Below are 56,687 nucleotides of genomic sequence, written 5' to 3'. Positions count from 1 at the left end.
GATCGATCGTGTCGGGGTCCTTTTCCTTGGCCCCGGTGCTGCGCGCCTTCTGCGGCTTGCGCTCCGGCACGCCCTCTTCATGCGCTAGCGCTTCGGTCTGGCGGACATTGAGGCCCTCCGCGACGATGCGCTTGGCGGCGGCGAGCGGATCGGGCACGCCGATCAGTGCGCGGGCGTGGCCGGCGGTCAGCTCGCCGGTGGCGATGAAGGCCTGCACCTCGGTCGGCAGCTTGGTCAGCCGCATCATGTTGGCGACGTGGCTGCGGCTCTTGCCGACGACCCTGGCGATGTCGTCCTGGCTGCGTTTGAACTCGTTGGCGAGCGCGTGATAGCCCTGCGCCTCTTCCATCGGGTTGAGGTCTTCGCGCTGGACGTTCTCAACGATCGCGAATTCCAGCGCATCGCTGTCGCTGATATCGACCGGCACAATCGGCACGTCGTGCAGACCGGCCATTTGCGATGCGCGCCAACGCCGTTCGCCGGCGATGATCTCGTAGCGGTCCTGCGCGCCCTTCACCGGACGCACCACGATCGGCTGGATCACGCCGTGCTGCTTGATGGACTCGGAGAGCTCCTTGAGCTCGGTGTCCGAAAACGTGCGGCGCGGATTGCGTGGATTGGCCTTGATGAATTCGATCGGCACCTTGCGCTGCGCGCGCGGACGATCGACGTGCTGAGCCTCGCCGCCGACATCCCCGATCAGACTTGCAAGACCCCGGCCCAGTCGCGAACGCGCTTCGTCGGCCATCGCCAGCTCCCTTGGATTCACGGTGCAGCACTCCAGAACTAAATTTCGAAACGTAGGGTGGGTTAGCGAAGCGTAACCCACCTCATCTGTTTCCACGGAGATAGACAGTGGTGGGTTACGCCTTCGGCTAACCCACCCTACGGCATCGTCAATGTGCGACGCGCAGCTCGCGCTCGCGCTGGATCACTTCGGTGGCGAGCCGCAGATACGCTTCGCTGCCGACGCATTTGAGATCGTAGACCAGCACCGGCTTGCCATGGGACGGCGCTTCGGAGATGCGCACGTTGCGCGGGATCATGGTCTTGTAGACCTTCTCGCCCATGAACTGGCGAACGTCGGCGACGACCTGATTCGAGAGGTTGTTGCGCGAGTCGAACATGGTCAGCACGATGCCGTGGATCGACAAATTCGGATTGAGCGTCGAGCGCACCTGCTCCACCGTCTGCAGCAATTGCGACAGACCTTCGAGCGCGAAGAACTCACATTGCAGCGGCACCAGAATCGCATCGGACGCCGCCATCGCGTTCACCGTGAGCAGGTTGAGCGAGGGCGGACAGTCGATCAGCACATAGGTGTAGTCCGCATCGGGCGAGACGTTGTTGTTGAGCGCGCCGATCGCGTCGCGCAGCTTGAAAGCGCGGCCGGGCGTGGTGCCGAGCTCGAGCTCGAGGCCGGAGAGATCCATGGTCGAGGGCGCGATGTGCAGCCGCGGCACTGCAGTCGAAACCACCGCTTCGCGCAGAGGAGCTTCACCGATCAGGACGTCGTAGGTCGAGCAGGAGCGGCTGCGGCGATCGATGCCGAGCCCGGTCGAGGCGTTGCCCTGCGGATCGAGATCGACGATCAGGACGCGCTCCCCAATCGCAGCGAGCGCCGTGCCGAGATTAATCGCTGTGGTTGTTTTTCCCACACCGCCCTTCTGATTTGCCAGCGCCAGGATGCGCGGGTGGCCATGTGGCACTTCGGCCTGCTCCTGGCCGGATTGTTCTTGCTGCGGTTCGTCAATGACGTTCATCGCCAATTCCCCACTCAGGCCCTAATGCCTCACCCGCGCCGTTCGACGGACGTCAGTTCGACGATCCAGCCGTCCCCAGTACGGCTTCGATAGAGCTGAAGCTGAATATTCCAATATTTAGCGGCTTCGGTCAATTCAGCCTCTACATCTTGACCCTTGAGAAACAGCGCTTTTGCGCCCTGACGCATCAGCGGCTCCGCAAAGCCGATAAGTTGATGTAGCGGAGCCAGCGCACGCGCGGTGACGCAATCGACGGGGCCGGTGATTCTATCCACATTATCCCCGATCTCAGCGAGATGTACGACTCCTGGAGATGTGGTGACGCGGATCGCTTCACGCAAAAAGGCGGCCTTCTTGGCGATACGTTCGATGAGATGCACGGTGGCGCCCGGTGTGCCGGCCATCGCGCAGGCCAGCACGATGCCGGGAAAACCGCCGCCGCTGCCGAGGTCGGCCCATCGTTTTGCGGACGCCGCGAGACCCACGAGCTGAAGCGAGTCGGCGATGTGCCGGGTCCAGAGCTGCGGCAAGGTCGATGGCGCGATCAGATTGGTCTTGGCCTGCCACTCGCGGAGCAAGGCAATGTAGCGATCGAGCCGCTCCTCGGTTTCACGTGAAACGGGAGCAAGCTTGAGCGCCTCGCGCTTGTCGGCCGCGATGGCGGCATCGAGCGACGGATCGTTGGCGACGGCCTTGTCGATCTTCGGCTTGGCCGATACCGGCGGGGATCGCCGTTCGGCGTCCTCACCATCTCCGGGTCGTCGCGATAGCGGTTTGTCCCCGCCCCGTCCGCGCTGTTTCACGTGAAACGCCTATGCGATGGCCTTGGAGGTCTTCCGGGCCTCACGGCGCAGATAAGCCGCGAGGATACCGAGCGCCGCCGGCGTCATGCCGTCGATCCGCCCGGCCTGGCCGACCGTGAATGGTCGCGCCTTCTCCAACTTGGCCCGGACCTCATTGGAGAGCCCGGGAACCAGCTGGTAGTCAACCTCCGACAGCGCTAGTCCCTCGTCGCGCCTGAAGGCTTCGACGTCTGCGCTCTGGCGCTCCAGATAGACGTCGTACTTGGCGTCGATCTCAAGATGTGTCGCAATGACGGGATCGATGCTCGCCAGCTCCGGCCAGATCACGCGGACCTGGCTCCAGCCGATCTCAGGATAGGCCATCAGCTCGAACGCCGAGCGGCGCTGGCCATCACGGTTCAGGGACAGGCCGTGCTTGATCGCTTCATTCGGTGTAATCGTCAGCGACTTCGACAGCATCCGGGCGGCATTCAGGGCGTCCATCTTGCCGCGATGGTGCTGCGCGCGGGCATGCCCGACGCATCCCAGGACGATACCCTTCTCGGTCAGTCGTTGGTCCGCATTATCGGCCCGCAACGTCAGCCGATACTCGGCCCTGGAGGTGAACATCCGATAGGGCTCGCTGATCCCACGGGTGACGAGATCGTCGATCATCACGCCGAGATAGCCGTCGGCACGATCGAACACCGTCAAGGCCGCCCCGCTCGCGGAGAGCGCTGCGTTCAACCCGGCTACGATGCCCTGCCCAGCGGCCTCTTCGTATCCAGTGGTGCCATTGATCTGGCCAGCCAGGAACAAACCGCGCAGACGCTTGGTCTGCAGGGTCGGATCGAGCTCGCGCGGATCGATATGGTCGTATTCGATGGCATAGCCTGGACGCACCATCTTGACCTGCTCCAAGCCGGGAATGCTGGCGAGGATCGCGAGCTGGACCTCCTCCGGCAGCGAGGTCGAGATGCCGTTGGGATAGACGGTCGTATCGTCGAGCCCTTCCGGCTCCAGAAAGATCTGATGCCCATCGCGGTCACCGAAACGGACGATCTTGTCCTCAATCGAGGGGCAATAGCGCGGTCCGGAGCTCTTGATCTGACCGGAGTACATGGGGGAGCGATGCACATTCGCTCGGATCACCTCATGGGTCGCCGCGGTGGTCCGGGTGATCCCACACTGGATCTGTGGCGTCCTGATCCGGTCGGTCATCACCGAGAACGGCTCGGGGGGCTCATCTCCGGGCTGCATCTCGACCGCCGACCAGTCGATCGTGGTGCCATCCAGACGCGGCGGCGTGCCGGTCTTGAGGCGTCCGAGGGTGAAGCCGGCGCGCTCAAAGGAGGCCGAAAGACCCATCGCAGGGGCCTCGCCGACCCGGCCGGCGGGCCAGTTCTTCTCGCCGAGATGGATCAGACCGCGCAGGAACGTGCCGGTGGTGACGACAATGGCCCCTGCCCGAAGCTCGCGGCCATCGGCCAGGCGCAGCCCAGTGACCCGTCCTTCGACCACGATCAACTCGTCGGCTTCGCCTTCAATGACGGAGAGACCCTCTGTTTCGCGGATGGCGGTCTGCATCGCAGCCGCATAAAGCTTCCGGTCAGCCTGGGCCCGGGGACCACGGACGGCAGGACCCTTGCGGCGATTGAGGACACGAAACTGGATGCCGCCGGCATCGCCGACCCGGCCCATCAAACCATCGAGGGCATCGACTTCGCGGACCAAATGACCCTTCCCGAGACCCCCGATGGCGGGATTGCAGGACATCGCGCCTACGGTGGAGAAGCGGTGCGTCACCAAAGCGGTCGTCGCCCCCATTCGCGCAGCAGCGGCCGCGGCCTCACAGCCGGCGTGGCCACCACCGATAACGATGACGTCGAAACTCTCTCGCTCTGTTCGCATTGGCCGGAGTTTTAGCTCAGAGGTATGAAAGCCGGAAGTGGAAACTGGGGTGCATGTTTCACGTGAAACAGCGAGGGTTGGAAGAGTTAGGCACGATCCACGAAAACAACCCCATGCACAGTAGAGAGGCTGTTGATGGGTTTACTGACGTGAAACATGACGCGCCGAAGCCGTGACCGATCGATAAGTAGTGGTGGGCGCCGCGCCCGTCATTGCGCGCGTCCGAAGCACCCAGAATCTCCGCTCCGAGACAGACTAGATTGCTTCGTCGCAAGGGCTCCTCGCAATGACGTGGAGGGATGCAATTGCTGTTTCGTTGCTGCTTCACGTGAACCAATAGCAACGAAGAGCGTCCCTGTTTCACGTGAAACATAAGGAACGGAACAAGGGCTAGTTCTACATTGAAGAACTAGCCTTACTTTCCGATGCAGAATTTCTGGAAGATGGCCCCAAGGACGTCCTCGACGTCCACTCGGCCGAGCAGACGGCCCAAGGCAAAGGCCCCGGCGCGCAGCTCTTCGGCGGCGAGTTCTTCGCCCTCTTCTACGAGGTCCAAACTCCGGCGCAAGCTGTCGGATGCCCGGACCAACAGGTCCCGTTGTCGGGCCCGGGTGATCACCGCGCCCTCGCTCATTGCAAAAAAATCGGCTGCATATACTACGAGCGCTTCGACCAGCTCCGGGATGCCGTCGCCCCGGCTCGCCGAGATTCCGAACTCGCCGCGAGCCTGACCGGCTCCGATCTCGCCGAGATCGATCTTGTTCCGGACGATCCAGACCGCCCCGCCCGGCCGCTCGACGTCTCCGGATTTCCGAAGCGACCGCATCGCCCCGGGATCTGTCGGCTGGCTCCCCTCGACCAGCCACAGGACCAGGTCTGCATCCTCGGCGCGCGCACGGGCCCGGCGCACGCCTTCCTGCTCGACTGGATCATCGGTCTCGCGAATCCCGGCGGTGTCGATGACGGTGACCGGATAGCCGTCGAGGTCGAGATGCACCTCGATCACGTCACGCGTCGTGCCGGCGTATGGCGAGACGATCGCGACCTCGCGGCGCGCGAGCTGATTCATCAGCGTCGACTTGCCGACATTCGGCTCGCCGGCGATCGCAACCACCAGCCCGCCACGCAAGCGTTCCGAATGTCCCTGTGCCGCAAGGACTTTTGTGATTTCGTCGTGCAGCGCTTTGATCGCCGTGATCGCCGGTGACATCAATTCTGCGGGCACGTCGCCTTCATCGGAAAAATCGATGCCGGCCTCGATCAGCGCCGACGCCTCGATGATGCGCTCGCGCCAGTCGCGCGCGCGGTCGCCGAGCAGACCCTGCAACTGGCGCAGAGCCTGGCGGCGCTGGCGGTCGGTGTCAGCGTGGATGAGATCGTCGAGGCCCTCGGCTTCGGTGAGGTCGAGCTTGCCGTTCTCGAAGGCACGCCGCGTGAACTCACCGGGTTCGGCCGCCCGGATATTCGGAATAAGAGAAATAACGGAGAACAGCGCGGACAGCACTGCCCGGCCGCCATGGACGTGGAATTCGGCAATGTCCTCGCCCGTCGCGCTGCCCGGCCCCGGAAACCACAGCACGACGGCATCGTCGATCGGCTGCCCTGCGGGGTCGCGCAGCAGCCGACGGCTGGCCCGCCGAGGGGCAGGCAGCTTGCCGGCGAGCCTCGTCAGAACTTCATCGGCTTGCGGGCCCGAGACGCGCACCACGGCGATCGCACTGGGCGTCCGGCCGGACGACAGCGCAAAGATGGTCTGGTCGCGTGGATGCATGGCCTATTTGTCCAGCTCCCGGTGAAAACGCAAACATCGTCGGCGGACCGGCGCAATTGCTGCACGAATACATGCAGCAAATGCCACTATTGCAGTGCAATATATCCGCAGCATTTTGCTGCAAGACTTCCTCACTTGGAGGAGGATTAGCTGCACAAACTTCAAGGATTATTACGAGATATCAACACATTATGGCAGAGGCACACAAAGCTCGAAGCCATCCTTCATGCTGCATATCTGGCGCAGCAAAGCTGCACAAAAGAAAAGGGCGCCCCGAAGGCGCCCTTGGATGATTTACTGCACCGCACTCAGGTATTCATGGAGTCGAAGAACTCCGAATTGCTCTTGGTCGAGCGCAGCTTGTCGAGCAGGAAGTCGATCGCGTCCATCGTGCCCATCGGATTGAGGATGCGGCGGAGCACGTACATCTTCTTGAGCACCTGCGGATCGGTGATGAGCTCCTCCTTGCGGGTGCCGGAGCGCGAGATGTCGATCGCCGGGAAGGTGCGCTTGTCCGAGACCTTGCGGTCCAGGATCAGTTCCGAGTTACCGGTGCCCTTAAACTCTTCGAAGATGACTTCGTCCATGCGGCTGCCGGTATCGACCAGGGCGGTCGCGATGATCGTCAGCGAGCCGCCCTCCTCGATGTTACGGGCCGCACCGAAGAAGCGCTTCGGGCGCTGCAGCGCGTTGGCGTCGACACCGCCGGTCAGCACCTTGCCGGATGACGGCACCACGGTGTTGTAGGCACGGCCGAGGCGCGTGATCGAATCGAGCAGGATGACGACATCGCGGCCATGCTCGACCAGGCGCTTCGCCTTTTCGATCACCATCTCGGCGACCTGGACGTGGCGCACCGCCGGCTCGTCGAAGGTCGAGGACACGACCTCGCCCTTCACCGAGCGCTGCATGTCCGTGACTTCTTCCGGACGCTCGTCGATCAACAGCACGATCAGATAGCATTCGGGATGATTGTGCGTGATCGAGTGCGCGATGTTCTGCATCAGCACGGTCTTGCCGGTGCGCGGCGGCGCCACGATCAGCGCGCGCTGGCCCTTGCCGATGGGCGCGACGATGTCGATCACGCGTGCAGAAAGGTCTTTCCGCGTCGGATCGTCGATTTCCATACGGAAGCGCTGATTCGGAAACAGCGGCGTGAGGTTGTCGAAATTGACCTTGTGCTTGGCCTTTTCCGGATCCTCGAAATTGAGCGTGTTGACCTTCAGCAGCGCGAAATAGCGTTCGCCCTCTTTCGGGCTGCGGATATGGCCTTCGATGGTATCGCCGGTGCGCAGGCCGAAGCGGCGGATCTGCGAGGGCGAAACGTAGATGTCGTCCGGGCCCGGCAGATAATTCGCATCGGGCGAGCGCAGGAAGCCGAAGCCGTCCGAGAGCACCTCGACGACGCCTTCGCCGACGATATCGGTCTCGGCCAGCGACAACTGCTTGAGGATGGCGAAGAGCAGCTCCTGCTTGCGCATGGTGCTGGCATTCTCGACCCCGTTCTCTTCCGCGAACGAGACCAGCTCGGCCGGGGTTTTCGACTTGAGGTCCTGAAGTTTAATTTCCCGCATTGGGGTGGTCCTGTGGGGTAACCTTGGAAGGGGGGTGCGAGGTGGCTCTGAAATGCGGACGTGAGCAGGTAGGTCCGCAGGTCTGGCAAGGTTAAGTGCCGGAGAGGCTTCAAACCTGATGCGGTGTCCGGCTTTTGAAAAGCTCAGACACAACCACATCCGCCTGCGTTGGGTGGGATGGACATAATATAGAAAATCGCTTCCCGCTCCGCAAGCCGAAGCGCTGAGCGGATGGTCGCAAGCCCTGCCTAGAACGGCTTCACGATCACCATGATGACGATGAAAATCATCAGGACGGTCGGCACCTCATTGATAATCCGATAGAATTTCTGGGTTCGCGGGCGCCGGTCGGCGGCGAAATCCTTCAGCCAGCGGGAAAAAAAGCCGTGGACCGCAGACATGGCGAGGACCAGTGCCAGTTTTACGTGCAGCCAGCCGAACGAAAACCAATGGCCAGACCAGGCGAGATAAAGCCCGGCGAGCCAGGTGACGATCATGGCGGGGTTGATGATGGCCTTGAGCAGCCGCCGTTCCATGACCTTGAACGTCTCGGACTGTTTCGAGCCGATTTCGGCTTCCGAGTGATAAACGAAGAGCCGCGGCAGATAGAGCATGCCGGCCATCCAGGAGATGACCGCGATCACGTGGATCGCCTTGATCCAGAGATAGACGTCTTCGAACATTTTCTGCGCCCGGAATGCATGCCCAAAAGGAACTGGGGATAGTAAGAACTCGTTAAGGTCTCACCGTGCACACATATCTGTCCGTAGAGCCTTCCTCAAATCTAGAATCTTAGATTCTTAAGGTTTGAGTCTGAGTGACCGTGGATTGGACTCACGCAATTCCGTCCGTGACTTCACGCGCACTTGTTCACATCCATCAACATATCCTTTGTGAACCCCTGCCGTTCGGATAAGTCACCGAGCCTCAAGGGCTTGCACCGGCCTGTCGGCAGCTTATCAAGACACTTGTCCGCGCAATCCCGCTTCCGTGGCGGAGGGCGGGCAAACTTGTTCTGACGGGCAGCGGTGTGAAGAAAATTGGCACTTGTCCCGTCCCTGGTGTCGCACATCCCTTTCCAAGGGGTTAAGCTCCACAGAAATCCACAATCTGCCCCGCCGCCATACAAAGAGTTTCTGTGCCGACCTCGAACAATTATTTCCACCTGCACCTCGTCTCCGACTCCACCGGTGAAACGCTCATCACCGTGGCGCGGGCGGTCGCGGCCCAATACGCCAATGTGACGCCGGTCGAGCACGTCTATCCGCTGGTGCGCAGCCAGAAGCAGCTCGACCGCGTGCTCGACGAGATCGAGGAGGCGCCGGGAATCGTGCTGTTCACGCTGCTGGAGAAGGATCTGGTTTCCAGGCTCGAGAACAAGTGCAAGGAGATCAACGTCCCGAGCCTGTCGATCATCGGCCCGGTGATGCAGCTGTTCGAAGCTTATCTTGGTGCGGCAACCACTGGGCGCGTCGGTGCCCAGCACGTGCTCAATGCGGAATATTTCAAGCGCATCGATGCGCTGAACTATACGATGATCCACGACGACGGCCAGCATGTCGAAGGCCTCGACGAGGCCGATGTCGTGCTAGTGGGCGTGTCCCGCACGTCGAAGACACCGACGTCGATCTACCTCGCTAATCGCGGCATTCGCACTGCGAATGTGCCGCTGGTTCCGGGCATTCCGGTGCCCTCGCAGCTGGAGACGCTAACGCGGCCGCTGGTCGTCAGCCTGCATGCGACGCCGGAACGGCTGATCCAGATTCGGCAGAACCGCCTGCTCTCCATGGGCGCCGATTCCGGCAGCGACAGCTATATCGACAAGCAGTCGGTTACCGAGGAGGTCGCATTCGCGCGCAAGCTGAGCGCCAAGCATGATTGGCCGCTGCTCGACGTCACGCGCCGCTCGATCGAGGAAACCGCGGCGGCGATCATGAAGCTCTACAGCGACCGCCAGCGCAACCGGCCCTCCGAGTAGTTGCGGCGATGGGTCTCTGGCGCGGCAAGTTTCCGTTGATCCTGGCCTCGCAGAGCAGCGCGCGGAAGATGCTGCTGGCGAATGCCGGGCTCGAATTCAAGGCGATCACGGCCGACATTGACGAGCGCGGCATTCAGGCCGCATCGAAGCTTTCGAACCCGCGCGAGATCGGCTTGCTGCTGGCGCGCGAAAAAGCCAGAGCCGTCTCGGCGCATCATCCCCGTAGCTACGTGATCGGTGCCGACCAGACGCTGGCGCTTGGTGACCGCCTCTTCAACAAGCCTGCAGACCGCGATCAGGCAATGGCGCAGCTGCGCGATCTCGCCGGCAACAGCCACGAGCTGAATTCGGCGGTGGCGATCGCGCATGACGGCAAGATTGTCTTCGAAGATGTTTCGATTGCACGCATGACCATGCGGCAGATGACCGATGCGGAGCTCTCAGCCTATCTCGATGCGGCCGGCGACGTGGTCACGACCAGCGTCGGGGCCTATCAGCTCGAAGGCCTCGGCATCCATTTGTTCGAGCGCATCGAAGGCGACCATTTCACCGTTCTCGGCCTGCCGCTGCTGCCGCTGCTTGCGTTCCTGCGTCGCGAGCGGCTAGTTGCGGTGTGAACGACAGAGATGGCTGGGCTTTGATGCGGATACTTGGACTGACCGGCTCGATCGGGATGGGCAAATCCACCACCGCGAAATTGTTCGCGGAAGCCGGCGTGCCGGTCTACGATGCCGATGCCTCCGTCCATCAATTGTATGAGGGAGAAGCCGCGCCGGCGATCGAGGCGGCGTTCCCCGGCACCATTGCGAACGGCAAGGTCGACCGGGCAAAGCTGTCGGCGCGGGTCGTGCACGATCCGGCTGCGATCAAGCAGCTCGAGCAGATCGTCCATCCGATGCTCGGCGCGTCCCGGCAGAAGTTCTTTGCCGATGCGGAAGCCGCCAAGGCGCCGGTCGTGGTGCTGGATATTCCGCTGCTGTTCGAGACCGGCGGCGAGACACGCGTCGATGCTGTGGTCGTGGTCTCGACCTCGCCGGAACTTCAGCGCGAGCGGGTCTTGGCGCGCGGCACGATGGACCAGGCGAAGCTCGACGCCATCATCGCCAAGCAGATGCCCGACGCTGAAAAGCGCAAGCGCGCCGATTTCGTGGTGGATACCTCACACGGGCTCGAGCCGGTGCGTGCGCAAATCAAGCACATCCTGGCCGAGGTCGTTAAGATGCCGCAGCGGCGGGCCTGATTCGCCGCGTGCACACGGCTTCTTAGATCACACGGCTTCGTAGATCATGCGTGAAATCGTCCTCGACACCGAAACCACCGGCCTCGACCCGCTTCGCGGCGATCGCCTGGTCGAAATCGGCTGTGTCGAGATATTCAACCGCATGCCGACCGGTCAGACCTATCACGTCTATATCAATCCTGAGCGGGACATGCCGGCAGAGGCCTTTGCGGTGCACGGGCTGTCGGCCGAATTCCTGTCGACCAAGCCGCTGTTCCACGAGGTGGTCGACGCCTTCCTGGAATTCATCGGCGATGCGCCGCTGGTGATCCACAACGCCTCCTTCGACATCAGCTTCATCAATGCCGAGCTCGACCGCATCAAGCGCGCGGCGATCCCGCGCGAACGGCTGGTCGATACGCTGCTGCTGGCCCGGCGCAAGCATCCCGGCGTGTCAAACCGGCTCGACGATCTCTGCTCGCGCTATTCGATCGACAATTCACACCGCACCAAGCACGGTGCATTGCTCGACGCCGAGCTTCTGGCCGAGGTCTATGTCGATCTGGTCGGAGCGCGGCAGTCGCAGCTGCTGCTGGCCTCGGAAAACGAGGAGATTCGCGTCAATAGCGTCGGCGAAGCGCCGCGGCGGCAGCGCCTGGTGCCGCTCGCGCCGCGGATTTCCGATGCCGAGCGCGAGGCCCATCGAGCCTTCATCGCAACGCTCGGCGACAAGGCGATCTGGAACGAGTACCTTCCTGCTCCCGCTCCAGCAGCCGTGGCGGCCGGTCAGGCCTGACCGGCTTGGCCCTGAGCGGCCATTTGCCGCTCCATGTTCTGGCGATACAGACCAACGAAGTCGACCGGGTCCAGCATCAGCGGCGGGAACCCGCCGTCGCGCACGGCGGTCGCAATGATTTCGCGGGCGAACGGGAACAGCAGGCGCGGGCACTCGATCATGACCAGCGGATGCAAATTCTCCTGCGGCACATTAGCGATGCGGAATACGCCGGCATAGGCGAGCTCGAACGAGAACATCACCTTGCCCGCGGCCTCGGCCTTGCCTTCGACCGACAACGTCACCTCAAACTCCTGTTCGCTGAGGTTGTTGGCGCTGACATTGATCTGGATGTTGATCTGGGGCGGCTGGCTCTGCTGCTGGAGCGAGCTCGGCGCGTTCGGATTTTCGAACGAGAGGTCCTTGGTATATTGCGCCAGCACGTTCAGCTGGGGAGCCTGGGCCGCCTCGGGAGGGGTGCCGTTACCGTTGGTCATGAAAGTCTCTCCTTACCCGATTTGGGCTGAATTTCGCGGCGGTTGGCTAACATAGGGCCGCCTCGTTCCACAAGGACGAACGGCTCCGGTAGCCCTATCCGGGCCGCGCCTGCAACTATGACGTTCAACCCGGCCTTTTGCCGAAATCGCGCCTTAAACGATTGAATATGCGCGATTTCCGGGCAGGATCGGGTTTCCCCTTAAGCATAAAACGCGCTACACTCCGCGCTGTGCCAAAAGGCGCCATTGGCCGGGCGAGATTTCGTGCCTACATCCCACGGACCAGACGCGCGGACCTCAATGGTGATGTAGACTTGCCGCTCCCGTATGGAACGGTTGACTGGCCGGATTGATTTTCCCGGCAACGACCTGAAGACCCAGAGCAAAGACCAGAAAGCGAATACGACGTGGACATCTACACTATCATCTTCCTGGCGCTGGCGGTCTTTATCTTTCTGCGGCTGCGCAGCGTGCTGGGGCAGCGCACCGGCAACGAGCGGCCGCCGTTCAACCGCGACGCCCTCCAGGGCGCCCAAGACAAGAACGTCGTGACCATGCCGGGCAAGGTGATTGACCAAGCCCCGCTGGCGCCGGCGGCTGAGCCGACCCCGCCCGCCGACCGCTGGAAGGGGCTGACCGAGCCTGGTACCCCGCTCGCGCAGGGTCTCGACGCCATTGTCGAGAAGGATTCCAGCTTCGATCCGCGTCATTTCATCTCGGGTGCTCGCGGCGCCTATGAGATGATCGTGCTTGCCTTCGCCAATGGCGATCGCCGCGCGCTGCGCGACCTGTTGTCGTCGGAGGTCTATGAGAGCTTCGACGCCGCGATCAAGGAGCGCGAGAAGAACGAGCAGAAGACCGAGACGCGTTTCGTCTCGATCGACAAGGCCGAGCTCGTCGGCGCCGAGGTGCGTGATCGCAACGCCCAGCTCACCGTGCGCTTCGTCTCGCAGATGATCTCCGCCACCCGCGACAAGGCCGGCAACATCGTCGACGGCAGCGCCGACACGGTCGCCGACATCACAGACATCTGGACTTTCGCCCGCGACATCTCCTCTCGCGATCCGAACTGGAAGCTGGTTGGCACCGGAAGCGCGAATTAAGACTGTCCTGAAGACCAGCGCGGCGGCGCTTTGCGCAGGTGTCGTCGCGCTGTCGTCGTTTTCGCTCGGAGCCGAGGCGGCGCGCCGCCATCATCGCAGCCACCACCATCATCTCCCGCGTTTGCCCGCCGCCCCGGCGCGGGCCTTGCCCTATCCGCAGCTTCCCTTGCCGTTTGAGATTGCCGGCGCGCAATATCTACCTGTGACCTGGGCGGACGTGAAGGGCTGGAGCGAGGACAATCATCTCGCCGCCTACAAGACCTTCCGTGGGAGCTGCCGGACGATCAACGCGCAGACCGGCATATCCGAACCGAAGGCTTTGGCCGGCTCGCTGAACGAGCCGTGCCGGCTCGCCAAATCGCTCGAGCTCAGCGACGATGCGAAGGCCAAAAGCTTCTTCGAGCAGAATTTTGCGCCGTTGCGCATCTCCCGCCTCGGCGAGCCCGACGGTTTCGTCACCGGCTATTACGAGCCGGTGCTGGAGGGATCGCGCACGCAGACCGAAATCTACAACGTTCCGGTCTATCGCCGTCCGTCCAATCTGTTCGTGCGCGGCTACAAGCAGGACACGCTCAGCCTGCCCAACAAGGGCCCGGTCTATCGCAAGATCGGTCGCCGCAAGCTCGTACCCTATTACGACCGCGGCGAGATCGAGGACGGCAAGATCGCCGGCCGTGGGCTGGAGATCGCCTGGCTGAAGGACCCCACCGATCTGTTGTTTGCGCAGATCCAGGGCTCGGCGAAGATCAAGTTCGAGGACGGCAGCTCGGTTCGGCTCAACTACGACGCCTATAACGGCTATCCCTACACCGCCGTCGGTCGCATCCTGATCGAGCGCGGCATCATCCCGCGGGAGGAGATGTCGATGCAGAAGATCAGGGAATGGATGACGCAGAATCCTGATGGCGCCAAGGAGCTGCGCCGCGCGAACCGCGCCTACATCTTCTTCCGCGAGGTCAACCTCTCCGACAAGGAGGAGGCGGTGGGCGCGCAGGGCATTCCGCTGACGGCCGGCCGTTCGATCGCGGTCGACAAAGCGCTGCACGTCTATGGCACGCCCTTCTTCATCGAGGGCGAGCTGCCGATCGAATCCGAACGGTCCAAGACACCATTTCGCCGGCTGATGATCGCGCAGGACACCGGCTCGGCCATCATCGGCCCCGCCCGCGCCGATCTCTTCTTTGGCGCTGGCCAAGAGGCCGGCCGCGTCTCCGGGCGGCTGCGCCACCCCATGCAATTCGTGATGCTGGTGCCGAAGAGCCTCGATCCCAGTCTACGGGCCGCTAGGCTGCCGGTGCCGGATCCGCGGCCCTCGCAGAAGATCGCCAAGCTGTTTCCGCAAACCGATCCGGCCAAGGATTCTGACAAGGATCCGAAGAACCCAGCGGCCGCAGTGAAGCCGGCTGAACCCAACAAGGCTGCTGCGACCTCGACTGCCACGGCACAAGACAAGGATGCCGCCGTCGCGGTGGCGAACCCAGTGCCGCTGCCCGAGCCGCGTCCCAACATCAAGCCCGACCGCGAACAGCGCAAGCGCGTGAATCCTCGATCCGATCAGCAATGAAGCGATCGTCCCGTCCGCCCGTGCTGGAGCCTCGCCCCTCGCCGCGCCGCCGCGCGCTGAGCGAGGAGGATCGCGAGCTTTGGGACCTCGTCGCAAAACAGGTCAAGCCGCTGCGGAAGCACCGTGTGGTGAAGGCGCAGCCGCCGCCGCGCAGCGAGCCGGCAACGATCGCTCCGGTCGCGCGACCCGCGCCATCGCCGCGGCCGATGGCTGCCGCGCCGGCGCCGCGTGCCACGAAGCCCGTGATGCCGCCATTGGCGCCACTCGGCAAGCGCGAGCGGACAAAGCTGTCGCGCGGGCGCAGCGAGATCGACGCGCGGCTCGATTTGCACGGCATGACCCAGATGCGCGCCCATCGCGCGCTGACAGGATTCCTGCACCGCGCCCATCACGAAGGCCTGACCTTTGTGCTCGTTATCACCGGCAAGGGCCGCAGCGGTGGCGAGAGCGGTGTGCTCCGCCGCCAGGTGCCGGAATGGCTCAGCCTGCCTGAATTCCGCGCTTTCGTTGTCGGCTTCGAGGAAGCCGCTATCGGCCATGGCGGCGAGGGCGCGCTGTATGTGCGGATCCGCCGGGCGAGAGGGTAGCAGCACGAGGCGTGCGGCTTCCATTGCCTCTCCCGCTTGCGGGAGAGGGAGGCACCTTCTAAAACGGCCGGATGATTCCGACGCGGGGAATCAAAGTGATGATCACGCCGAAGATGTTCGTCGCGCGATCATCGGTCGGTATCAGCGCCGTCTCACGTTTGGCCGGCAACATCTTCACCGCATGCAGGATCAGGAACATGCAGACCGCCCAGTTCGAGATCCAGCGCGAATAGTCGAACACCATCGCGAACATCACGAGATAGGCAAGGCTGATGCCGATCAGCGCCGCGATCACGAGGCGGCGGTGGGCTTCGCTCGCGAGCGCGCCGATCAGGCGCGCAAGATAGCGCCACAGCGGCGTGTGCAGCCAGATCAGCAGGGCGAACACCGGCACGCCGAGGATGTTGTGCGGCAGACGTCCCCAGGTATCCGCAATCTCCTTCGCCAGCGGCTGGTACCAGATGTAGCTGAATTGCAGCAGGTCGGTCCGCGCAGGATCGGCCATCCGGGTCTTCAGATACGCGACGAAATCCGCCTCGGGGATCGGCATCGTTCCCAGGAACTGGGCCGCGAAGAACAATGCAGAGACGGCGGCGAGGGCGACAATGCCGAACGCAACGTTGACGCGATTGCAGCCGCACGCCAGGTAATGCCTGATCACGACGATGGTGATGATCGTCGGCACATACATCAAAAGATGGATGTGATGGATCAGCACCAGAATGATCGCGAACAGCGCGGCCGCCGCCACGAACAGCAGCGAGCCCGCCGGCATCAGCAGCAGCACGATCGCCAGCGCGCAGCCATAGATGTCGAAATGGCCGAGCGTGTGCATGAAATTCTTCAGGAAGAACGGTGAGCCCGCGGTGAAGACGAACACCGGCAGCGTCGCCGCGGTGAAGCCGAACGTCTTCCGGAACAGTCTTGCATAGAGCCCGAGCGTCACGAGCCATGTCGCGCCGCCGAGCGCGAACACCAGCCAGACCGGCACCTTCTCCATGAACAGTGCGACGATCGCCCCGATCAGCGCGCGCTTGATGAAGCCGAAATGGTAATCGACGACGAGGTGGATATAGGGGACGTAAGGCGGCAGCTGGATCTTGTGGACGAACACGCCGACGAGGACGGCGGCGTTGACCGCGAGCAGCAGGCGCCAGGGGTTTTGCCAGATATTAGCGGGCACGCGGCACCCAGCGGGCGTCAACCCTTGCCGTCGTCTCGGACAAGCGAACTCTTGGCAACGCGTAGCGTTGTCCAAAGTGAGCGCCGATCCGGGACCCATAACCAGAGGTGGTTATGTGCGGCAGAGCTGGAGCTGCTATCTGTTTCAACAAGGACCGCCGGTGTTTATGGGTCCCGGCTTTCGCCGGGACGACGCCGGAATGAATAGCGCGGCCTTGGTGAATTACAAAATGAACCGGCTCAGATCCGCGTTCTTGGCGAGATCGCCGACATGTTTCTGCACGTAATCGGCATCGACCCGGACGGTCTCGCCGTTGCGGTCGGGGGCGGTGAAGGAGATCTCGTCCAGCACCCGCTCCATCACGGTCTGCAGTCGCCGCGCGCCGATGTTCTCGACGGTGGAATTGACGGCGACCGCGACGTCGGCCAGCGCGTCGATGGCGCTATCCGTGATGTCGAGCGTCACGCCCTCGGTCTGCATCAGCGCGACATATTGCTTGATCAGCGAGGCCTCGGGCTCGGTGAGGATGCGGCGCATGTCGTCGCGGGTCAGCGCCTGCAGCTCGACGCGGATCGGCAGGCGGCCCTGCAATTCCGGCAACAGGTCGGACGGTTTTGCGACGTGGAAGGCGCCGGAGGCGATGAACAGGATGTGGTCGGTCTTCACCGCGCCGTGCTTGGTCGAGACCGACGTGCCCTCGATCAGCGGCAGGAGATCGCGCTGCACGCCCTCGCGTGAGACGTCGCCGCCGACGCGGCCGTCGCGGGCGCAGATCTTGTCGATCTCGTCCAGGAAGACGATGCCGTTGTTCTCGACCGCACTGATCGCCTCCAGCGTGAGCTGCTCGGTGTCGAGCAGCTTGTCGGATTCCTCGTTGACGAGGATCTCGTGCGAGCCCTCCACCGTCAGCCGCCGCGTCTTGCTTCGGCCCCCTAACTTGCCGAAGATGTCGCCGATCGAGATCGCGCCCATCTGCGCGCCCGGCATGCCCGGGATTTCGAACATCGGCATGCCGCCGCCGGACGACTGCGTCTCGATCTCGATTTCCTTGTCGTTGAGCTCGCCGGCGCGCAACTTCTTGCGGAAGGATTCCCGCGTCGCGGACGAGGCATTGGCACCGACCAGCGCATCGAGCACGCGCTCCTCGGCGGCGAGCTGCGCCCGCGCCTGGACGTCCTTGCGCTTGCGCTCGCGCACCTGGGCAATCGCGACCTCGACGAGATCGCGCACGATCTGCTCGACGTCGCGGCCGACATAGCCGACCTCGGTGAACTTGGTCGCTTCCACCTTCAGGAATGGCGCATTCGCCAGTTTTGCCAATCGCCGCGCGATTTCCGTCTTGCCGACGCCGGTCGGGCCGATCATCAGAATGTTCTTCGGCAGCACCTCCTCGCGCAACGAGCCGGTGAGCTGCTGGCGCCGCCAGCGGTTGCGCAGCGCGATCGAGACCGCACGCTTGGCATCGGCCTGGCCGACGATGAAACGGTCGAGTTCGGAGACGATTTCGCGGGGGGAGAAGTCTGTCATGTCTGCTTAGCTAGGGCGGGAGGCGGCCTAGGACAAGCCGCATTTTATCTCAGATGATCGGCGGGCCCGATTGCCATTGCTTCACGGCGTCGATCGGATGGATCAGCATCAGAATATTCAGCGTCAGATTGTCGCGAATGTGAAGCGCCAGTACGATCTCGAAGGCGAGTCCAAGCAGGACGGTCGCGCTGACGGGGAGCGCGCGTGCGGCTAGGAACCCCAGGATCATGGCCAGATTGTCGGAGACCGAGTTGACGATGCTGTCGCCGTAATAGTCGAGCGAGATCGTGCCTGCGCGGTAGCGCTCGATGATGAACGGCGAATTTTCGACGATCTCCCAGCTGCCTTCGATCAGCATCGCGGCGATCAGCCTTGCCGGCCAGGAGAGATGGAGGAACGGCAGGCGCACGAACAGCAGCCAGGTCAGGCCGTAGAACAGGAAGCCATGCAACACGTGCGAGAAAGTGTACCAGTCCGCGATGTGCTGGGAGTTTTCTGAGCTGTTCACCACACCGTGCCACAGCTTGATGGTGCCGCAGGTGCAGATCGGCACGCGTCCCATTGCGAACAGGATCGCGGCCTGCAGCGCCAGCAGAACCAGCGCGATGCCGGCCCAGCCGAGCGGCGGAAATGCGGTCTTGACGGTGGGGGTTGCTGCGAGCGTCATGGCTCTCGGATCATCAGGAGTGCGGGGCCATCAGACGTGACGATCTCGTGCTGCGCCACGAATCCGGCCTTCTCATAGGCCCGAATGGCGCGCGGATTGGCGGGGCTGGGGTCGATCACGATGCGTGGCACGCCGCGCGCAAAGAGCTGGTCGATGAAGGCACGGATGAAAGCCGAGCCGTGGCCGCATCCGAGCATGTCGGCCTCGCCGATGAACTGATCGAGGCCGCGTGTGCCGACCGGCTGCGGGCCGAAGCTGACATGCCAATCGCCGATCTGGTAGCACTGGAGATAGGCGAAGGGCCGATCGTTGTGGCTGACGATGAACTGGGCCAGATCCGGATGATCGAGATCGCCCCCGACGAACTCAAGCGTCTCCGGATCATGCCACCATTCGGCGACATGCGGCGCGTCCAGCCAGCGCCGGATCAGTGGCATGTCGGCCGCGGTCATCGGGCGGAAGGTGTAGGAGGGCGCCATGGCCTATCCCGTCGCCAGGCTCTCGATCGTCAGATTCCGATTGGTGTAGACGCAGATGTCGGCGGCGATGTCGAGGGAGCGGCGGACGATGGTCTCGGCGTCCTTGTCGGTGTCGAGCAGGGCCCGGGCTGCCGCCAGCGCGTAATTGCCGCCGGAGCCGATCGCCATGACGCCGGCCTCGGGCTCGAGCACGTCGCCCGTGCCCGTCAGCACCAGGGAAACGTCCTTGTCGGCGACGATCATCATGGCCTCGAGCCGTCGCAGATAGCGGTCGGTACGCCAGTCCTTGGCGAGCTCCACCGCGGCGCGGGTCAGCTGCCCCGGATATTGCTCCAGCTTGGATTCCAGCCGCTCGAACAGCGTGAAGGCGTCGGCGGTGGCGCCGGCGAAGCCGCCGATGACGTCGCCCTTGCCGAGCTTGCGGACCTTCTTGGCATTGGACTTGATCACGGTCTGGCCGATCGAGACCTGCCCGTCGCCGCCGACCACCACCTTGCCGGCCTTGCGGACCGTCAAAATCGTGGTGCCGTGCCAACCCGGTGAGCTGTTCTGGGAATCCTGCATGAACGATCCTCGTTGTCGGCCTGATTTAGGCGGTCCGAGCGGGGCGCACAACGGGCCGCTCCGGGCCTAATTCGCTCACCATAGGCAGAAGTAGAGGCCCGGCCAGCCGTTCCCGCAGTAGCGAAGGCGTCATTTGGCTGTTAAGAGACTGGCGTTTCAGGCCAAACCCCAGCGAAAGCCTTCAATGCGCACCGCGACGATCAAGCGCAAGACCAAGGAAACCGACATCGAGGTCTCCCTGAACCTCGATGGATCAGGCGTGGCCAATATCGCCACCGGCATCGGTTTTTTCGACCACATGCTCGATCTCCTCGCCCGCCATTCCCGCATCGACCTCACGGTCAAGGCGGTGGGCGACCTGCACATTGATCATCACCATACCACCGAAGATACCGGCATCGCGCTCGGCCAGGCGGTCAAGCAGGCCCTCGGCAACATGGCGGGCATCACCCGCTATGCCGGCGTGCACATGCCCATGGACGAGACGCTGACGCGCGTGGTCATCGACATCTCCGGCCGCCCCTTCCTGGTGTTCCAGGCCGCGTTTCCCCGCGACAAGATCGGCGAGTTCGACACCGAACTGGTGCGCGAGTGGTTCCAGGCCTTCGCCATCAATGCCGGCGTGACTCTCCACGTCGAGACCCTATATGGCGATAACAGCCACCATATCGCCGAGTCTTGCTTCAAGGGTCTGGCGCGGGCGCTGCGCACCGCCGTCGCGATCGATCCGAAGGCTGCGGGCGAGATCCCGTCCACCAAGGGCTCGCTCGGCGGCTGACATCCCGGCCGCCGGCGCGCGCCGCTTGCGGTATCACTGAATTTAGAGAACGGGGCATCACCATGCCTGTCTACACAGTTCATGCTCCCTCTCCTGCCGGAGCCGATCTGCGCGCGACCGACAGATTCGTCTTCGTGCGCGACGGCTTTCATTTCTGGGCGATGATCTTCGGCCCGCTCTGGCTGCTGTGGAACCGGCTCTGGCTGGCGCTGCTCGGCTGGCTGGTTGTCGTGATTGCGTTCAATGTCGCCCTGTCCAGCCTTGGGGTCGGACGCAGCTCGATCTTCTACGCCAATGTCATCGTCGCGATCTTGATGGGCCTCGAGGCCTCGAGTTTGCGCCGCTGGACCTTGTCGCGCGGCAAGTGGCGGCAGCTCGACGTCGTGATCGCCGACAAGGAGGACGCGGCCGAGCACCGCTTCTTCGAGCGCTGGAGCCAGAAGCAGCAGGGCATCGCTGGCGATCAATGGGCCGTCGATCGCGGCGGGCCGCCGCCGACCCGCAGCGTGCCGGGTCAGCAGTTCTCGAACCCGCCGCCCATTCCGGCCGGCGGCATCATCGGGTTGTTTCCAGAACCGGGAGGGTCAAGATGAGCGTCGCCATCATCGATTACGGTTCCGGCAATCTGCATTCCGCCGCCAAGGCCTTCGAGCGCGCCGCACGCAGCCTGGAGAGCCCGCAAAAGGTGTTTGTCACCAGCGATCCGGACCAGGCTTACGAGGCAGACCGTCTGGTGCTGCCGGGCGTCGGCGCCTTCGCTGATTGCCGGCGCGGCCTCGACGCCGTCAACGGCATGGTCGAGGCGATCACGGAAGCGGTGCGCGTCAAGGCGCGGCCGTTCTTCGGCATCTGCGTCGGCATGCAGCTGATGGCGAGCCGCGGCAAGGAGCACGTCACGACGGACGGCCTGAACTGGATCGGCGGCGATGTCGAGAAGATTACGCCGCGCGACGAGAGCCTGAAGATTCCGCACATGGGCTGGAACACGCTCGAGGTGCTGCGCGAGCACCCAGTGCTGAACAAGCTGCCGCTCGGTCCCAAGGGGCAGCACGCCTATTTCGTGCACTCCTATCACCTCAATCCCGCCAACGAGGCGGACGTGCTCGCGCGGGCCGATTACGGCGGTCCCGTCACCGCGATCGTGGCGAAAGACACCGCCATCGGCACGCAATTCCACCCGGAGAAGAGCCAGCGCTTCGGGCTGGCCCTGATCTCGAACTTCTTGCGATGGAAACCGTGATCCTCTTTCCCGCCATCGACCTCAAGAACGGCCAGTGCGTGCGCCTCGAGCAAGGCGACATGGCGCGCGCGACCGTGTTCAACCTCAATCCCGCGGCGCAAGCGCAGAGCTTTGCCGAGCAGGGTTTCGAGTATCTCCACGTCGTCGACCTCGACGGCGCCTTTGCCGGCAAGCCGGTGAACGCACAGGCCGTCGAGGCGATGCTGAAGACGATCAGGATTCCGGTGCAGCTCGGCGGCGGCATTCGCGATCTCGCCACGGTGGAAGCCTGGCTCGACAAGGGCATCAGCCGCGTCATCATCGGCACTGCCGCGGTGCGCGACCCCGAATTGGTGAAAAGCGCCGCCAGGAAATTCCCCGGCCGCGTGGCCGTCGGGCTCGATGCGCGCGACGGCAAGGTCGCCGTCGAAGGCTGGGCCGAGACCTCGCAGGTCACAGTGCTGGAAATCGCACAGCGGTTCGAGGATGCCGGCGTCGCCGCCATCATCTTCACCGACATCGCGCGCGATGGCCTGCTCAAGGGCCTGAACCTCGATGCCACGATTGCGCTGGCTGACGCCATCTCGATCCCCGTGATCGCCTCCGGCGGCCTGGCCTCGATCGAAGATGTGAAGGCGATGCTGACGCCGCGTGCGAAAAAGCTCGCCGGCGCGATCGCCGGCCGCGCGCTCTATGACGGCCGGCTCGATCCCGCAGCCGCCCTCACCTTGATCCGCAACGCCCGCGCCGCCTAGGAGACAGATCCGATGTTCAAGGTGCGCGTGATCCCCTGCCTCGACGTCAAGGACGGACGGGTCGTCAAGGGCGTCAACTTCGTCGATCTGCGCGATGCGGGCGATCCCGTCGAGGCGGCGATCGCCTATGACGCCGCCGGCGCGGACGAGCTCACCTTCCTCGACATCACCGCGACCCATGAGAACCGCGGCATCATGCTGGACGTGGTCCGGCGTACCGCGGAGGCTTGCTTCATGCCCGTCACAGTCGGCGGCGGCGTGCGCGAGGTCAACGACATCAAGACTCTGCTGCGGGCCGGCGCCGACAAGGTCTCGATCAACAGCGCCGCGGTGTCGCGGCGCGAGTTCGTCAAGGAAGCCGCCGAGAAATTCGGCGAGCAGTGCGTGGTGGTGGCGATCGACGCTAAGCGCGTCAAGCGCCCCGGCGGCGACCGCTGGGAGATCTTCACCCATGGCGGTCGCAATTCGACCGGCATCGACGCCATCGAATATGCCCAGGAGGTGGTCTCGCTCGGCGCCGGCGAAATCCTGCTCACCTCGATGGACCGCGACGGCACGAGGCAGGGCTTCGACATTCCGCTGACCCGGGCGATTGCCGACAGTGTGTCCGTTCCGGTGATCGCGTCGGGCGGCGTCGGCAATCTCGATCATCTCGTCGACGGTATCCGCGACGGCCACGCCACGGCGGTGCTGGCTGCCTCGATCTTCCATTTCGGGGAATTCACCATCCGTGAAGCCAAGGAGCACATGGCCCGGCGCGGGCTGCCTATGCGCCTCGATGCCTGACGACTCCCATTCATAAAAGTGCTACACGAGCTGGTGGGGACCGGCTCATGCGGCCGGGGGCGTTTTCCGAGTATCTTGTATGCCGCGTTTCACGATCCACGATCTGGCCGAGACCATTGATGCCCGCGCGGCCTCCGGTGGCGAGGCCTCCTATACCCGCAAGCTTCTGGACAAGGGCGCCGAGCATTGCGCCAAGAAGTTCGGCGAGGAAGCAGTCGAAACCGTAATCGCAGCAGTCGAAAACGATCGCGCGCATCTGATCGCTGAGAGTGCCGACCTGCTCTACCATTTCCTTGTGTTGCTCAAGGCCCGCGGCGTAAAGCTGGAGGAGGTCGAGGCCGTGCTGGACAAGCGGACGTCGATGTCAGGGTTGGAAGAAAAGGCGTCGCGCAAGAGCGGCAACTAGCCGAGGTGGAGAGGTTGCGTCATGGATATCCGCGCACCCGAGCAGCAGTATAATCCGTACCGCGTCTATACGCGCGAAGAGTGGTCGCGGCTGCGCGACGACACGCCGATGACGCTTGAGCCGGGCGAGTTCGACCGGCTGCGCTCGCTGCACGATCGCCTGGACTTGCAGGAGGTCGAGGACATCTATCTCCCCTTGTCGCGCCTTTTGTCGATCTATGTCGACGCCATGCAGCGCCTGTATTACGCCGAGCGTCAGTTCCTCAACATTCGGGACCGCAAGGTGCCCTACATCATCGGCGTCGCCGGCTCGGTCGCCGTCGGAAAATCCACCACGGCCCGTGTGCTCCAGGCATTGCTGGCGCGCTGGTCGCCGCGGCCGAAGGTCGAGCTGATCACGACCGACGGATTTCTCTATCCCAATGCGGTGCTCGAGCGGCAGGGCATCATGCAGAAGAAGGGTTTTCCGGAGAGCTACGACCTGCCGCTGCTGCTCAGCTTCCTCTCCGACATCAAGTCCGGCCGCCGCAACGTGCGCGCGCCGGTCTATTCGCATCTGACCTACGATATTGTGCCGGGCCAGTGGGCCGAGGTCGATCAGCCCGACATCCTGATCGTCGAAGGCGTCAACGTGCTGCAAACCGGCAAGCTGCCGCGCGACGGCAAGGCGGTGCCCGTCGTCTCCGACTTCTTCGACTTCTCGGTCTATATCGACGCCGACGAGGCGGCGCTGCGGCAATGGTACATCAAGCGCTTCCTGGCGCTGCGCGACACCGCGTTCACCAATCCAAAATCCTATTTCAATCGCTACGCGCTGCTCTCCGACGAGGAGGCCACTGCCACCGCGATCGCGATCTGGGAGCGCACCAACCTCGCCAATCTCGAGGACAACATCCTGCCGACCCGCCCCCGCGCGACGCTGATCCTGAAGAAGGGCGCCGACCACACGGTGGAGAGCGTGGCGCTCAGGCGTCTCTGATCGCGCCGGGAACGCGGGCTGATTTGACTAGGTATCTTTTGTTGCAGACCCGCACCTGGTAATCCGCTATTCCTTGGAAAACGGCGGGAAAGGCACCATGGTCGATCGTCTCAGAAGTGCGGCGGAGCAGCTCGAAGCGCCGATCTGCCCGGACTGCCACATCGAGATGAAGTGGTTCCGCTCCGAGCTGCTCGCGGACGAGCCCACCCCGATCATCGCGCACCTCTTCGTCTGCCCGCATTGCAAGCGTGCGTCTCGGGCAGAGACTATCTTTAAGGGAGCCCAAGTGCCGCCTGACAAGCTCTCGGCGCCGCGGTTCATTGCCTATGCCGCATAGGAGGTCACTTCCGGATCTCCTGTTGCGTCTTCGAACCGACGTAGATCTGCCATACCGTTAGAAACATCGCGGCGACCAGCGGGCCGATGACGAAGCCGTTCGCGCCAAACGCGGCAAGCCCGCCCAGGGTGGCAAGCAGCACGACATAGCTCGGCATCTGAATGGACTGGCCGACCAGGATCGGGCGGAGAAAATTGTCCGCAAGACCGATCACGAAGGTGCCGAAAGCAAGCAGGATGAGTCCCTTCGTGACCGAACCTGCCACCAGCAGGTAGAGCGCGGCCGGAACCCACACCAACGCGGAGCCCAGCACGGGCAGCAGCGAGAGCAGCGCCATGAGCGCGCCGAACAGCAGGGGCGCCGTCAGGCCGAGCAGCCAGAAGATCAGCCCACCCAGCGCTCCCTGAATCAGGGCAACGAGAACGATCCCCTTGATCGTCCCGCGAACCGCGAGGGTGAACGCATGGAGAATTTCGGCGGTGTGGCGCGGCCGCAGCGGAAGTGCGTCGCGGATGCGTCGATTGAGCTCGTCACCGTCTCGCAGCAGAAAAAACAGCAGGTACAACATCACGAACAGGCTTGCGACGAACTCCAGCGTCACCTGACCGATGTTGAGCGCATGTCCGGCCAGCTGCTGGCCGGCCGGGACGACCAGATTGGACAGGCGTTCTTTCACGTACGAAAGGTCGATGGCGCCCAGGCGATCCAACAAGGAAGTCGCCCAGTCCGGTAACGCCGATTTCAGCTGCTGCAGCGGATGAGCGAAACTGATCTCCCCGCTCTGAACGCGTTGATACAGCTCGCCGCCCTGGTCGATGAGCGAGGCGATGACGATCGCCACGGGAATCAGGACCATGACGATCACGACGACGACCGTGAACAAGGCTGCAAGATTGTCTCTGCCCGGGAGGGCTTCCAGCGTGCGCCGATAGAGCGGTGCGAAGATGATCGCCAGCAATATGGCCCATAGCAATGCACCGGAGAACGGCCAAAGCACCCAGGCGAACGCAACCGAAATCGCGGCAAGCAGGATGAGGAATGAGCGGTCTTCCGATGTCTTCACGTATTCGCCAGCCTTTCAGTCGCCGATCCCAGACCTCGATATCACAGGATCGTGGCGCCGCAGCAAGTCAGGCCGGACCATGCGTTCGTGCACCTCTAAGGCCGGCCTTCCCAGGCAGACCGGCCTTAGGGTTATTCGTCAGAACGATGTTGCGCCGATCTGGATCCACAAAGTCCGGACTTTCCTTCGGGCCGGCAGTCCGGCGCGAATGCCCGGTCTCTTACTTGCCGGCCTTCGCGCCCCAATCGGCGAGCTTGATGCGGCCTGCAAAGGTAGCGGAGCCGGAGGTGCTGGCCTTGTAGACGAAGGCTTCGCCCTCCTGTACGTCGCCGGCCTCCTTGCCGAAGGCGTCCGCGATGTTGGTCTTGTGGGTGACCAGGACGGTATTGGTGCCTGGCTTCGGCGGCGCATCGACGAGCTGCCGCACGGCCTGGCCCGCCTTCGCGTTGGTACCCGTCGGGTTCGCCATTCCCGACGCACTAGCGTTGCTGCTGTCCGTCAGCGCATCGACCGGCTTGACGTCGCGTCCCGAGATCAGCTTGCCGGCCTCGACCGCGCGGTTCAGCCGGCTGGTGTAGATATCGCCGATCGGGATCGTGAGATCCTTGAGCGCCGCCCCGATCTGGCGCGCCATGTCCCTGCCCTTCTCGCTGAGCTGGCGCTGCGCGCTCATGTCGTCGAACTTGAAAGGAAAAACATCCTTTTGGCTGTCGTCAGTCGCGGTGTGACGGAAGATCAGCACGTAACCGCCCTGCTTGAGCGATGTGATGAGTTCCGCCGTATCGGCCGCGGCATGCCGGGAAATTCCAGCGAAGAAAACAATGAGTGCGAGGCGGCAAAGCACGTTCATGCGCAAAGTCCTTCGTTGCAAAAAACGCCCCCGCATATGGTGACGTGCAACGGGACCGATTTCAATTGTCGATTGGCCGCACGGCGGGGTTCCTTGGGCCTCTTGATCAGACGGCCAGGTGTCGGGACGCGGCGAGGCCGGCCAGTGCCTCGTTCAGTTTCTCCCGGTCGAGCGGCTTGATCAGGAAGCCGTTCATTCCCGCCTCGAAGCAGGCGTAGCGATCCTCGACCAGTGTATTGGCGGTGAGCGCCAGGATCGGCGTGCGCTGGCGGCCCGTCGCCGCCTCATGGGCGCGGATGCGCTTGGTCGTCTCGATGCCGTCGAGCTGCGGCATCTGGATGTCCATCAGCACGAGATCATAGGGCGTGCCGGCCGATGACGCGGCGAGCCAGGATTCCAGCGCGGCCTCGCCGTGGATTGCGATGACGACGCGATGGCCGAGTTTCGTCAGCAGCGAGCGCATCAAGAGCGCGTTGATCTCATTGTCCTCGGCGACGAGGATCGACAGGCCTTTTGCGGGCGCAGCGTTCACGGTGGATCCTGCCAGCGGCTCCGGCGCCAGCTCGGGCGAGGCGACTTCCGGCGTCGGCGATAGGCGTGCGGCGAGCGAAGCCGCGCGCAGCGGCTTCATCAGGAAGCCGGTGAACGCCGGCGAAAACGTCTCGTGGCGCGAGCTCGACGTCAGCAGCACCAGGCGCTGCATCGCATGCGCGCGCGCGGCTTCACTAAGATGGTCGGCGATGGCGGGACCGATCGCCCGATCGATCAGCACGGCGTGCCATGCGCGTTCCGGCAACAGGGCCTCGGCGACCGCGGCATCCGCGACCATGCAGGTCTGACCGCCCCAGCGCTCCAGGCGCCGCGCGATCAGCGAGGCCTCGATGCCGTCGGCAACGAGGAGGATCGGCTTGCCCAAGAGGTCGGGGCTGGGGAATGCCGCCTGCCCGCTCGCCGTTTGGGCCGGGGCAAGCGGCACCGCGACCTCGAAGGTCGAGCCCCTGCCCGGCTCGCTCTCCAGCGTGATCCGCCCACCCATGCGCTTGACGATACGCTCGCTGATGGACAGGCCGAGCCCGGTGCCGCCATAGGTGCGTGCAACACGCTCGTCCGCCTGCTCGAATTCCTGGAAGATGCGCGACTGCGCGTCCGGCGCGATGCCGATGCCGGTGTCGCGGACCAGGACGCTGATCTCGTTCGGCCAGATCCCGGGCTCGACGATCAGCGCGACGCCGCCGCCCGCGGTGAACTTGATGGCGTTGCCGGCGAGATTGAGCAGCACCTGGCGCAGCCGCGCGGCATCGCCGACAACCTCGAGCGGCAGGCGCTCATCGATATAGGACGCGATCTCGAGGGACTTGGCCTGCGCGCGCGGCGCCAGAAGCTCGGTGATTTCCTCGACCAGCGTGGACAAAGCGAACGGACGCAGCTCGAGATCGAGCTTGCCGGCTTCGATCTTGGAATAATCGAGCAGCTCCTCGATCAGTGCCATCAAAGCTTCGCCCGAGGTTTTCACCGCCTTGGCGTAGGTCGCCTGCTCCGGTGTCAGCGTGGTGTCGAGTAAGAGGCCGCCCATGCCGATGATGCCGTTGAGCGGCGTGCGGATTTCGTGCGAGGCCATGGCGAGGAATCGCGATTTGGCGCGGTTGGCGGCATCGGCCTGGTCGCGCGCGTCGGCCAGCGCGCGTTCGGTCTCGGTGCGGTCGGTGACGTCGCGTCCGACGCTCTGCAATTCGGCGGGCTGTCCGGCATCGCGGCGGACATAGCCCTCGCGCCAGGCGATCCAGCGCGCGCCGAGCTTGGTTGCGATCCTCTGGTCGTGAATGCGCGTGCCGTTGCTTTCGCGCGCGCTGTCGCCCTGCTCAAGCACGTCGAAATCGAAACGCGTGCCGATCAGCGCGCTGCGCGCCTCTCCGGCCAGTGTGCAATAGGCGTCGTTGGCAAAGGTGATGCGGCCGTCGGTGTCGCGCAGCACGATCAGATCGCCCTGCTGCTCGAACAGGCTGCGGGCGCGCTCTTCGGCTTCCTTGAGCTCCCAATTGCGGTCGATCAGCGCCTCGTTGTGGGCGGCCAGCTTCCGCAGCCGCTTGTTGACGAAGCGCAGCCGCATGCTCAGCGTGGCAAGGCCGAGACAGGCGAGCGCGAACAGGAAGCTCGCGCCGATCGCGAACGCATTCGGATCGTAGCCGGAATTCTCGTAACGGCTGCCGGAGACGAAGCCGTAGGCTGCGCCGAACGTCGCCGTGAAGATCATGAAAGAGCGGAGCGCGAAGGCGATGCGCGGATGCTGTCGCCTGAAGCGGCGCATGCGCACCTTGATCCGGAACGTCCGACCCATCACCACCGACCCCGATTCTTGTCCGAAACGACGATGTCGTCTCGATCTTGCGAACAGTTTGAGGCTCCGGCGCCGGCTCCAAACAGGGTTGACGAAGTGTTAACGGCTCAGAGCGAGGCCGCCTGGAAGTGGCCATGGCTGCCGCGGGCGCCGACGATGAGGGCCGCCGCCTCGCGCTGTGAGAACGTCTTCGAGCGGACATAGATGCGGTAATCGGCCGGCCCGTCGGTGGAGAGATAGATCACCTGGCCGCCGTCGACGGGCTGCGCGGCGATCGAAATCAGGCGTCTCACCGGACCGGCCTGGCAGCTGTCCGCTTCCGAGCCGGGACCGTCGTCGACAACGACGAAGTCCGCAGCATCCGCATTGTCGGTGATCTGAACCCGCACGGTGGCCTGCGCGGGATCGTCGGTGAAGGCGACATGCGTGCCGGCGGTCCAGAACAGGGAGGTGAGCTCGACCGAGGTGTCGCCGAAGGCGACGCAGGGATGCGAGACCGATCCGATCTCGGCGCGGGCGAACACAGCTGCCGCCAGCAGGGGGACAACGGAGGCCAGAATCTTGAAACGCAACATGACACTCTACTCGCCGGGCCCTGTACGGGAACTGATGGGCCTTATGGTTTGCAGAGCGTAAAGGAAACTCGTTACCGCCGGGTTGATGCGCGCGATGATCACGCCAGCTGCCGCACATCCTCCGCGAGTGCACGGTAGGACAAGGCCTCGGCGAGGTGGAGCCGCCCGATTTTGTCGGCATTGTCGAGGTCGGCGAGCGTGCGCGCCACCCGCAGCACGCGGTGATAGCCGCGCGCCGACAGCCGCATGGTCTCGGCGGCGTCGCGCAACAGCTTGGCGCCCTGCGCATCCGGCTTGGCGATCTCTTCCAGCACCGAGGCCGGCGCCTCGGCATTGGTGCGGATTTTGGGCAGGCCCGCGGCTGCATAGCGCGCCAGCTGGATGTCGCGCGCAGCCGCCACGCGCGCGGCGACTTCGGCCGAGCCTTCCGCCGGCGGCGGCAGGATCAGATCGGCCGCGGTCACCGCCGGCACCTCGATGCGCAGGTCGATGCGGTCCATCAGCGGACCGGAGATGCGCGCCTGGTAATCGCCGGTGCAGCGGTCGATGCGGCCGCGCTTGCAGGCATAGCCGGGCTCGAAGGCGTTGCCGCAGCGGCAGGGATTCATCGCGGCGACCAGCATGAAGCGGGCAGGGTAGGTGACGCGGTGATTGGCGCGCGACACTGCGACCTCGCCGTTCTCCAAGGGCTGGCGCAGCGAATCCAGCACGCGCGGATCGAACTCCGGCAACTCGTCGAGAAACAGCACGCCCTGATGCGCCAGCGAAATCTCGCCGGGCTTGGCGCGCATGCCGCCGCCGGTGAGCGCGGCCATGCTAGCGGAATGATGCGGCGAGCGGAACGGCCGCCGTGCGGTCAGCGCGCCGCCTTCGATCTCGCCGGCCACCGACGCGATCATGGAGACTTCGAGCAGTTCGCTTGGCGACAGCGGCGGCAGGATCGAGGGCAGGCGCGCGGCCAGCATCGACTTGCCGGCGCCGGGAGCGCCGATCATCAACATGTCGTTTCGTCAATGGGAAAACGGGACTTTCTAGCGGGTCCCCTATCGCGCACTGGGGCCCCTTTTTAGTTGACCCCGGCCCCCCAATTTCGAATGTCCGGCTTAAAGGGCGCAGCCGCCGCCGACGTGTCGCAAGCAGTGTGCTTCCCCTAGCTGTCGCACGTTGTGTCACTGCGGTTATCTTGCGGCTGTCTAAACTTTTCGGGCATTGCGCTTGGTTGCAGTGGAACTAAGGTGCTAGCTAGGACATCCATGATTTGCCGTCTTCTGCGCTGTAGCAGGCAGCACCCTGCAGGTGATCGCAATAATTCGTCACGATTCGCGCTGAACTAACTCCGGCAGAATGGTCTCTCCAGGAACCACCCGCCGGCCCGACGCACAGCACGATTTGCTTTTATAGCCGCTGGCGGCGTTGTGAACCCTCTTCACTGCCTTTTTAACGGCGTCGACCCTTACAGGTCCTCCTGCATTCAGCTGATTTCGTGCGCTTGCTCGCGGCGACAGCGGCCGGTCCTGAAACGCCGCCGAAAACCCTGGAGATCGACACGCCTACCGGACGGGCGCATCGCCATCAACCCCTAAGCCGGTCCCGGAGTTCCTGCCGATTGGCGACGAGGTTGTCGAGGTGCAGCGGCTCGGCTTGTGGCCGCTCTCCTTGCGCCAATCGTCGAACCAGCTCCCGTGTGCCATCCACCACGAACACGCCGCAATCATAGCTGTTCTGCTGCGGGGCCATTCCGGCTCGCTGCAGAGTCAGGCCCAGCCGTTCTGCGAGCCGTTCTGCGGGCTCGTCATTGTGTCCCTCGACGGAATCGTAATGATAGGCGACCGGCACTCCTCGCGTGCAGCGATCTACGAGTAGCAGCGACCAATGGGTGCCGTTAGGATGGGTTGGACTGGCATCGGTCACTGGCAGGAATAGGAAGTCGGCTACATCATTGTCATGATCATAGACGATGCGCTGCAATGCGCTGAGCGCGTCGCGCTCGGCGCCCCAACTCAACCGAAAGGCAATGAGAGGATCGACGAACCGCGTTCGGGCGGCAAGATTCGGATCATTCATTTGCAACTCCTGCGTCAGGAGCTCGTAGTCCCTCTGGATATGCTCGTCGCCCAGCCACTGCATGGGGTCGAGAGCCCGCCCGCTACGGTCGTGGGATGAGGCCGCCGGACCCGACGCCCCGATCTCGGCACCGGAGTGTATGCGCGGGAACGCCGACAGATAGTTCGCGTAATCAGGCAGCTCCTCCGGTGTGGACGGCAAATCAAGGACGTTGTAGACGTCTGACGGTGCCGCTGGCGCAGCTTCATCAGCAACTTGAGGATGATGGATGAGGTGAACGTCGTTGGGTCCTTTCGGTCCCAAAACGGCCGTGTAGCGTTCGCCGCCAATCTCGTAGTTCATGATTGGATGTTCCGCGACAGGCAAGAAGTCCCACTTGCCCAACGTGGACAGCATCATGTCGGGCGCCGGCTGGGTGCGATGAGAAAAATCCTTGGGAACGGCGAACGAAACATCGAATGTATCGCCGACAGCGGGAGACCGCAGGTGAATGAGCCGAACATCATCGGGCCCTCCCGGTCCCAACACGGCCGTATAGCGTTCACCGCGAATGTCGTAGGTCTTTACCCGCTCTGCCACATCCGGAAACTGACCCCAGCGGCCCAACCTGGACCGCATCATACCCGGCGCAGGCTGGGTGCCGTGGGAGAAGTCCTCGGGAGCGGACAAAGACGCATCAAAAGTCTCGCCGAGCGCTGGGAACACCGCCTCAGCCCGGTCGGACGCCGGCGCGGCTTGCTCCATCCTGCGTGAAGGCAGTGCTGGCGAGGCTTGATTCCCCGACGGCGCGCTGGGCTGCGGAGCGTTTTCCGATCGAGGATGGAGCGGGAAGCTCTGCCTGGTCATCCCCGCGGGCACCAACAACGCCGTGTAACGGTCAGTGTTGATCACGAAGCTGGTCGGTCGGTTGTCCCCGCTCGGGAGGACGCTGCTCCTGCTCGGTGCAGCAGGTTGTTCATGCCCGCTCTGCTGCATTGTGGGCTGCCTCTCCAATTCGTGGAGGGAAGCCCGCATCAGCACGCCAGCGTCTGCATTGAGGTCGTTTGGATTGACGAAGACTTGCGGCAGGGCGGAATGATCATCCAGCAATCGGCGAACTTTCGCAGGAGGGGACTCTGGATTAAACGTGAATCCCTCTGGCTCTACGGAGAAGGGCGGCTGAGCGGGGTGGTCGCCTAGCCGTCCCTGAATTTCCCCGCGAAGCTCATGCTCCAGCCGCTCAAGTTCCGATGGATCGGCCGGCGGCTCCTCGGCCTCATCATCGAACAGGCCCCAGACTTCCGCCGGAACCCCGCCTGACCTGGGCGACGGGACACCATCGCCCCCGGCTTCCCGAGGGCCGCCCGGACCTGAAACTTGTTTCGCGTCGAGCTGGTCACCCAACGTCCCCAACGCGGAGATGAGAGTTGCGTGCGTCGGAAGCAACCTACGAGCGAACGCGACTCGCGAATCCTGATCCAGTTCAGATATCGTCTGGCCCTTGCCCTTGAGTTTGTCAGAAAATTGGCGAAGAGCATTCTGATATAAACCAAAGGAACTCTCGTTGAGTCCGCCGGGATTAGTCAGATGCTCTATGAGAAGGGCGTCTTCCGCTGAGGGGGCAGCGCGTCGCGCGCCATAAGCTACATGGCCCGGCTCATAATACGCACGAAGGATGTTCAACCCCGTTACGATAGCATTGTCTGACGGAAAGTAAGCTTTGGCGTGCTCGGCCAGGGATTGGTGATCCCTTAGATCGGTCGATTGGCCACGACCGCGGATGTCGTTTATCAATCGACGGAGTCCTCGAGCATACTGATAGACCGTTGTCGGTTTTCGCGGACCTGCATATTGAGCAATCGCCTTGTCGATAATGTCCCGATCTTCCGTAGAGAGATTGGGATGGTGGCTCCGGCTCGCCCCCCTAGAGACAGGAGCCGGATCAGGCGGGCGCGCCTCGGCCAAGTGCTGCTCAAAGCCCTCTTGCCCGGCCTGGCCGGCGTGCGTCTCTTCCGAGACGTCGTGCTGCACTTGCGACCAAGCTGTTACGTTGGATGGATCAAAGTTCTGCCGGTCCACGCTAGCCTCACGTCCAAGATCACTTGAGCAGACCTATAGTCGCGCGAGCTTTCGAGAAGCTGACGAGGCCGCGTAGAGCCGCGGCGGGATGTTGCTCGGCTTGCCCGGGGTGCGTCTGTATGGCACCTTACGGCTCGGTAGGGCGCGCCCAACATGGCCCCCACCGCAGTCTTGAGGGGCGGCCCTCTAAAAGGGGTGCGCGGGTGCGTCTTAGCCCGTCCTATTCGTGAGAGTGCGGCTTTTGGGCCCGATTGATGCGGCCGCACATCTTGTCTGACGAGGCGCACAGGATTGCCTTCGGCTTTTCGCCGCCTGACGACCGGTACTTGCAACGCGCTTGAGGGATGGGTTGGGCGAACGGGGGCGGACGCCCCGCCGGTCAAGGACCGAGCGGCAGCAGCGCGCCGGGCAAGCCGCAGATCAGGTCGGCTTCGGGACATGCCGCGGCAAACGCAAGGCGAATGCGGCTCGTGGTCTCGACGACACGGGCGGCGATTTTCAAGAGCCGAAGACGCAGCCTCGCGAACTCGGCAGCGGCCAATTCCCGGGCTTTGGGAATGGCGTCGCGCACGGTCAGCATCAGCCAATAAGCGGCCGTATGGAGCACGAGACGGACCTGGTTGGCGAGCGCCGAACGGCAGCTGGTGCGGTCGGAGGCGAGCTGCGTCTTATGCAGCTTGATCAGATTCTCGGCTTGGCCGCGCGCGCAATACAGGCTGTCGTAGATCCACTCGGCCGAGCCGACATCGAGGCTGGTGACGACGAAACGGATGTCGAGGCCGAGCATCGTCGCCTCAATACGGGCGACGGTGCGCCGTTCGCGATCCCAGGACTTTGCCTTGTGGCGCGTCTCGGTATAGCCACGCAGAACCGGCAGGTTCTCGATGGCGCGTCGGGTGCGGATGTCGTCGGCGACCTCGTCGACGCTGGCGAGCGGCTTGGTACCGGACAGACCGAAGATGTAGTCGATGCCGTTGGTCTCGCACCACGCCATGGCCTCCGGCCGGGCATAGTGCCCGTCGCCACGGAACGTAATTCGCGTGTTGTGCCACCGCGTCCGGATATGCCGTACCAGGCGGCGCAGAAGGGCACGCACCTCGACGCCGCCCGGCGTCTTGCCGGGCCGCAGCACGACCGCCACGGGCCGGCTCTTCTCCGTGTCGTAGACGTGGATCGGCAGGAAGCAGCGTTCGTCATAATGAGCGTTGAACAGCGAGAGCTGCTGATGGCCGTGGACGACATCGCAGGTATCATCGATGTCGAGCGTGACGGATGCCGGCTCGCGCGGGTAGCTATCCATCCATGCGTCGACCAAAATGTAGGTCAGCCGGATCACGTCGCGCAGGCGCGGCGCATTCTCCAGGCGTGACAGCGTCGGTTGGGAACACAAATCCCGGCCCGTGTCCGGTAGGCGACCGCAGGCCAGCTTGAATGCGGGATCGGACCGCAGATGATCGAGGTCGTCGGCGTCCTCGTAGCCGCAGCAGATCGCGAACATGCGCGCGCGGAACATATCGACCAGGCTGTGCACGCCCCGCGTCGGATCGCGCCGATCCGGGAACACCCGGGCCAGATTGTCGGCCAAACCGAGACGCCGCTCGGCCATCGCCAGAAGCATCACGCCCCCGTTCGAGGTTAGGCGCCCACCATCGAAGGCAGCTGTGACTTTCTTGGCGTGAACGGCTGGAAACGAGAAGGGCGGAATCGTATCGTCGGTCATGGCGGGCGTGGCGTTCGCGGTTGGAGGTGATGGGGTTGGCTTCGCAACCGAATCCTACGCCGCATCAGCGCTTTACCCCTCAGGCGCACTCTTACGAATAAGACGGGTTAAGTTGAAGAAAGATTGAGTGACTCCCGATCATTTCTGTGCCGAAACGTGGAGTCGCGGTCGTGCCGCGTCCAAAGAAACCGGCGCGAGCGGCCTATTAGACGCGGTAGGTGATCAGCCTCCGAAACGAGACTATCAAGCATGAAGAGATCGAGCGCGAGGCAGAGGTTTTATTTGTGTTGAATTCTTGCTTCTCGATAGTGGTCTGAAATCGTATCATCGGTCATGGCGGGCGTGGCGTTCGCGGTTGAAGGTGATGGGGTGGCTTCGCAACCGAATCCTACGCCGCATCAGCGCTTTACACCACGCTCGCCAGCCTCTCAGGCGCCCTCTCGCGAATAAGACGGGCTAGCCCCGACTGTAAGCCGTCACTAGAGGAACCCCATGACCGCCGTCAATCCGCTGCTGTCGTTGTTCAAGGAGCAACTTGAGGCCGAGTGCAAGACGCTATCCGATCACCATGGCCTTACAGAGCGAGGCCATTCCCTCCTGTATTGGTATTTCAATCGTCTCCATGATTTCATGGACGCAGACGTCGAGGAAGTGTTCTGCGACGGTGGCGGGGATCTGGGCATCGACGCTCTGTGGATCGACGATGATGAGTTGGTCCACTTCTATCAATTCAAAAACCCGCAGAGCATCGACAAGGGGATCCCGACTGGCGACGTAGATAAGGTCATCTCTGGCTTGGGGTTGATTTTGAACCGAAAGCACGAGGCGGTAGCAAATCCTGATCTCAAGGCCAGACTTGAGGAACTCTATCAGCAGGTCCCAAACGGTTACCGCATTCACTTCGTTAGCAGTGGCGCTGGGCTGGCTCCCGAGGCAAAGCTCAAACTTGACACATTCGTCACGGCGTTAAAGGGCCGTGCCGCCGATAGCTTTATTGAGTGGGATGAACAACCTATCGAAATCCTTCAAGAGCGCTTCTACCAGCACTCCCTTCCGGCTGTTAAGGATCCGCTGCGACTTGACGTTCCTGTAACTCCCTACACCCAACGATCCGGCATTGCGGATTGCTACCTGTTCTCTATTCCTGGAAACACGTTGGCCGAACTGTACGCGCAACACGGAGAGGGATTGCTACAGAGGAATATCCGGGTTGATCAACGCGATACGGCTACCAACAGATCAATCGAGGCTACGTGTACGGGCGATGGTTCTGTTAACTTCCTTCACTTCAATAATGGTGTGACGTTCCTGTGTGAGAAAGCGTTCTATGACGTTTTCCAAAAGACCTTGACCTTGGAGAGGGCTCAGGTCGTAAACGGTGGCCAAACGATCCGTGCGCTGCATCGAGCCCTCGAAAAAAGGAAGCTGAAGTCAGACGTTATCGTTCCAGCGAGAGCAATTACGTCAAGTGGTCACAAGGACTTCGCTAACGATGTCGCAGTCAATCAAAACAACCAAAACCAAGTTGGCACCGGCTTCCTGCGGTCGAACGATCAGCGCGTCGTTCAACTAGATCATGCGCTTGCCTCGCTTGGGTGGTTGCTGGAACGGCGAGAGGGAGAACTGACTAGCTTGACGGACACCGAGCGGGTGGCTCTTGAGCGGCGTATTGGCCATCATCTTGACGGCCGCATCATTCGCCTAAAGGACGGCGCGCAAGCCTACACCGCTACATTTTACGGCCAGCCGGAAATCGCGAAGAAGAACGTGAAGAAGATTTTCCTCTCGGTCGAAGATGGCGGTTACTACGAGCGCATCTTTTCCGGTGACATGACCGCAGAGAAAATCGTGATCGCTCACGACCTGAAGCAAAGGCTTGACGATTTTGTGAAGCGGTTCACCGCAATCAGGCGGAAAGCGCAGGCTTCGACTAACTTGAAGACTGTTTATGAACCCATTCTAGGAGAGCCTCTAGCGCAGAAACACAGCGACGTGATGCACCAAGTGATCCCGCAATGCTCGTTGTTCATCTGCGGCACAATCTACAGGGAACTAGTTGAGATTAGAAAGACGGCTCTAAAGGACATCTCTAAAATCGTGAGCATGGAGGCAGACGAGCTAATTCGCGCGCACTTGCTCCATATCATCGACTTTGCCAAGAACAACAAAGACAAGGCCGATAAGAGCTGGCCCGTGCTGCTAAAGAGCAACGCGTTTTTCAATCACATAACGGCATACGTGGCCGGCGTCGCAAAGGGCCGCGCTGCCGCAGGATCCGCCCATTAATCGCCGCGGTGGATCCCTCTCGTAGTGCAGCGGGTCTCCTATCGCTGAGCCTCGTTCGGCGGGTACCCTTTTTGGCCTCAAGCCCCGGCCGGATTTCAGGGCCGCCTTGACGTGTTCCTTGGCTGGTTGTTTCCGCCGATGCTCTGGTCGATGCGGCTCCTGCCGTTCTGATGGCGGAGAGCCCGCCCCGGATGGATCCTCTTGGCGGTCGGCGGTGCGGGTTTGGTGTCTCGGTGGGTCCTGCGGTCATCCAAGCCCCCAATCCCTGCAGAGCGCTTGAGCGTTCCGGTGGGCTCTCCTGCTGCGTCCTCGGGGTGGGGGGACGCCCCTAGTGCCGCGCCTGCCACCCGCGTTGATACAATATTGTGGCCGATCTGGCCCCAATTTCACGGAACTCCGGGGGGGGGCCGTCTGGCGCCTCCCCACGTTGTTATAAACTGGCAGCGTATGTCTCCCCTTCCGGGTGCCTCAACTGAGGAGCCCCGTCTCTCAACCTCCCCAAATGGGGGGTGTAGTGTTTGGGGACCTTCAGAAGTCCTCATCGGGCGTTTTGTCGTCCGGGTCGTAGGTCGCTTCGGCCGGCTCCGTCCATTGGGCCATGAGGGCCTGCGGGAGCCCATCGTTCAATTTGGCCAGAGCTATAGCCGTGATGTCCGGGTTCTTGGTCAGGCGTGCTCCCAGTTTCGCACGGGCGATTGCTTCGACCAGTTTCTGAGCTTCAGCCTCGCGCCAATCCTCAAGCTCGGCGTCCTCCGTAATCCCCTGCGCTCGTCCGCGCGCCGTGTTCCAAGACATCTCCAGAACGTCGTCCGCTGGCAGCCCCATCTCCCTCAGCCTCTTCAGCACGGCCCTCATGTTGCTTACGCTGCTCTGGGCAATACCGGCGTCTCTGGCGATGCTGGAGATGCTGTCCCCGTCCTTGTCTTGCCTCACAAGCCTCCACGCGGCTGCGAGCTTGTCCGCCTTTCCCATTGGGATCTTATCCCGAGAATTGCTTCGCAGGGCAAAGCGCTCTGCCTCCTCTAATGTCCCGAGGAACACCTTGGCTGGGACCTGGCGCACACCCGCCGTGTCGTAAGCCGCTAAGCGGTGGTGGCCGTCAATTACGTAGAACCCGGTCCCAACAGCGAACACTGTGATTGGTGGCAGCTTGAACCCATCACGCAGCGCCCTTGCCATGTCGTAGATGACATCATGTCTTGGCACCATGTTGCGCTTGGGTAGCCGCCATTGGAAAGCCTTCTCCGCGACCCTAATGGTGTCGCGCTCCAGCACCGTCCCTGCGCTGGCGTTCGCCGGGAGCACGGGTTGCTCCTCGGTCCTCAGTCGGGCCTCAAGGTCTGCAATGCTCTCGTAGGTGTCTGCGGGTGTCTGGATGTCAGTGCGGGTGAACGTGCGCTTCCGTTGCGTATTCTTCTTGGCCACTCGGCTCAGTCCTCTTCCATCATGTTCTCGATTGAGTTGGCGTCCCAATTGAAGCGGCTCGTCATGAAAAGCGTCTCCTGCGGGGTCTCCGCGTGGTGCCACCAGATGTCCAAGCCCGCTTCCTGCGGTCGCATCACCATCTTGCTTACCGCTCCCCGCAAGGCCTTGTTGGCCTCCTCCGTGTCCATGGGCTCCCTCGTGAGCGCCTTCTCGACGGCGGCCAGTCGCATGTTCACGTTGGTGCTTCTGAGGGCGTCCCTGCGTTCCAACAGTTTCCTCAGCGCCTCCCGGTGCTCATCAAGTTCGCGCTCGGCGTCCCGGAGCCGTTGTGACGCGGCCCTGCTTTTGTCGGTGATGCGCAGCTCTAGCAGCTCGTTTACGTAGCCTTCACCTACATCGACTGTCCCCTTCAACTGCTCGATTTTGGCGTCCATGTCTGCGGTGTTGCTGCCGGTTGGCGCATCATCGAGCGTTCCGAGCAAGCGGAGCCTGAAGGCGCTTACGGCTTCGGCATAGGGGACGCTCTCGTATTTGCATGTCCCTGATTTCCCGTGCGCCGCTGCGCACACGAGATACACCTGCTGCCCTTTGTTGACCCGAGTAACGGTGCCCCCGCAGTGCTGACACTTCATGAGCCCCGCGAAGATTGACCGTGTGGGCTCCTTGGCGTTCTTCCCTCGTGGGGCCGTGGTGCTCAGGCGGGCGTTCACACGCTCGAACAGGTCCCGGTCTACCGCAGCGGGGAAGCGGTGCGCGATAGGCTCTTGCGGTGTCCGTTCCTTGGTGCGCTTGCCATCAATCTTCCGCACCGTGTGCGGCACAAAGACCCCAATGGCGGCCTTGTTGGTCAGGAGCTTGCGGATGTAGGAGCGGTGCCAATACTTGGCCTTCCACTTCCCCGCGCCCCATGTGTCCTCCTTGGTATCGTTGAGGTGCGCAGCGATGCTGTGAGCCCCCGTTCCGTCGTCAGACATCTCGAACATCCACCGCAGCAACTTCGCTCGGTGTTCAATCAGCTCATAGCTTGCTGTCTGGGTGTTCCAGCGGATCCACGCGGGGAGCTTCAGGGTGTAGGGCTTGGTGAGCTTCTCCTGCCCCCTGAACTTCTCCCGTCTGGCGGCGTGCGCCTTGGCCACACGAACGCCCTTGGTGGCGCTCTCTTCGTTGGCGCGGATGAATTTGAGCACCATCATCATGAAGAGGAACGGGTCCTTTTCGAGCGTCTCGGCGCTGTACTCCCGTCCTCCATCGGACAGGTCCACAACGGTGATCCCATGCTCGATGATGTCTTCAATGACCCGCACCGCCCGTCGCGCTGCTTGCCTGCTGATGCGGTCAAGGCTCTCGACCAAGAGCCAAGAGCCGTGCGGTATCGTCCCGTCCTTGACGCGCTCAAGGAACACCCCGAGTTCCCCAGTCTCTCTATTGGCCCCTGTGAAGCCCGAGACGCCCTTATCTTGAAAAGTCAGCTCGTCATCCAAGGTGACCTTGGTTGCAGCGGCCCACGCCCGCGCTGCATCGGTCTGACGCTGGAGCGAATGGCCCTTGGCCTGCTCAGGTGTGCTGAACCGAACGTAGCTGTACGCCCTCGGGAGCCGCTGCGTGTCCATGGGCTTCCCTCAGCGGCTCAGAGCTTCGCGTGTGACCGTGGCGAGTACGGTATCGACGCAACCCCACCGGACGGCTAAGCGGTGCGCCCACGCCTCCACGCGTTCCCCAAGGGCTTGCTTGCGCTCCCCTGGGATCTGTACGGCCCAACTGAACTTGATGGCTGCGGTGGTGATGCGGTTCATGTCTGGTCTTCCCTATAGCGCCCACTTTGGGCATTGGGAAGATCACATGAGCAGGTGATGCCCGCCGGCGGCTGCGATCTCCAGCGCCCGCTTGGCGCTCTCCTGGCCCTTGATGTCGCGCAGGTCGAGCGAGGAGGCGGCGGCCTCGTGCACCTTCGGCGAGGGCCGCGACAGCACCTGGGTGCCCTTGAAATGGTTGGCGATCTGGATCAGCGAGCTCGCTGCGATGATCTGGATGTCGGGGCTTGCCCAGGCCGCTTCCGAGCCGCAGGCGGCGGGGCAGATCAGGCCCTCCTCGCGCGCATTGGCGCCGATCGCGGCGGGCAGGACGCCCGCGACCGGCGCGATCGAGCCGTCGAGGCCGAGTTCGCCGAGCACGGTGAAGCCCGTCAGCGCATCCGGCGGAATCGCGCCGATTGCCGCCATCAGCCCGAGCGCGATCGGCAGGTCGTAATGGCTGCCCTCCTTGGGCAGGTCGGCCGGCGCCAGATTGACGATGATCCGCCGCGCCGGCAGCGCCAGCCCTGATGCGATCAGCGCCGACCGAACCCGCTCGCGCGCCTCCGACACCGCCTTGTCCGGCAGGCCGACAATGGCGAAGGCCGGCAGGCCAGGAGCGACCTGCACCTGCACGTCGACCGCGCGGGCCTCGATCCCCTCGAAGGCGACGGTAGAAACCCGCTGAACCATGCTCGAACCAGCCTGCCCTTTGCTCAATCGAGGGTAGCAGGGCGCGCGGCGCTTCGCAAGAACAATACGGGAACGTCCCCGAGAGCCAGGCCAACCCTTAACCAGTCGTATACGCGACGCGGACACTACGCCTCGAATGCGAGCTTCCGCCCTCAGCACATTCCAACGAATGTCCGCTACTCCTAGGCCTGCGGGATGGGCCGTGGTCTAACGGGTGAAGAGTTCAAATGCTTGCAAATCGCCGGAGAAGCGAACGTCGGGTGTGCAGCCGGCTGGCCAAGATCCATTTTGGCGCGGGCTCGCTGCCGCGCGATTGCACCATCACGGATATTTCGGACGGCGGCGTGAAGGTGGTGGCGGAATTTTTGGAAGTGCCGCCGCAATTCACCATCATCTTCGCGCCCGATTATTCCCGCCAATGCCGTCTGCGCTGGCGCATCGGCTGCGAGTTCGGCGCCGAGTTCGTCGATTGAGGCCGGCTCCGCCCGCCTCCTTAACCGGGCTTTAGCGTTAATCGGTCAGCATCTCTGATCAGTCGCCCGAGTGATCAGAGTATGTTCAAGCGTTCGTCTCCCGCCTTTGCTCCGGCGAAGTTCCTGCTTTCTGCATTCGTGGTCCTCACCCTTGGCGGCTGCCAGACCAATGGCGTCGAGGACGTGACCGGCGCGCTCGGCGCCAGAGCCGAAGCGAAGGCCGAGGCCAAGCCGGACGCTAGGCCGGACCTGGACGCCCTGCGTGAGCGCTACCGCGCCAAGCCCAGCGATCCCGCAATTGCGCTCGCCTATGGCAAGGCGCTGCGTGACACCGGTCAGCGCGCGCAGGCGGTCGCGGTGCTGGAGCAGGCCGTGCTCAACTCTCCCCAAAACAAGGCGCTGCTCGCCGGCTATGGCCGCGCGCTCGCCGACAACGGCAATTTCCAGCAGGCCTTCGACGTTCTCGGCCGCGCACATTCGCCCGAGGATCCGGACTGGCGCATCCTGTCGGCGCAGGGCGCCGCGCTTGATCAACTCGGCCGCAACGAGGAGGCGCAGCAATATTATGCGAGCGCCCTCAAGATCGTGCCCGACGAGCCGCAGGTTCTGTCCAATCTCGGCCTGTCCTACATGCTCCAGAACAATCTGCCGCGGGCCGAACAGGTGCTCGGCCGGGCCCATCAGCGCAATCAGAACGATGTACGGATCCGTGCCAATCTCGCGCTCGTGCTGGGATTGCAGGGCCGCCAGGCCGAGGCCGAAATCCTCGTCAAGGCAGATTTGCCGCCGGACCGGGCTGCGGCCAAGGTCACGGCGCTGCGGGAGCTGCTGGCCAAGAAGCAGCAGCGGGCGGAGAGGTAGTCCGCCTCTCCTGGTGGCGCTTACGACGCCTTCCGATGCGGAGCGGAGCTGCGGCCCGACTTGCCCTTCAGCTTCTTCAGGAGCGGTCCGAGCAGCGAACGCTTCGGCTGCTTCACCTCGCCGCGGCCGGCGAGGCGGTTCGCCATGGTCTGGAATAGCGCGGTGGTGCGGTGGTTCTTGGCGACCTCCGCGATCATCTGGCCGTTGTTGGCGGCGGTGGAGAACAGCTTCGAATCGAACGGGATCACCGCGAGCGGCTGGCTCTCCATCGTCTTGGCGAAGGCCTTGACCTCGATCTCGGCGCGCTTGTGCATGCCGACCTGATTGAGGCAGTACAGCGGCGGCCGGTCGTTCGGCCGCGCCGCCTTCAGCACGCTCAGCATGTTCTTGGTGTTGCGCAAATTGGCGAGATCAGGCTCGGCCACGATCACGATGTCATCGGCATTGACCAGCGCGCGCCGCGTCCAGCCCGACCATTGGTGGGGAACGTCGAGCATGATGCAGGGCGTGGTCATGCGTAGCGTGTCGAACACTGCGTCAAAGGCTTCGGCGCCGAAATCATAAACGCGATCGAGCGTCGCGGGCGCGGCCAGCAGGCTGAGCCGATCGGTACACTTGGCGAGCAGGCGCTCCAGCAGAGCGGTGTCCGGCCGATCCTGCGACAGCACCGCGTTGGCGATGCCCTGTACCGGGTCCTGATTGTAGTCGAGGCTCGCGGTGCCGAAGGCGAGGTCGAGATCGATCACGACGGAATCGAGCGCGAGGTCGCGGGCGATCGTCCAGGCGACGTTGTGCGCGACGGTGGACGCGCCGACGCCGCCCTTGGCGCCGACCACAGCAATGACGCGGCCGGTGATGATGGCTTCGGACGCCGAGAACAGGCTGCAGATCGAGCGGACCACGTCGAGGGTTTCGACCGGGCCGATCACGTAGTCGTTGACGCCGCGGCGGACCAGCTCGCGATAGGGCGCGGTGTCGTTGGGATTGCCGATCACGACGACGCGGGTGCCGGGATCGCAGACGCCGGCGAGGTCGTCGAGTCCTTCCAGGATGTCGCGCGTGCCGTCGGATTCGATGACGATCACGTTCGGCGTCGGCATCGTTTCATAGACCTCGATCGCCGCGGCGAGACCGCCGTCCTTGGCGGTGAGATGTGCCTTGGCCAGTCGCCGATCCTGCCCGGCCGCGGTCACCGCGGCGAGCGTCTGCTCGGTCTCGCAGAACGCCTGCACCGAGATGCGCGGAACCGGCGCGATGTGCTCGTCCGGGTGGCGCGGATCGTCCGCGTCTTCGTCGTGGATGCCTGTCATTTGCCGGTATCGCTGAGTTTGGCCTTGTCGGCCTCGGGATAGGTTGTCGTAGTCGTCGAGCCCTTGCGATAGCGTTCGAAGGCGATGTCGCGCCGCGCGGTGTAGGCGGGCGTCTCCGCGCGCGGCTGCTCGAGGTCGGCGGGGTTGTCGATCATCGCCGCAAGATTGCGCTGGCTGGCGCAGCCCAGATTGAAGTACGGCTTGTTCTCGTTGTAGCCGGGGTCGAGGATGTTCGGACCGACGTCTTCCGGCCACAGCCCGCAGGGGCCGGCCGTCGCGGTGATCTTCGAATAGCTCAGCCGCACCGTCGGCAGCAGGCCGGGATCCTCGGGGCGATAGGGATGCTGAACGATGGCACGCGACGGCACGCCGCCGGACGTGAGCACCGAACGGATCTCCCGATAGGTCGCCGCCGCAGCGCGCGAATTCGCGGTGTCGACGGGGACGTCCACGACGACGGAGCCGGTGCCTTCACGCATCCAGTCCCGGGCAACGCCGGCGACATCGGCGTGCTGCTCGGCCGACAAGCCGCCGCGGGACTTGCCGACGAAGATCACGATCGATTTCCGGCCTTCCTGCACCGCGATCGGATGGCGCTGGCGATAATCGGTTGGCACCGTCTGGGTGACGATGTCGCCCGCAGTGTTGCACGCGCCCAGCATGACGGAGAGCCCCGCCAGCGTCAGCACGATGCTCAAACTGCGACGTCGATCGGTCATCGTCTTCGTCATCGCTTCATCCCCTTGCCCGAATTCCGTGCCGCGCGTTCGTCCTCAATCGATGATGAAGCCGAAATCGCCGGGCGCGCCGTTGATCGGATCGACCCGGCGCGTGACGCCATAGAGGCGGTTCATGCGGCCGAGCAGCGCCGTCTGCGCGTCGGACGCCGGCGCGAAACCGTCGTCGGGGCGCGACAATTCCTTCTGGGCGACCGCGCGCACGACATAGGGCGTCACGATCACCATCAGCTCGGTCTCGTTGTTGACGAAGTCCTGGCTGCGGAACAGCGCGCCGATGATCGGGATCTGGTCGACGCCGGGCAGGCCGTTGATCGCCTGCTTGGTCTTCTGCTGGATCAGGCCTGCCATCGCCATCGAGCCGCCGGAGGGAATTTCCAGCGTGGTCTCGGCGCGGCGGGTCTGGATCGACGGGATGGTGACCGAGTTGCTCGAGGTCGAAGAAAGCGCCTGGGTCAGCGTGATCGCGTTGGTATTCGACAGCTCCGAGACCTCGGTCATCACACGCAGGCTGATGCGGCCTTCGCTGAGCACGACCGGGGTGAAGTTCAGGGAGATGCCGAACTTCTTGTAGGTGATCTGGGTGGTACAGACATGGGTGACGGGATCGCAGGAATAGCCTGCGGGAATCGGGAATTCGCCGCCGGCGATGAAGGTGGCGGATTCGCCGGAGATCGCGGTCAGGCTCGGTTCGGCCAGCGTGCGCATGACGCCGGCGCTTTCCATCGCGCGCATCGTGGCGTTGACGGTGGCAACGCCCTTGGCGAGGCCTGTAACGCCGAGCCCGTTGCTGCCGACGATCGGCCCGCCGGAGACCGAGAACGGATTGGAATTGTTGAAGTTCACCACCGCGGTGCCGGCGTTCAAGCTGGCACTGAGGTCGACGCCCAGCTGCTTGACGATGTCGCGGCGCACTTCGCCGACGACGACCTTGAGCATCACCTGATCGCGGCCGCGCACGACGATGTTGTTGACGACCTTGTCCGCGCCGCCGACGAGCTTGGCGGCGACTTCGCCGGCCTGCTGCGCCTCGACCGGGCTCGACACCGAGCCGGTCAGCATGACGCTGTCGCCGACGCCTTCGATCTGCACGCCTGGCAACGACTGGCGCAGCGCGGTGCGCATGCCGTTGAGGTCGCGTTTCACCGCGATGTCGTAGGAGGCGACCTGCTGGCCGTCGGCGGAGAAGAACACCACGTTGGTCTGGCCGACCTGACCGCCGATGATATAGGCGCGCTGGGACGAGCGGATCACCGCGTTGGCGATCTTGGGATCGGCCACCAGCACGTCCTTGACCTCGCGCGGCAAGTCGATGACGACGGATTTGCCGATGCCAAGCGAGAGAAAGCGCGTGCGGGCCGATGCGATGGTCGCAACCGGCGATACGCTGAGATCCGCCGGCGCCTGCATCGGCGACTGGTCGCCGACCGGTGCATCTGCGGCGCTGACGATCCCGGGAGCCGCGAGCAGCCCCAGCGTCAACATGGCCCCCGTCCAGAACGAGCGCGCGCGCTTCCCCCGAATGCGCAGGCCCGTCCGATCGTCCCCAACCTTCATACTATCCCCATCATCACTTCTGTGACGTCACTTGCCGCGCCTGCACCCCGTAGCGGATCACGTTGACGCCGTCGGAACGCTTGGCCGCCTGATCCTCAATCGGATCGTCCACGGCCTTGGCATCGACGATGCTCCGCAGCGCGAGCTGGAGCGTGCCGCCCTGGCGCGCGGCCGACAGCGTGGCGACCTGGTCGGGCTTGAGCTCGAGCGTGACGGTCTTGCCGACGACGGCGGTCTGGCCGTCTTTTTCCTTCGGCGCCTGGTCGATCGCGAGCACGCGGATGTTGGTCAGGATGACCTCGGACAGGATGAGGTCATTGGCCGCGGCCGCGCCGTTTGCGTCGGGATTCTTCAGGCGGCGGGTCAGCACGATGTCGACGCGGTCGTTCGGCAGGATGAAGCCGCCGGCACCGGTCTCGGCTGAAATTTCGGTGGAGACGGCTCGCATGCCGGAGGGGAGGATCGCGGCCATGAAGCCGGAGCCTTCGGCCCTGACCAGCTTCTGCTCGCGGATCGGCTCGCCCTGCATCAACGGCACGCGCGCGATCGAGCCGGCGATCTGGGTCTGCGCGTCGGGCCTGCCATCGCGGCGGATGAAGGCGCTGCTCGCGGTCGCCGCCGGCCAGACCTGCCATTGCAGGTCCTCGGGCTTCACGGCTTGACCGAGCGCGATGTCGGTCTTGGCGACCAGGACCTCGACCGTCGGCAGCTTCTCGGCGACGGGCAGAACGGGCGCGGGTTCATTCTGATAGCCGCTCGCCAGATACGCAGCGACGCCGCCGGCGCCAAGCGCGATGACGAGAACGACAATGCGTGCGGTATTCATACGCTTCTACTCTTACGCGGGGCACTCGAACCGCACCTGGCGGGTTCCCCGTGTCGATGAGTAGGGAGTAAAAGTATAAGGGGTGTTGCGAGCCTGAATGTGATGGCCGGTCACAGCGCTGGTTTTCCGCGAATGGTGAACGCGGCGTTAGTCAGTCGGCCAGCGTCCCCGTAGATTCACGCAGAGGAGGCGCATTCGCTCGCATGACAGCGGCGGCGTCATGGTGAACGGGTGGTTAGGGGGCGGGTGTCAGGGCGCGCGACGTTGTCATCGCCCGCGAAGGGCGGGCGATCCAGTATCCCAGAAGCGGCAGTGATTGAACCGAAAGGCCGCGGCGTACTGGATGCCCGCCTTCGCGGGGCATGACAGCGGACTGGGGCGGCTCCCTCCGCATTACGAAGCTACTTCTTCCGCTTCTCTTCGATCGCGTCCCAGATCTTCGCCGCGACGTCAGGGCCGCCGAGCCGCGCGATGGCGCGGATGCCGGTGGGCGAGGTCACGTTGATCTCGGTGAGGTTGCCGTTGATGACGTCGATGCCGACGAACAGCAGGCCGCGCTCGCGCAGTGCCGGACCGACGGCGGCGCAGATCTCGCGCTCACGCGGGGTGAGCTCGGTCTCCTGCGCCGCGCCGCCGCGCACCATGTTGGAGCGGAGGTCGTCCGCGGCCGGCACGCGGTTCACGGCGCCGGCGAACTCGCCGTTGACGAGGATGATGCGCTTGTCGCCGTGCTTCACCTCGGGAATGAATTGCTGGATCACCCACGGCTCTTTGAACGTCACCGAGAACATGTCGAACAGCGAGCCGAAATTCATGTCCTGGGGCATCACGCGAAACACCGCGGCGCCGCCATGGCCGTGCAGCGGCTTCATCACGACGGCGCCATGCTTGTCGCGGAACGCGTTGATCTCGTCGAGGTCGCGAGAGATCAGGGTCGGCGGCATCAGCTGCGGAAAATTCATCACGAACAGCTTTTCCGGCGCGTTGCGCACCGAGGCGGGGTCGTTGACGACCAGCGTCTTCGGATGGATGCGCTCGAGGAAATGCGTCGAGGTGATGTAGGCGAGGTCGAACGGCGGGTCCTGGCGCAGCAGCACCACGTCGAAACCGTTGAGCGCCTCGCGCCGGGGCTCGCCGAGAGTGAAATGATCACCCGGCTCATCGCGCACGGTGAGGAGCTGAACCGGCGCGACGAGTTCGTCGCCGACCATCGAGAGCTTGTCCGGCGTGTAATAGGACAGGCCGTGGCCGCGCTTCTGCGCCTCCAGAAGCAGCGCGAAGGTGGAATCGCCCTTGATGTTGATGCGGGCGATGGGGTCCATCTGGACGGCGACATTGAGTTTCATGGTCTGCCTTTCAGGTCGAGGCGTCGAATGCCGCCAACACATGGCGCGGAAGTGACCGCGGCGCAATCAGCATGGCGTCGAATCGCAATTCGAATTCGGCATGCTCGGGATGCGCCACGAGCCACCCCTGCGCGGCGTTGATGATGCGCTGCTGCTGGCGCGGCGTCACGGCGAAGGCGGCGTCATCCAGCGTGGCGCGCGCCTTGACCTCGACGAAGGCGATCAGATTGCGGCGCCGCGCCACGATGTCGATCTCGCCATGCGGGGTGCGATAACGCTTGGCGAGGATGCGATAACCTTTGGCCATGAGATAGGCGGCGGCGCGGCTCTCGGCCGAGATGCCGGTACGGAACGCGGCGACGCGCTCGGGCGAGGCGACTTTCGGTTCCGCAGGGACCTCAGTCTTCGCCATCGCCGCCTCGCAGGTCCTTCGCAAGCTCGAGCGCGCGGGCATAGACCTCGCGGCGCGGCCGGCCCGACAATGCGACCGCGTGCGCGACGGCATCCTTGACGCTGTGCGCGGCGAGCTGGTCACGCAAGAGATCATCCAGCGCATCCGATGTCAGCACGTCGGCGTCGGCCGCTGGCGGAGCGATCACCAGCACGAATTCGCCGCGCGTCTCCAGCGCATCAGCGCTGCGCGCGAGCTCGGCGAGTGTCGCACGTGATATCTCCTCATGCAGTTTCGTCAGCTCGCGGCAGATCGCGGCCTCGCGCGCGCCCATGATTTCGGCGAGCTCGGTGAGCGTGTCCTGCACGCGGTTGCCGGATTCGAACATCACCAGCGTCGCATCGACGCGGGCGAGCTCGACGAGGCGCGCGCGACGCGCCGCCGATTTCGCCGGCAAAAAACCCTCGAAGAAGAAGCGGTCGGTCGGCAGCGCCGCCACCGACAGCGCAGCCAGCACCGAGGACGGGCCGGGCAGCGCGTAGACCGCATGGCCGGCGGCGCAGACCTCGCGCACCAGCTTGAAACCGGGATCGGAGATCAGCGGGGTGCCGGCGTCGGAGACCAGCGCGATCGAGCCGCCGGCCGCAAGCGCCTCGAGAATCTTCGGGCGCGCCACTTCGGCGTTGTGCTCGTGATATGGCTTCAGCTGCGCGGTAATGGCGTAGCGCTCGGTCAGGCGCCGGGTGATGCGGGTATCCTCGCAGGCGATGACGTCCACGCCGGCGAGGATCTGGAGCGCGCGGACCGTGATGTCACCGAGATTGCCGATCGGAGTTGCGACCAGATGAAGGCCTGGTGCCGCCTTCGGCGCTGCAAGGCGTTGGGCATCGATGGAGAAGCCGCGCGCGGCGGCGTTTGTGTCTTCAGGCGTATTTATCGGGGCCGGCTTTGCGCGCATAATGAAGTCAACTTAGGCACGATCCGCAGAGCTGGGAACCGGCTCTTCGAAAAAGATCGCGCCGAGGTGAGGGGCGAGGAAGACTGGAAAGTGATCCGATGAGCATCACATTCCCAAGGGGAGGAAGCACCAGCGTCATATTCGCGGCGGAAACGCCACCTTGATGCTGGGGTGACGGACGGTGGAGAGCTAGCCAGAACTTTAAGGTGCGGCCGCGTTAAGCGATCATTATCCTTTTGTTTTAGTTAACTATTTGCCGACAATATGCCTGAATCCGCGGCTTGTGTCGCTGAACGAGTTGTAACCGGCTGGCAACGGCTGGTCGGAAGAGAAACTGCCATGGTGGGCCCGCGACATCCAAAGTCTTCCGTTTCGGGACCCCCGATCTCAGGGGCGACCCGGCGGGGCGCGCTCGGCCTGTTGCTCGGCACACCCCTGCTCTCGGCTTGTGCCGGCGTGCAGCAGAGTCTCAGCCAGTTCTCCAACCCCTTTTCGAGCTCGTCACCTCCGGCTCAGCCGGCAGGTCCGCCGCAGCAGGCCACCACCGCGGGCACCGGCGGGGTTAAGGTCGCGGTCATCCTGCCGCTGTCGGCCGCCGGCAATGCCGGTCTCGCGGCGCAATCCATGCGCAACGCCGCCGAGATGGCGCTGGCCGAGTTCCAGAATCCGAACATTCAGCTCCTGATCAAGGACGACAATGGCAGCCCGCAAGGCGCGCAAGCCGGTGCGCAGCAGGCGGTCGACGAGGGCGCCGAGATCATCCTGGGACCCCTGTTCGCGCAATCGGTGCCGGCGGTGGCGCAGGTCGCGCGCACGCGGGGCATCTCCGTGATCGCGTTCTCGACCGATTCCAGCATCGCCGGACGCGGCGTCTATCTGCTCAGCTTCCTGCCGGAATCCGACGTCAACCGCATCGTCGAATATTCCGCCAGCATCGGTAAGCGCTCGGTCGCCGTGCTCGTGCCCGACAATGCCTACGGCAATGTCGTCGAGGCCGCCGTGAAGGCGGCGGTACCGCGGCGTGGCGGGCGCGTCGTTGCGTTCGAGAGATACGGCGCCGATCGGGCCACCCCGGCGCGGACCGTGGCGCAGCAGCTCGGCAGCGCGGATGCGCTGTTCATTGCCGATGACGGCGATGCCGTGGTGTCGGTGGCGGATGCGATGACGGCGGCGGGCGCGAATCTGCGCAACATCCAGATGCTCGGCACCGGGCTGTGGGACAGCCCGCGCGTCTATGCCAGCGCTGCGCTGCAGGGCGGTCTCTATGCCGCGCCGGATCCGGCCGGCTTTCGCGCGTTCGCCGGCCGCTATCGCACCAAATACGGCGCGGAGCCGATCCGTACCGCGACGCTCGCCTATGACGCGGTCGCCCTCGTCGCCGCGCTCGCGCGCACGCAGGGCGGTCAGCGCTTCTCCTCGGACGTGCTCACCAACCCCTCCGGCTTCGCCGGCATCGACGGCCTGTTCCGCTTCCGCGCCGATGGCACGAACGAGCGGGGACTTGCGGTGATGAAGGTGACGCAAGGCGGCGGGGCGGCAGTCGCGGGCTCGCCGAAGAGTTTTGGAGCGTAGCCGGACGACGGTGACGTAGGGTGGATTAGCCGAAGGCGTAATCCACCAAGTTCGTTCCGCGAGCGTGAAAGAAGGGTGGGTTACGCCTTCGGCTAACCCACCCTACGAGAGCACGCTACGCCGCCAGATCCGCGACGACCGCATCCAGCACCGGGAATCCGCTGCTGGTCACGCGCAGGCGTCCCGTCGCATCGACCGTGATCGCACCTTCCTCGCGCAAGAGCGCGATGCGTTTGGGGTCGAGCGGGCGGCCGGAGAGGGCCTTGTAGCGCTCGGGGTCGATGCCCTCAGTGAGGCGCAAACCCATCAGCAGGAATTCGTCGGCGCGTTCCTCGCTGTTGAGGAGCTCGTCGGTGACGACGCCATGGCCGTTGGTCTCGACCCGCATCAGCCAGGCTTCTGGGCGCTTCTCGGTGGCGGTCGCGTGCCTGATGCCGTCGATGTCGAGGCGGCCGTGCGCGCCGGGGCCGATGCCGGCATATTCCTCGCCGCGCCAATAGACCAGATTGTGCCGGCACTCGGCGCCGCGCCGCGCGTGATTGGAAATCTCGTAGGCGGGCAGGCCGAGCCTGTCGCAGGTCTCCTGCGTGACGTCGTAGAGCGCGCGCGCGACCGCCTCGTCCGGCGTCTTCAATTTGCCGGCCTGGTGCAGGCCGAAGAATGGCGTGCCTTCCTCGATCGTCAACTGATACAGCGACAGATGCTCGGCTGCCTCGCTGATTGCGAGACGCAGCTCATCGGCCCACATCGCCGGCGTCTGGTCTGGACGGGCGTAGATCAGGTCGAACGAGTAGCGGTCGAACGAGCGGCGCGCGATGGCGACGGCGTCGAGCGCTTCGCGCGCGCTGTGCATGCGGCCCAGCGCCTTCAGCGAGGCATCGTCGAGCGCCTGCACGCCGAGGGAGACGCGGTTGACGCCAGCGCTGCGATAGCCGGCGAAGCGCGTGGCCTCGACGCTGGTGGGGTTGGCCTCCAGCGTTACCTCGACATCACCTGCGACGCACCAGTGCTTGCCGATGGCGTCGAGCACGGCACCGACGGTTGCGGGCTGCATCAGCGACGGCGTGCCGCCGCCGAGGAAGATCGAGGTGACCTCGCGACCGGGCGCGCGCTCGGCGGTCGCCGCGATCTCGTGCGCAAAAGCGGAAGCAAACCGCGCCTCGTCGATCGCGGCGTGGCGAACATGGCTGTTGAAGTCGCAATAGGGACACTTCGACAGGCAGAACGGCCAATGGACATAGACGCCAAAAGCTTGGCATTCTTGTTTTGACGCGTTTTCCTGGCGCGAACCGGTATCCACTTCGCTCGAAAACGCTCTATCGCGGCTCAAGGCAGATCTCCGCCAGTTTCACGAACGCGCGGGCGCGGTGCGACAGGCCGAGGCCGTGCGGCGGCAGGCCGTGTTTCTCGATGCTGGTCATCTCGCCGAAGGTGCGGTCGTGGCCATCAGGCAGGAACATCGGATCGTAGCCGAAACCGGCCGTGCCGCGCGGCGGCCAGACCAGCGTGCCGTCGACGCGCGCCTCGACCTCTTCGAGATGATCGTCGGGCCAGGCGACGCAGAGCGCGGAGACGAAGTGCGCTCTTCGGCGGTCCGGCGTGGCGGCGCCGCGCTCCTGCAACAGGCGCTCGATCTGCGCCATCGCCGCGTTGAAGTCCTTGGCCGGACCGGCCCAGCGCGCGCTGTAGATGCCAGGGGCGCCGTCGAGGGCGTCGACGACGATGCCGGAATCGTCGGCGAAGGAGGGAAGCTTCGTCGCCTGTGCGGCCGCGATCGCCTTGATCGCGGCATTGCTGCGGAAGTCGTTGCCGGTCTCTTCGGGTTCGGGCAGGCCGAGCTCACCGGCCGACACCGCCTCGATGCCGTAAGGCGCGAGCAGTTCCTTCATCTCGGCGAGCTTGCCGGGATTATGGGTCGCGATGACGAGCTTTCCGGTGATTCGGCGGTGCATGGCCTATTGACTACGCCACAGCCAGTTTCTGCAAGTCCACCAGGCGTGCGATGCCCTTCTGCGCCAGGGCGATCAGCTTCAGGAACTCGTCCTGTGTGAACGGCTCGCGTTCCGCGGTGCCCTGCACCTCGATGATGCGGCCGTCGCCGGTCATGACGAAATTGGCATCGGTCTCGGCTTCCGAATCCTCGGCATAGTCGAGATCGAGCACCGGCGTGCCGTTGTAGATGCCGCAGGAGATCGCGGCGACGTTGTCGCGCATCACGTTGGCCTTGACCATGTTGCGCGCCTTCATCCAGCCGATGCAATCCGCAAGCGCGACCCAGGCACCGGTGATCGAGGCCGTGCGCGTGCCGCCGTCGGCCTGAAGGACGTCGCAATCGACCGTGATCTGGCGCTCGCCCAGCGCTTCGAGATCGACGATGGTGCGCAGCGAGCGGCCGATCAGGCGCTGGATCTCGACGGTGCGGCCGCTCTGCTTGCCGGCCGAGGCTTCGCGGCGGGTCCGCTCGGAGGTGGCGCGCGGCAGCATGCCGTATTCGGCGGTGACCCAGCCGCGGCCTTGGCCCTTCAGCCACGGCGGCAGGCGGTCTTCCAGCGTGGCGGTGACCAGCACGTGGGTGTCGCCGAATTTCACGAGGCAGGAGCCTTCCGCATATTTGACGACACCGCGCTCCAGCGTCACGGGGCGCAATTCGTCGGGCGCACGGCGGCTTGGCCGCATGGGAAATCCTCCAAAACTCGCAGGGGTAGGGCTGTTCGCGGTGCTTGTAGGGGGGGTGAGGGTGGGCGGCAAGGTTTTTTCACCCCCGATGGCGGCCCCGCCAACGCCACGCTTGTCAGATGCGTCCGGGATGGACAAATTATGAGTATCTGAGAGGAGTTACCGTCTGTGGCCCATCACGATCCGATCAATCTGATCGCGCCGCGCGCAGGCCTTGCCCAGCTCAACGAGCGTTCCCGCGACATCTTTCGTCAAATTGTCGAAAGCTATCTCGCGACCGGTGAGCCCGTGGGCTCACGCAACATTTCCCGCCTGATCGCCATGCCGCTGTCGCCGGCCTCGGTCCGTAACGTCATGGCCGATTTGGAACAGCTCGGCCTGATCTATGCGCCCCATACCTCCGCCGGCCGGCTGCCGACGGAACTCGGCTTACGCTTCTTCGTCGACGCCCTGATGCAGGTCGGCGACCTCAATGAGGCCGAGCGCGCTTCGATCCAGAGCCAGCTCTCCTCCGTCGGCGAGGCGCAGTCGGTCGAGGCGGCGCTGGACCAGGCCCTGATGCGGCTGTCGGGCCTGACCCGCGCCGCCGCGGTCGTGCTGACGCCGAAATCCAATGCGCGGCTGAAGCACATCGAGTTCGTGCGGCTGGAACCGGAAAAGGCGCTGGTGATCCTGGTCGGCGAGGATGGCCAGGTCGAAAATCGCGTGCTGACGCTGCCGCCCGGAGTTCCCTCCTCGGCCATCACCGAGGCCGGCAATTTCCTCAATGCGCGCATCCGCGGCCGCACGCTGGCCGAGGCACGGCTCGAGCTCGAGACCGCGCTTGCCGAGGCCCGTGCCGAGCTCGACCAGTTGACGCAGAAGGTGATCTCGGCCGGTATCGCAAGCTGGTCCGGCGGCGAGAACGAGGACCGCCAGCTCATCGTGCGCGGCCACGCCAATCTGCTGGAAGATCTGCACGCGCTGGAGGATCTGGAGCGCGTGCGCCTGTTGTTCGACGATCTCGAGACCAAGCGCGGCGTCATCGACCTGCTCGGCCGGGCCGAGACCGCCGAAGGCGTGCGCATCTTCATCGGCTCGGAGAACAAGCTGTTTTCCCTGTCGGGCTCCTCGACCATCATCTCGCCCTATCGGGATGCCGCCGGTCACATCGTCGGCGTCCTGGGCGTGATCGGCCCGACGCGGCTGAATTATGCCCGTGTGATCCCGACCGTGGACTACGCGGCCCGCATCGTCAGCCGCCTTCTGGGGGGCTGACCGGCGTTTCCGCCGATCACGGGCGCTTGATTTTCGCAAGGTAAGGCACGATATCCGGGCCAACATCCCTGAAACGAGTTCGAGATTAGAGCCGATGACCGAGCAAGACCGGCAACCCCAAGACACGACTGCAGCGACCGGCGAGCCCGTGGTGTCGAAACCCTACATCATGCCCGATGATCCGGAGCCGGGTTCGGTCGAAACGCTGCAGAAGGAAGCCGCTGAAGCGCGCGACCGCATGCTGCGGACGCTGGCCGAGATGGAGAATCTGCGCAAGCGCACCACCAAGGAAGTCGCCGACGCCCGCCTCTACGGCATCACCGGCTTTGCCCGTGACGTGCTCGACATCGCCGATAATCTCCAGCGGGCGCTCGATGCCGTACCGGCCGAGACGCGTGCTGCGGCCGATCCCGGCCTCATCTCGCTGATCGAAGGCGTCGAGCTCACCGAGCGTTCGCTGCTCAATGCGCTGGAAAAGCACGGCGTGAAGAAATTCGATCCGCAGGGACAGAAGTTCGATCCGAATTTCCAGCAGGCGATGTTCGAGGTGCCCGATGCGTCGGTGCCGTCGGGCACCGTGGTGCAGGTGGTGCAGGCCGGCTACACCATCGGCGAGCGCGTGCTGCGTCCCGCGCTGGTCGGTGTCGCCAAGGGCGGCGCC

The 56,687-nt window shown here is 63.9% G+C and carries 53 protein-coding genes and 2 pseudogenes (2 of these 55 running past the window's edge); 21 read left to right on the top strand and 34 right to left on the bottom strand.

Annotated features, from left to right (window positions below):
• From LPJ38_RS04440 to hemJ, 7 genes are all read right to left on the bottom strand, one after another.
• Window positions 1–748: the 5' portion of a ParB/RepB/Spo0J family partition protein gene (locus LPJ38_RS04440; RefSeq protein WP_167520339.1), read on the bottom strand. It extends 140 nt beyond the left edge of the window; only the first 748 of its 888 coding nucleotides appear in the window; it begins with the start codon at window positions 746–748; its stop codon lies off the left edge, out of view.
• A 148-nt stretch (window positions 749–896) separates the two neighbouring features.
• Complete coding sequence (locus LPJ38_RS04435) at window positions 897–1,763, bottom strand: ParA family protein (RefSeq protein WP_145630377.1); 867 nt, start codon at window positions 1,761–1,763, stop codon at window positions 897–899.
• Between the two features lie 29 nt (window positions 1,764–1,792).
• Window positions 1,793–2,566 carry a 16S rRNA (guanine(527)-N(7))-methyltransferase RsmG gene (rsmG, locus tag LPJ38_RS04430; protein WP_145630378.1) on the bottom strand — a complete coding sequence of 258 codons (774 nt, stop codon included), beginning with the start codon at window positions 2,564–2,566 and terminating at the stop codon, window positions 1,793–1,795.
• A 9-nt stretch (window positions 2,567–2,575) separates the two neighbouring features.
• Window positions 2,576–4,456, bottom strand: a complete 1,881-nt coding sequence (gene mnmG / locus LPJ38_RS04425; RefSeq protein ID WP_145630379.1) for a tRNA uridine-5-carboxymethylaminomethyl(34) synthesis enzyme MnmG — start codon at window positions 4,454–4,456, stop codon at window positions 2,576–2,578.
• 415 nt (window positions 4,457–4,871) lie between these two features.
• Window positions 4,872–6,227, bottom strand: a complete 1,356-nt coding sequence (gene mnmE / locus LPJ38_RS04420; RefSeq protein WP_145630380.1) for a tRNA uridine-5-carboxymethylaminomethyl(34) synthesis GTPase MnmE — start codon at window positions 6,225–6,227, stop codon at window positions 4,872–4,874.
• A 308-nt stretch (window positions 6,228–6,535) separates the two neighbouring features.
• Entirely contained in the window at window positions 6,536–7,801 is a 1,266-nt protein-coding gene (rho, locus tag LPJ38_RS04415; RefSeq protein ID WP_011083462.1) for a transcription termination factor Rho, read from the bottom strand.
• Between the two features lie 248 nt (window positions 7,802–8,049).
• Window positions 8,050–8,484 (bottom strand): protoporphyrinogen oxidase HemJ, encoded by a 435-nt coding sequence (gene hemJ, locus LPJ38_RS04410; protein WP_145630381.1) that lies wholly within the window; start codon window positions 8,482–8,484, stop codon window positions 8,050–8,052.
• A 455-nt stretch (window positions 8,485–8,939) separates the two neighbouring features.
• On the opposite strand from hemJ, the gene LPJ38_RS04405 reads away from it, so the two are divergent.
• The 4 genes from LPJ38_RS04405 to dnaQ are packed head-to-tail and all read left to right on the top strand — an operon-like array spanning window position 8,940 to window position 11,794.
• Window positions 8,940–9,779, top strand: coding sequence for a pyruvate, water dikinase regulatory protein (locus LPJ38_RS04405; RefSeq protein WP_145630383.1), 840 nt, complete (start codon window positions 8,940–8,942; stop codon window positions 9,777–9,779).
• Between the two features lie 8 nt (window positions 9,780–9,787).
• The gene (locus LPJ38_RS04400; protein ID WP_145630384.1) at window positions 9,788–10,396 is read left to right on the top strand and encodes a Maf family nucleotide pyrophosphatase; all 609 of its coding nucleotides are present in this window, start codon (window positions 9,788–9,790) and stop codon (window positions 10,394–10,396) included.
• A gap of 23 nt (window positions 10,397–10,419) precedes the next feature.
• Window positions 10,420–11,019, top strand: coding sequence for a dephospho-CoA kinase (coaE, locus tag LPJ38_RS04395; protein ID WP_145630385.1), 600 nt, complete (start codon window positions 10,420–10,422; stop codon window positions 11,017–11,019).
• 46 nt (window positions 11,020–11,065) lie between these two features.
• Window positions 11,066–11,794 (top strand): DNA polymerase III subunit epsilon, encoded by a 729-nt coding sequence (gene dnaQ, locus LPJ38_RS04390; protein ID WP_145630386.1) that lies wholly within the window; start codon window positions 11,066–11,068, stop codon window positions 11,792–11,794.
• Here the strand turns inward: dnaQ and secB are convergent.
• Window positions 11,785–12,270, bottom strand: coding sequence for a protein-export chaperone SecB (secB, locus tag LPJ38_RS04385; protein WP_008539662.1), 486 nt, complete (start codon window positions 12,268–12,270; stop codon window positions 11,785–11,787). The two genes, dnaQ and secB, sit on opposite strands and share 10 nt — an antisense overlap.
• Window positions 12,271–12,677: 407 nt before the next feature.
• On the opposite strand from secB, the gene LPJ38_RS04380 reads away from it, so the two are divergent.
• From LPJ38_RS04380 to LPJ38_RS04370, 3 genes are read left to right on the top strand one after another with little or no spacing between them, the layout of a single operon-like run.
• Window positions 12,678–13,373, top strand: a complete 696-nt coding sequence (locus tag LPJ38_RS04380; RefSeq protein ID WP_145630387.1) for a Tim44/TimA family putative adaptor protein — start codon at window positions 12,678–12,680, stop codon at window positions 13,371–13,373.
• Window positions 13,351–14,937, top strand: coding sequence for a murein transglycosylase A (gene mltA, locus LPJ38_RS04375; RefSeq protein ID WP_145630388.1), 1,587 nt, complete (start codon window positions 13,351–13,353; stop codon window positions 14,935–14,937). Before LPJ38_RS04380 ends, mltA begins: the two co-directional genes overlap by 23 nt.
• On the top strand, window positions 14,934–15,524 hold the full coding sequence (locus tag LPJ38_RS04370; protein WP_145630389.1) for a Smr/MutS family protein: 591 nt from the start codon (window positions 14,934–14,936) through the stop codon (window positions 15,522–15,524). Before mltA ends, LPJ38_RS04370 begins: the two co-directional genes overlap by 4 nt.
• Window positions 15,525–15,582: 58 nt before the next feature.
• Here the strand turns inward: LPJ38_RS04370 and LPJ38_RS04365 are convergent, their stop codons facing one another.
• The 5 genes from LPJ38_RS04365 to hslV all read right to left on the bottom strand — a co-directional run bounded on the left by LPJ38_RS04365 (window position 15,583) and on the right by hslV (window position 19,944).
• The gene (locus tag LPJ38_RS04365; RefSeq protein ID WP_145630390.1) at window positions 15,583–16,707 is read right to left on the bottom strand and encodes a hypothetical protein; all 1,125 of its coding nucleotides are present in this window, start codon (window positions 16,705–16,707) and stop codon (window positions 15,583–15,585) included.
• 222 nt (window positions 16,708–16,929) lie between these two features.
• Window positions 16,930–18,234, bottom strand: a complete 1,305-nt coding sequence (gene hslU / locus LPJ38_RS04360) for an ATP-dependent protease ATPase subunit HslU (protein WP_145630391.1) — start codon at window positions 18,232–18,234, stop codon at window positions 16,930–16,932.
• 49 nt (window positions 18,235–18,283) lie between these two features.
• A complete protein-coding gene (locus LPJ38_RS04355) occupies window positions 18,284–18,901 on the bottom strand; it encodes a DUF2585 domain-containing protein (RefSeq protein ID WP_145630392.1) in 618 nt (205 codons plus the stop codon).
• Window positions 18,898–19,380, bottom strand: a complete 483-nt coding sequence (locus LPJ38_RS04350) for a GNAT family N-acetyltransferase (protein WP_145630393.1) — start codon at window positions 19,378–19,380, stop codon at window positions 18,898–18,900. The genes LPJ38_RS04355 and LPJ38_RS04350 overlap by 4 nt, the downstream gene beginning before the upstream one ends.
• Before the next feature lie 3 nt (window positions 19,381–19,383).
• Window positions 19,384–19,944, bottom strand: a complete 561-nt coding sequence (hslV, locus tag LPJ38_RS04345; protein WP_008539686.1) for an ATP-dependent protease subunit HslV — start codon at window positions 19,942–19,944, stop codon at window positions 19,384–19,386.
• Window positions 19,945–20,128: 184 nt separating this feature from the next.
• On the opposite strand from hslV, the gene hisB reads away from it, so the two are divergent.
• The 8 genes from hisB (at window position 20,129) to LPJ38_RS04305 (ending at window position 25,203) form a co-directional block, all read left to right on the top strand.
• Complete coding sequence (gene hisB, locus LPJ38_RS04340; protein WP_145630394.1) at window positions 20,129–20,722, top strand: imidazoleglycerol-phosphate dehydratase HisB; 594 nt, start codon at window positions 20,129–20,131, stop codon at window positions 20,720–20,722.
• Between the two features lie 62 nt (window positions 20,723–20,784).
• Window positions 20,785–21,315, top strand: coding sequence for a DUF2628 domain-containing protein (locus LPJ38_RS04335; RefSeq protein WP_145630395.1), 531 nt, complete (start codon window positions 20,785–20,787; stop codon window positions 21,313–21,315).
• Entirely contained in the window at window positions 21,312–21,962 is a 651-nt protein-coding gene (gene hisH, locus LPJ38_RS04330) for an imidazole glycerol phosphate synthase subunit HisH (protein WP_145630396.1), read from the top strand. Before LPJ38_RS04335 ends, hisH begins: the two co-directional genes overlap by 4 nt.
• Entirely contained in the window at window positions 21,950–22,696 is a 747-nt protein-coding gene (hisA, locus tag LPJ38_RS04325; protein WP_167520340.1) for a 1-(5-phosphoribosyl)-5-[(5-phosphoribosylamino)methylideneamino]imidazole-4-carboxamide isomerase, read from the top strand. The genes hisH and hisA overlap by 13 nt, the downstream gene beginning before the upstream one ends.
• Window positions 22,697–22,708: 12 nt before the next feature.
• Complete coding sequence (gene hisF / locus LPJ38_RS04320; protein WP_145630398.1) at window positions 22,709–23,482, top strand: imidazole glycerol phosphate synthase subunit HisF; 774 nt, start codon at window positions 22,709–22,711, stop codon at window positions 23,480–23,482.
• Between the two features lie 79 nt (window positions 23,483–23,561).
• On the top strand, window positions 23,562–23,888 hold the full coding sequence (locus LPJ38_RS04315) for a phosphoribosyl-ATP diphosphatase (protein ID WP_145630399.1): 327 nt from the start codon (window positions 23,562–23,564) through the stop codon (window positions 23,886–23,888).
• 21 nt (window positions 23,889–23,909) lie between these two features.
• Window positions 23,910–24,866 (top strand): type I pantothenate kinase, encoded by a 957-nt coding sequence (gene coaA / locus LPJ38_RS04310; protein WP_061850484.1) that lies wholly within the window; start codon window positions 23,910–23,912, stop codon window positions 24,864–24,866.
• Window positions 24,867–24,963: 97 nt separating this feature from the next.
• Complete coding sequence (locus LPJ38_RS04305; RefSeq protein ID WP_145630400.1) at window positions 24,964–25,203, top strand: hypothetical protein; 240 nt, start codon at window positions 24,964–24,966, stop codon at window positions 25,201–25,203.
• Between the two features lie 4 nt (window positions 25,204–25,207).
• On the opposite strand, the gene LPJ38_RS04300 is transcribed toward LPJ38_RS04305, so the two are convergent.
• From LPJ38_RS04300 to LPJ38_RS04270, 7 genes and pseudogenes are all read right to left on the bottom strand, one after another.
• Window positions 25,208–26,266 carry an AI-2E family transporter gene (locus LPJ38_RS04300; RefSeq protein ID WP_145630401.1) on the bottom strand — a complete coding sequence of 353 codons (1,059 nt, stop codon included), beginning with the start codon at window positions 26,264–26,266 and terminating at the stop codon, window positions 25,208–25,210.
• Window positions 26,267–26,486: 220 nt separating this feature from the next.
• On the bottom strand, window positions 26,487–27,116 hold the full coding sequence (locus LPJ38_RS04295) for a histidine phosphatase family protein (protein ID WP_145630402.1): 630 nt from the start codon (window positions 27,114–27,116) through the stop codon (window positions 26,487–26,489).
• 106 nt (window positions 27,117–27,222) lie between these two features.
• The gene (locus LPJ38_RS04290; protein ID WP_167520341.1) at window positions 27,223–29,451 is read right to left on the bottom strand and encodes a PAS domain-containing hybrid sensor histidine kinase/response regulator; all 2,229 of its coding nucleotides are present in this window, start codon (window positions 29,449–29,451) and stop codon (window positions 27,223–27,225) included.
• 107 nt (window positions 29,452–29,558) lie between these two features.
• Complete coding sequence (locus tag LPJ38_RS04285; protein ID WP_145630404.1) at window positions 29,559–30,026, bottom strand: hypothetical protein; 468 nt, start codon at window positions 30,024–30,026, stop codon at window positions 29,559–29,561.
• A gap of 98 nt (window positions 30,027–30,124) precedes the next feature.
• A pseudogene (locus tag LPJ38_RS04280) lies at window positions 30,125–31,027 on the bottom strand (YifB family Mg chelatase-like AAA ATPase); the annotation flags it as partial.
• A 571-nt stretch (window positions 31,028–31,598) separates the two neighbouring features.
• Complete coding sequence (locus tag LPJ38_RS04275; RefSeq protein WP_156902877.1) at window positions 31,599–34,148, bottom strand: Ulp1 family isopeptidase; 2,550 nt, start codon at window positions 34,146–34,148, stop codon at window positions 31,599–31,601.
• A 379-nt stretch (window positions 34,149–34,527) separates the two neighbouring features.
• Entirely contained in the window at window positions 34,528–35,868 is a 1,341-nt protein-coding gene (locus tag LPJ38_RS04270) for an IS1380 family transposase (RefSeq protein ID WP_039186464.1), read from the bottom strand.
• A 492-nt stretch (window positions 35,869–36,360) separates the two neighbouring features.
• Here LPJ38_RS04270 and LPJ38_RS04265 point away from each other — a divergent pair, with 492 nt between their 5' ends.
• The gene (locus LPJ38_RS04265) at window positions 36,361–38,154 is read left to right on the top strand and encodes an AIPR family protein (protein WP_018644988.1); all 1,794 of its coding nucleotides are present in this window, start codon (window positions 36,361–36,363) and stop codon (window positions 38,152–38,154) included.
• A gap of 528 nt (window positions 38,155–38,682) precedes the next feature.
• On the opposite strand, the gene LPJ38_RS04260 is transcribed toward LPJ38_RS04265, so the two are convergent.
• The 4 genes and pseudogenes from LPJ38_RS04260 to LPJ38_RS04245 form a co-directional block, all read right to left on the bottom strand.
• Window positions 38,683–39,579, bottom strand: coding sequence for a ParB/RepB/Spo0J family partition protein (locus LPJ38_RS04260; protein ID WP_018644989.1), 897 nt, complete (start codon window positions 39,577–39,579; stop codon window positions 38,683–38,685).
• A 5-nt stretch (window positions 39,580–39,584) separates the two neighbouring features.
• On the bottom strand, window positions 39,585–41,189 hold the full coding sequence (locus tag LPJ38_RS04255; protein WP_018644990.1) for a recombinase family protein: 1,605 nt from the start codon (window positions 41,187–41,189) through the stop codon (window positions 39,585–39,587).
• A 9-nt stretch (window positions 41,190–41,198) separates the two neighbouring features.
• Window positions 41,199–41,372: a hypothetical protein gene (locus LPJ38_RS04250; RefSeq protein WP_018644991.1), complete on the bottom strand. Its 174-nt coding sequence runs from the start codon at window positions 41,370–41,372 to the stop codon at window positions 41,199–41,201.
• 45 nt (window positions 41,373–41,417) lie between these two features.
• A pseudogene (locus LPJ38_RS04245) lies at window positions 41,418–42,062 on the bottom strand (magnesium chelatase domain-containing protein); the annotation flags it as partial.
• Between the two features lie 227 nt (window positions 42,063–42,289).
• Between LPJ38_RS04245 and LPJ38_RS04240 the strand changes: the two are divergent.
• Both LPJ38_RS04240 and LPJ38_RS04235 read left to right on the top strand, forming a co-directional pair.
• A complete protein-coding gene (locus tag LPJ38_RS04240) occupies window positions 42,290–42,535 on the top strand; it encodes a PilZ domain-containing protein (RefSeq protein WP_018644993.1) in 246 nt (81 codons plus the stop codon).
• 81 nt (window positions 42,536–42,616) lie between these two features.
• Entirely contained in the window at window positions 42,617–43,396 is a 780-nt protein-coding gene (locus tag LPJ38_RS04235; RefSeq protein WP_145630406.1) for a tetratricopeptide repeat protein, read from the top strand.
• 20 nt (window positions 43,397–43,416) lie between these two features.
• On the opposite strand, the gene LPJ38_RS04230 is transcribed toward LPJ38_RS04235, so the two are convergent.
• The 7 genes from LPJ38_RS04230 to rsmI form a co-directional block, all read right to left on the bottom strand.
• Complete coding sequence (locus LPJ38_RS04230) at window positions 43,417–44,706, bottom strand: CpaE/TadZ family protein (RefSeq protein WP_145630407.1); 1,290 nt, start codon at window positions 44,704–44,706, stop codon at window positions 43,417–43,419.
• Entirely contained in the window at window positions 44,703–45,437 is a 735-nt protein-coding gene (locus LPJ38_RS04225) for a CpaD family pilus assembly protein (RefSeq protein ID WP_145630408.1), read from the bottom strand. Before LPJ38_RS04225 ends, LPJ38_RS04230 begins: the two co-directional genes overlap by 4 nt.
• A 42-nt stretch (window positions 45,438–45,479) precedes the next feature.
• A complete protein-coding gene (locus tag LPJ38_RS04220; protein WP_145630409.1) occupies window positions 45,480–47,000 on the bottom strand; it encodes a type II and III secretion system protein family protein in 1,521 nt (506 codons plus the stop codon).
• A 13-nt stretch (window positions 47,001–47,013) separates the two neighbouring features.
• Window positions 47,014–47,826 (bottom strand): Flp pilus assembly protein CpaB, encoded by an 813-nt coding sequence (gene cpaB / locus LPJ38_RS04215; protein ID WP_145630410.1) that lies wholly within the window; start codon window positions 47,824–47,826, stop codon window positions 47,014–47,016.
• A gap of 401 nt (window positions 47,827–48,227) precedes the next feature.
• Window positions 48,228–49,172: a glutathione synthase gene (gshB, locus tag LPJ38_RS04210; RefSeq protein WP_145630411.1), complete on the bottom strand. Its 945-nt coding sequence runs from the start codon at window positions 49,170–49,172 to the stop codon at window positions 48,228–48,230.
• A 10-nt stretch (window positions 49,173–49,182) separates the two neighbouring features.
• Entirely contained in the window at window positions 49,183–49,584 is a 402-nt protein-coding gene (locus tag LPJ38_RS04205) for a YraN family protein (RefSeq protein ID WP_145630412.1), read from the bottom strand.
• On the bottom strand, window positions 49,571–50,521 hold the full coding sequence (gene rsmI / locus LPJ38_RS04200; RefSeq protein ID WP_145630413.1) for a 16S rRNA (cytidine(1402)-2'-O)-methyltransferase: 951 nt from the start codon (window positions 50,519–50,521) through the stop codon (window positions 49,571–49,573). The genes LPJ38_RS04205 and rsmI overlap by 14 nt, the downstream gene beginning before the upstream one ends.
• A 339-nt stretch (window positions 50,522–50,860) precedes the next feature.
• Between rsmI and LPJ38_RS04195 the strand changes: the two genes are divergently transcribed.
• Window positions 50,861–52,093: a penicillin-binding protein activator gene (locus LPJ38_RS04195; protein ID WP_208750512.1), complete on the top strand. Its 1,233-nt coding sequence runs from the start codon at window positions 50,861–50,863 to the stop codon at window positions 52,091–52,093.
• A gap of 115 nt (window positions 52,094–52,208) precedes the next feature.
• Here the strand turns inward: LPJ38_RS04195 and hemW are convergent, their stop codons facing one another.
• Genes hemW through rph form a run of 3 tightly spaced genes read right to left on the bottom strand, consistent with a single transcriptional unit; the run spans window position 52,209 to window position 54,769 of the window.
• The gene (gene hemW, locus LPJ38_RS04190; protein WP_145630618.1) at window positions 52,209–53,393 is read right to left on the bottom strand and encodes a radical SAM family heme chaperone HemW; all 1,185 of its coding nucleotides are present in this window, start codon (window positions 53,391–53,393) and stop codon (window positions 52,209–52,211) included.
• A gap of 16 nt (window positions 53,394–53,409) precedes the next feature.
• A complete protein-coding gene (rdgB, locus tag LPJ38_RS04185) occupies window positions 53,410–54,045 on the bottom strand; it encodes an RdgB/HAM1 family non-canonical purine NTP pyrophosphatase (protein WP_145630414.1) in 636 nt (211 codons plus the stop codon).
• Window positions 54,046–54,055: 10 nt separating this feature from the next.
• Entirely contained in the window at window positions 54,056–54,769 is a 714-nt protein-coding gene (rph, locus tag LPJ38_RS04180; RefSeq protein ID WP_008539796.1) for a ribonuclease PH, read from the bottom strand.
• 168 nt (window positions 54,770–54,937) lie between these two features.
• Here rph and hrcA point away from each other — a divergent pair, with 168 nt between their 5' ends.
• Both hrcA and grpE read left to right on the top strand, forming a co-directional pair.
• A complete protein-coding gene (hrcA, locus tag LPJ38_RS04175) occupies window positions 54,938–56,026 on the top strand; it encodes a heat-inducible transcriptional repressor HrcA (RefSeq protein WP_145630415.1) in 1,089 nt (362 codons plus the stop codon).
• A gap of 94 nt (window positions 56,027–56,120) precedes the next feature.
• A protein-coding gene (grpE, locus tag LPJ38_RS04170) for a nucleotide exchange factor GrpE (protein ID WP_145630416.1) crosses the window boundary here: on the top strand, window positions 56,121–56,687 show its 5' portion. The gene runs 51 nt beyond the window's last position; 567 of the gene's 618 nt are visible here — the first part of the coding sequence; its start codon is at window positions 56,121–56,123; its stop codon lies off the right edge, out of view.

The sequence above is a fragment of the Bradyrhizobium daqingense genome, assembly GCF_021044685.1.
Taxonomy (GTDB): Bacteria; Pseudomonadota; Alphaproteobacteria; order Rhizobiales; family Xanthobacteraceae; genus Bradyrhizobium; species Bradyrhizobium daqingense.
This window is presented reverse-complemented; position numbering and strand designations above follow the sequence as displayed.

Excerpts from the sequence above, each read along its gene's own strand:
- rho (WP_011083462.1), bottom strand. The coding sequence starts at position 7,801 with ATGCGGGAAATTAAACTTCAGGACCTCAAGTCGAAAACCCCGGCCGAG.
- LPJ38_RS04295 (WP_145630402.1), bottom strand. The coding sequence starts at position 27,116 with ATGAACGTGCTTTGCCGCCTCGCACTCATTGTTTTCTTCGCTGGAATT.
- LPJ38_RS04285 (WP_145630404.1), bottom strand. The coding sequence starts at position 30,026 with ATGTTGCGTTTCAAGATTCTGGCCTCCGTTGTCCCCCTGCTGGCGGCA.
- cpaB (WP_145630410.1), bottom strand. The coding sequence starts at position 47,826 with ATGAATACCGCACGCATTGTCGTTCTCGTCATCGCGCTTGGCGCCGGC.
- LPJ38_RS04255 (WP_018644990.1), bottom strand. The coding sequence starts at position 41,189 with ATGGACACGCAGCGGCTCCCGAGGGCGTACAGCTACGTTCGGTTCAGC.
- LPJ38_RS04195 (WP_208750512.1), top strand. The coding sequence starts at position 50,861 with ATGGTGGGCCCGCGACATCCAAAGTCTTCCGTTTCGGGACCCCCGATC.
- LPJ38_RS04290 (WP_167520341.1), bottom strand. The coding sequence starts at position 29,451 with ATGGGTCGGACGTTCCGGATCAAGGTGCGCATGCGCCGCTTCAGGCGA.
- rdgB (WP_145630414.1), bottom strand. The coding sequence starts at position 54,045 with ATGCACCGCCGAATCACCGGAAAGCTCGTCATCGCGACCCATAATCCC.
- LPJ38_RS04350 (WP_145630393.1), bottom strand. The coding sequence starts at position 19,380 with ATGGCGCCCTCCTACACCTTCCGCCCGATGACCGCGGCCGACATGCCA.
- LPJ38_RS04305 (WP_145630400.1), top strand. The coding sequence starts at position 24,964 with ATGGTCGATCGTCTCAGAAGTGCGGCGGAGCAGCTCGAAGCGCCGATC.
- dnaQ (WP_145630386.1), top strand. The coding sequence starts at position 11,066 with ATGCGTGAAATCGTCCTCGACACCGAAACCACCGGCCTCGACCCGCTT.
- LPJ38_RS04205 (WP_145630412.1), bottom strand. The coding sequence starts at position 49,584 with ATGGCGAAGACTGAGGTCCCTGCGGAACCGAAAGTCGCCTCGCCCGAG.
- LPJ38_RS04250 (WP_018644991.1), bottom strand. The coding sequence starts at position 41,372 with ATGAACCGCATCACCACCGCAGCCATCAAGTTCAGTTGGGCCGTACAG.
- hslV (WP_008539686.1), bottom strand. The coding sequence starts at position 19,944 with ATGCAGGATTCCCAGAACAGCTCACCGGGTTGGCACGGCACCACGATT.
- rsmI (WP_145630413.1), bottom strand. The coding sequence starts at position 50,521 with ATGCGCGCAAAGCCGGCCCCGATAAATACGCCTGAAGACACAAACGCC.
- rph (WP_008539796.1), bottom strand. The coding sequence starts at position 54,769 with ATGCGGCCAAGCCGCCGTGCGCCCGACGAATTGCGCCCCGTGACGCTG.
- hisH (WP_145630396.1), top strand. The coding sequence starts at position 21,312 with ATGAGCGTCGCCATCATCGATTACGGTTCCGGCAATCTGCATTCCGCC.
- hisB (WP_145630394.1), top strand. The coding sequence starts at position 20,129 with ATGCGCACCGCGACGATCAAGCGCAAGACCAAGGAAACCGACATCGAG.
- LPJ38_RS04240 (WP_018644993.1), top strand. The coding sequence starts at position 42,290 with ATGCTTGCAAATCGCCGGAGAAGCGAACGTCGGGTGTGCAGCCGGCTG.
- gshB (WP_145630411.1), bottom strand. The coding sequence starts at position 49,172 with ATGAAACTCAATGTCGCCGTCCAGATGGACCCCATCGCCCGCATCAAC.
- LPJ38_RS04220 (WP_145630409.1), bottom strand. The coding sequence starts at position 47,000 with ATGAAGGTTGGGGACGATCGGACGGGCCTGCGCATTCGGGGGAAGCGC.
- hslU (WP_145630391.1), bottom strand. The coding sequence starts at position 18,234 with ATGACAGACTTCTCCCCCCGCGAAATCGTCTCCGAACTCGACCGTTTC.
- LPJ38_RS04335 (WP_145630395.1), top strand. The coding sequence starts at position 20,785 with ATGCCTGTCTACACAGTTCATGCTCCCTCTCCTGCCGGAGCCGATCTG.
- LPJ38_RS04225 (WP_145630408.1), bottom strand. The coding sequence starts at position 45,437 with ATGACGAAGACGATGACCGATCGACGTCGCAGTTTGAGCATCGTGCTG.
- LPJ38_RS04270 (WP_039186464.1), bottom strand. The coding sequence starts at position 35,868 with ATGACCGACGATACGATTCCGCCCTTCTCGTTTCCAGCCGTTCACGCC.
- LPJ38_RS04370 (WP_145630389.1), top strand. The coding sequence starts at position 14,934 with ATGAAGCGATCGTCCCGTCCGCCCGTGCTGGAGCCTCGCCCCTCGCCG.
- secB (WP_008539662.1), bottom strand. The coding sequence starts at position 12,270 with ATGACCAACGGTAACGGCACCCCTCCCGAGGCGGCCCAGGCTCCCCAG.
- LPJ38_RS04355 (WP_145630392.1), bottom strand. The coding sequence starts at position 18,901 with ATGACGCTCGCAGCAACCCCCACCGTCAAGACCGCATTTCCGCCGCTC.
- hisF (WP_145630398.1), top strand. The coding sequence starts at position 22,709 with ATGTTCAAGGTGCGCGTGATCCCCTGCCTCGACGTCAAGGACGGACGG.
- coaA (WP_061850484.1), top strand. The coding sequence starts at position 23,910 with ATGGATATCCGCGCACCCGAGCAGCAGTATAATCCGTACCGCGTCTAT.
- coaE (WP_145630385.1), top strand. The coding sequence starts at position 10,420 with ATGCGGATACTTGGACTGACCGGCTCGATCGGGATGGGCAAATCCACC.
- LPJ38_RS04265 (WP_018644988.1), top strand. The coding sequence starts at position 36,361 with ATGACCGCCGTCAATCCGCTGCTGTCGTTGTTCAAGGAGCAACTTGAG.
- mnmE (WP_145630380.1), bottom strand. The coding sequence starts at position 6,227 with ATGCATCCACGCGACCAGACCATCTTTGCGCTGTCGTCCGGCCGGACG.
- LPJ38_RS04230 (WP_145630407.1), bottom strand. The coding sequence starts at position 44,706 with ATGACAGGCATCCACGACGAAGACGCGGACGATCCGCGCCACCCGGAC.
- LPJ38_RS04315 (WP_145630399.1), top strand. The coding sequence starts at position 23,562 with ATGCCGCGTTTCACGATCCACGATCTGGCCGAGACCATTGATGCCCGC.
- hisA (WP_167520340.1), top strand. The coding sequence starts at position 21,950 with ATGGAAACCGTGATCCTCTTTCCCGCCATCGACCTCAAGAACGGCCAG.
- LPJ38_RS04435 (WP_145630377.1), bottom strand. The coding sequence starts at position 1,763 with ATGAACGTCATTGACGAACCGCAGCAAGAACAATCCGGCCAGGAGCAG.
- mnmG (WP_145630379.1), bottom strand. The coding sequence starts at position 4,456 with ATGCGAACAGAGCGAGAGAGTTTCGACGTCATCGTTATCGGTGGTGGC.
- LPJ38_RS04400 (WP_145630384.1), top strand. The coding sequence starts at position 9,788 with ATGGGTCTCTGGCGCGGCAAGTTTCCGTTGATCCTGGCCTCGCAGAGC.
- LPJ38_RS04235 (WP_145630406.1), top strand. The coding sequence starts at position 42,617 with ATGTTCAAGCGTTCGTCTCCCGCCTTTGCTCCGGCGAAGTTCCTGCTT.
- hemJ (WP_145630381.1), bottom strand. The coding sequence starts at position 8,484 with ATGTTCGAAGACGTCTATCTCTGGATCAAGGCGATCCACGTGATCGCG.